The 56740-nt window shown below is 68.8% G+C and carries 51 protein-coding genes and 2 pseudogenes (1 of these 53 cut by a window edge); 18 read left to right on the top strand and 35 right to left on the bottom strand.

Annotation, left to right across the window (positions count from 1 at the left end):
* From ACGFSA_RS08835 to ACGFSA_RS08805, 7 genes are all read right to left on the bottom strand, one after another.
* On the bottom strand, nt 1–1172 hold the 5' portion of the coding sequence (locus ACGFSA_RS08835; protein ID WP_393301781.1) for a sensor histidine kinase. 7 nt of this gene lie to the left of the window's left edge; the window shows 1172 of its 1179 coding nt (coding positions 1–1172); it begins with the start codon at nt 1170–1172; its stop codon lies off the left edge, out of view.
* Nucleotides 1169–1924: an ABC transporter permease gene (locus ACGFSA_RS08830; protein ID WP_393301778.1), complete on the bottom strand. Its 756-nt coding sequence runs from the start codon at nt 1922–1924 to the stop codon at nt 1169–1171. Before ACGFSA_RS08830 ends, ACGFSA_RS08835 begins: the two co-directional genes overlap by 4 nt.
* Entirely contained in the window at nt 1918–2856 is a 939-nt protein-coding gene (locus ACGFSA_RS08825) for an ABC transporter ATP-binding protein (protein ID WP_393301775.1), read from the bottom strand. The genes ACGFSA_RS08830 and ACGFSA_RS08825 overlap by 7 nt, the downstream gene beginning before the upstream one ends.
* Nucleotides 2857–2993: 137 nt before the next feature.
* The gene (locus ACGFSA_RS08820) at nt 2994–5108 is read right to left on the bottom strand and encodes a hypothetical protein (protein ID WP_393301772.1); all 2115 of its coding nucleotides are present in this window, start codon (nt 5106–5108) and stop codon (nt 2994–2996) included.
* A 174-nt stretch (nt 5109–5282) separates the two neighbouring features.
* Nucleotides 5283–5729 (bottom strand): DUF6113 family protein, encoded by a 447-nt coding sequence (locus tag ACGFSA_RS08815; RefSeq protein WP_393301769.1) that lies wholly within the window; start codon nt 5727–5729, stop codon nt 5283–5285.
* Nucleotides 5726–6664 carry an N-acetyl-1-D-myo-inositol-2-amino-2-deoxy-alpha-D-glucopyranoside deacetylase gene (mshB, locus tag ACGFSA_RS08810; RefSeq protein WP_393301766.1) on the bottom strand — a complete coding sequence of 313 codons (939 nt, stop codon included), beginning with the start codon at nt 6662–6664 and terminating at the stop codon, nt 5726–5728. The genes ACGFSA_RS08815 and mshB overlap by 4 nt, the downstream gene beginning before the upstream one ends.
* A 115-nt stretch (nt 6665–6779) precedes the next feature.
* Nucleotides 6780–6974, bottom strand: a complete 195-nt coding sequence (locus tag ACGFSA_RS08805; RefSeq protein WP_393301763.1) for a hypothetical protein — start codon at nt 6972–6974, stop codon at nt 6780–6782.
* A gap of 204 nt (nt 6975–7178) precedes the next feature.
* Here ACGFSA_RS08805 and ACGFSA_RS08800 point away from each other — a divergent pair, with 204 nt between their 5' ends.
* Nucleotides 7179–9311, top strand: coding sequence for an alpha/beta fold hydrolase (locus tag ACGFSA_RS08800; RefSeq protein ID WP_393301760.1), 2133 nt, complete (start codon nt 7179–7181; stop codon nt 9309–9311).
* 90 nt (nt 9312–9401) lie between these two features.
* On the opposite strand, the gene ACGFSA_RS08795 is transcribed toward ACGFSA_RS08800, so the two are convergent.
* The 5 genes from ACGFSA_RS08795 to ACGFSA_RS08775 all read right to left on the bottom strand — a co-directional run bounded on the left by ACGFSA_RS08795 (nt 9402) and on the right by ACGFSA_RS08775 (nt 15196).
* Entirely contained in the window at nt 9402–10604 is a 1203-nt protein-coding gene (locus tag ACGFSA_RS08795; RefSeq protein ID WP_393301757.1) for a dipeptide ABC transporter ATP-binding protein, read from the bottom strand.
* The gene (locus ACGFSA_RS08790; protein WP_393301754.1) at nt 10594–11571 is read right to left on the bottom strand and encodes an ABC transporter ATP-binding protein; all 978 of its coding nucleotides are present in this window, start codon (nt 11569–11571) and stop codon (nt 10594–10596) included. Before ACGFSA_RS08790 ends, ACGFSA_RS08795 begins: the two co-directional genes overlap by 11 nt.
* A 13-nt stretch (nt 11572–11584) precedes the next feature.
* Nucleotides 11585–12559 (bottom strand): ABC transporter permease, encoded by a 975-nt coding sequence (locus tag ACGFSA_RS08785; RefSeq protein ID WP_393301751.1) that lies wholly within the window; start codon nt 12557–12559, stop codon nt 11585–11587.
* A complete protein-coding gene (locus ACGFSA_RS08780; protein WP_393301748.1) occupies nt 12552–13475 on the bottom strand; it encodes an ABC transporter permease in 924 nt (307 codons plus the stop codon). The genes ACGFSA_RS08785 and ACGFSA_RS08780 overlap by 8 nt, the downstream gene beginning before the upstream one ends.
* Nucleotides 13476–13567: 92 nt before the next feature.
* Nucleotides 13568–15196 carry an ABC transporter substrate-binding protein gene (locus ACGFSA_RS08775; protein WP_393301745.1) on the bottom strand — a complete coding sequence of 543 codons (1629 nt, stop codon included), beginning with the start codon at nt 15194–15196 and terminating at the stop codon, nt 13568–13570.
* A 377-nt stretch (nt 15197–15573) separates the two neighbouring features.
* Here ACGFSA_RS08775 and ACGFSA_RS08770 point away from each other — a divergent pair, with 377 nt between their 5' ends.
* On the top strand, nt 15574–16110 hold the full coding sequence (locus ACGFSA_RS08770; RefSeq protein WP_393301742.1) for a hypothetical protein: 537 nt from the start codon (nt 15574–15576) through the stop codon (nt 16108–16110).
* A gap of 120 nt (nt 16111–16230) precedes the next feature.
* Here ACGFSA_RS08770 and ACGFSA_RS08765 read toward each other — a convergent pair whose 3' ends face one another.
* The 8 genes from ACGFSA_RS08765 to ACGFSA_RS08730 form a co-directional block, all read right to left on the bottom strand.
* Complete coding sequence (locus ACGFSA_RS08765; RefSeq protein ID WP_393301739.1) at nt 16231–17373, bottom strand: ABC transporter ATP-binding protein; 1143 nt, start codon at nt 17371–17373, stop codon at nt 16231–16233.
* On the bottom strand, nt 17366–18412 hold the full coding sequence (locus ACGFSA_RS08760; RefSeq protein ID WP_393301736.1) for an ABC transporter ATP-binding protein: 1047 nt from the start codon (nt 18410–18412) through the stop codon (nt 17366–17368). Before ACGFSA_RS08760 ends, ACGFSA_RS08765 begins: the two co-directional genes overlap by 8 nt.
* Nucleotides 18413–18463: 51 nt before the next feature.
* Complete coding sequence (locus ACGFSA_RS08755) at nt 18464–19387, bottom strand: ABC transporter permease (protein WP_393301733.1); 924 nt, start codon at nt 19385–19387, stop codon at nt 18464–18466.
* Nucleotides 19388–19420: 33 nt separating this feature from the next.
* Entirely contained in the window at nt 19421–20347 is a 927-nt protein-coding gene (locus tag ACGFSA_RS08750; protein WP_393301730.1) for an ABC transporter permease, read from the bottom strand.
* 183 nt (nt 20348–20530) lie between these two features.
* Nucleotides 20531–22186: an ABC transporter substrate-binding protein gene (locus tag ACGFSA_RS08745; RefSeq protein ID WP_393301727.1), complete on the bottom strand. Its 1656-nt coding sequence runs from the start codon at nt 22184–22186 to the stop codon at nt 20531–20533.
* A gap of 447 nt (nt 22187–22633) precedes the next feature.
* The gene (locus tag ACGFSA_RS08740) at nt 22634–23092 is read right to left on the bottom strand and encodes a hypothetical protein (protein ID WP_393301724.1); all 459 of its coding nucleotides are present in this window, start codon (nt 23090–23092) and stop codon (nt 22634–22636) included.
* 671 nt (nt 23093–23763) lie between these two features.
* Nucleotides 23764–25635 (bottom strand): translational GTPase TypA, encoded by a 1872-nt coding sequence (typA, locus tag ACGFSA_RS08735; protein WP_393301721.1) that lies wholly within the window; start codon nt 25633–25635, stop codon nt 23764–23766.
* 693 nt (nt 25636–26328) lie between these two features.
* A complete protein-coding gene (locus ACGFSA_RS08730) occupies nt 26329–28689 on the bottom strand; it encodes an ABC transporter family substrate-binding protein (protein WP_393301718.1) in 2361 nt (786 codons plus the stop codon).
* A 284-nt stretch (nt 28690–28973) separates the two neighbouring features.
* Between ACGFSA_RS08730 and ACGFSA_RS08725 the strand changes: the two genes are divergently transcribed.
* Genes ACGFSA_RS08725 through ACGFSA_RS08710 form a run of 4 tightly spaced genes read left to right on the top strand, consistent with a single transcriptional unit; the run spans nt 28974 to nt 32788 of the window.
* Nucleotides 28974–29222: a hypothetical protein gene (locus ACGFSA_RS08725; RefSeq protein WP_393301715.1), complete on the top strand. Its 249-nt coding sequence runs from the start codon at nt 28974–28976 to the stop codon at nt 29220–29222.
* Between the two features lie 9 nt (nt 29223–29231).
* The gene (locus ACGFSA_RS08720; RefSeq protein ID WP_393301712.1) at nt 29232–30101 is read left to right on the top strand and encodes a hypothetical protein; all 870 of its coding nucleotides are present in this window, start codon (nt 29232–29234) and stop codon (nt 30099–30101) included.
* On the top strand, nt 30102–32018 hold the full coding sequence (locus ACGFSA_RS08715; protein WP_393301709.1) for a fumarate reductase/succinate dehydrogenase flavoprotein subunit: 1917 nt from the start codon (nt 30102–30104) through the stop codon (nt 32016–32018).
* Nucleotides 32015–32788, top strand: a complete 774-nt coding sequence (locus tag ACGFSA_RS08710; RefSeq protein WP_393301706.1) for a succinate dehydrogenase/fumarate reductase iron-sulfur subunit — start codon at nt 32015–32017, stop codon at nt 32786–32788. Before ACGFSA_RS08715 ends, ACGFSA_RS08710 begins: the two co-directional genes overlap by 4 nt.
* Nucleotides 32789–32794: 6 nt before the next feature.
* On the opposite strand, the pseudogene ACGFSA_RS08705 reads toward ACGFSA_RS08710, so the two are convergent.
* The 6 genes and pseudogenes from ACGFSA_RS08705 to ACGFSA_RS08680 form a co-directional block, all read right to left on the bottom strand.
* Nucleotides 32795–32923, bottom strand: a pseudogene (locus ACGFSA_RS08705) (cysteine hydrolase); the annotation flags it as partial.
* A 1-nt stretch (nt 32924) separates the two neighbouring features.
* Nucleotides 32925–35483 carry a SpoIIE family protein phosphatase gene (locus ACGFSA_RS08700; RefSeq protein WP_393302212.1) on the bottom strand — a complete coding sequence of 853 codons (2559 nt, stop codon included), beginning with the start codon at nt 35481–35483 and terminating at the stop codon, nt 32925–32927.
* A gap of 193 nt (nt 35484–35676) precedes the next feature.
* On the bottom strand, nt 35677–36105 hold the full coding sequence (locus tag ACGFSA_RS08695) for an ATP-binding protein (protein ID WP_358861431.1): 429 nt from the start codon (nt 36103–36105) through the stop codon (nt 35677–35679).
* A 151-nt stretch (nt 36106–36256) separates the two neighbouring features.
* Complete coding sequence (locus tag ACGFSA_RS08690) at nt 36257–36721, bottom strand: (deoxy)nucleoside triphosphate pyrophosphohydrolase (RefSeq protein WP_393301703.1); 465 nt, start codon at nt 36719–36721, stop codon at nt 36257–36259.
* A gap of 82 nt (nt 36722–36803) precedes the next feature.
* Nucleotides 36804–36986, bottom strand: coding sequence for an SPOR domain-containing protein (locus ACGFSA_RS08685; protein ID WP_393301700.1), 183 nt, complete (start codon nt 36984–36986; stop codon nt 36804–36806).
* A 580-nt stretch (nt 36987–37566) separates the two neighbouring features.
* Nucleotides 37567–38319 (bottom strand): GntR family transcriptional regulator, encoded by a 753-nt coding sequence (locus ACGFSA_RS08680; RefSeq protein ID WP_393301697.1) that lies wholly within the window; start codon nt 38317–38319, stop codon nt 37567–37569.
* 285 nt (nt 38320–38604) lie between these two features.
* Here ACGFSA_RS08680 and ACGFSA_RS08675 point away from each other — a divergent pair, with 285 nt between their 5' ends.
* The gene (locus tag ACGFSA_RS08675; protein ID WP_393301694.1) at nt 38605–39699 is read left to right on the top strand and encodes a threonine synthase; all 1095 of its coding nucleotides are present in this window, start codon (nt 38605–38607) and stop codon (nt 39697–39699) included.
* A gap of 34 nt (nt 39700–39733) precedes the next feature.
* Here ACGFSA_RS08675 and ACGFSA_RS08670 read toward each other — a convergent pair whose 3' ends face one another.
* Nucleotides 39734–40216 carry a cupin domain-containing protein gene (locus ACGFSA_RS08670; RefSeq protein ID WP_393301691.1) on the bottom strand — a complete coding sequence of 161 codons (483 nt, stop codon included), beginning with the start codon at nt 40214–40216 and terminating at the stop codon, nt 39734–39736.
* A gap of 57 nt (nt 40217–40273) precedes the next feature.
* On the opposite strand from ACGFSA_RS08670, the gene ACGFSA_RS08665 reads away from it, so the two are divergent.
* The 3 genes and pseudogenes from ACGFSA_RS08665 to ACGFSA_RS08655 form a co-directional block, all read left to right on the top strand.
* A complete protein-coding gene (locus tag ACGFSA_RS08665) occupies nt 40274–40423 on the top strand; it encodes a hypothetical protein (RefSeq protein WP_393301688.1) in 150 nt (49 codons plus the stop codon).
* Between the two features lie 258 nt (nt 40424–40681).
* Entirely contained in the window at nt 40682–40933 is a 252-nt protein-coding gene (locus tag ACGFSA_RS08660; protein WP_393301685.1) for a hypothetical protein, read from the top strand.
* A pseudogene (locus ACGFSA_RS08655) lies at nt 40933–41019 on the top strand (DNA-binding protein); the annotation flags it as partial. The gene ACGFSA_RS08660 and the pseudogene ACGFSA_RS08655, both read left to right, overlap by 1 nt.
* A gap of 74 nt (nt 41020–41093) precedes the next feature.
* Here ACGFSA_RS08655 and ACGFSA_RS08650 read toward each other — a convergent pair.
* Nucleotides 41094–41699, bottom strand: coding sequence for a hypothetical protein (locus tag ACGFSA_RS08650; RefSeq protein WP_393301682.1), 606 nt, complete (start codon nt 41697–41699; stop codon nt 41094–41096).
* 64 nt (nt 41700–41763) lie between these two features.
* Here ACGFSA_RS08650 and ACGFSA_RS08645 point away from each other — a divergent pair, with 64 nt between their 5' ends.
* Entirely contained in the window at nt 41764–42345 is a 582-nt protein-coding gene (locus tag ACGFSA_RS08645; protein WP_393301678.1) for a Uma2 family endonuclease, read from the top strand.
* Nucleotides 42346–42467: 122 nt separating this feature from the next.
* Here ACGFSA_RS08645 and ychF read toward each other — a convergent pair whose 3' ends face one another.
* Nucleotides 42468–43556, bottom strand: a complete 1089-nt coding sequence (gene ychF / locus ACGFSA_RS08640) for a redox-regulated ATPase YchF (protein ID WP_393301675.1) — start codon at nt 43554–43556, stop codon at nt 42468–42470.
* 195 nt (nt 43557–43751) lie between these two features.
* Here ychF and ACGFSA_RS08635 point away from each other — a divergent pair, with 195 nt between their 5' ends.
* Entirely contained in the window at nt 43752–44333 is a 582-nt protein-coding gene (locus ACGFSA_RS08635) for a DUF6542 domain-containing protein (protein ID WP_393301671.1), read from the top strand.
* Between the two features lie 176 nt (nt 44334–44509).
* On the opposite strand, the gene ppgK is transcribed toward ACGFSA_RS08635, so the two are convergent.
* Nucleotides 44510–45247, bottom strand: coding sequence for a polyphosphate--glucose phosphotransferase (gene ppgK, locus ACGFSA_RS08630; RefSeq protein ID WP_393301668.1), 738 nt, complete (start codon nt 45245–45247; stop codon nt 44510–44512).
* Between the two features lie 74 nt (nt 45248–45321).
* Nucleotides 45322–46347, bottom strand: a complete 1026-nt coding sequence (locus ACGFSA_RS08625; protein ID WP_393301665.1) for a 4-hydroxy-3-methylbut-2-enyl diphosphate reductase — start codon at nt 46345–46347, stop codon at nt 45322–45324.
* 115 nt (nt 46348–46462) lie between these two features.
* On the opposite strand from ACGFSA_RS08625, the gene ACGFSA_RS08620 reads away from it, so the two are divergent.
* From ACGFSA_RS08620 to ACGFSA_RS08605, 4 genes are all read left to right on the top strand, one after another.
* Entirely contained in the window at nt 46463–47809 is a 1347-nt protein-coding gene (locus ACGFSA_RS08620) for an APC family permease (protein WP_393301662.1), read from the top strand.
* A 96-nt stretch (nt 47810–47905) separates the two neighbouring features.
* Nucleotides 47906–49117 carry an exodeoxyribonuclease VII large subunit gene (gene xseA, locus ACGFSA_RS08615; protein WP_393301659.1) on the top strand — a complete coding sequence of 404 codons (1212 nt, stop codon included), beginning with the start codon at nt 47906–47908 and terminating at the stop codon, nt 49115–49117.
* A gap of 66 nt (nt 49118–49183) precedes the next feature.
* Nucleotides 49184–49441, top strand: a complete 258-nt coding sequence (locus ACGFSA_RS08610; RefSeq protein WP_393301656.1) for an exodeoxyribonuclease VII small subunit — start codon at nt 49184–49186, stop codon at nt 49439–49441.
* Nucleotides 49442–49633: 192 nt separating this feature from the next.
* Nucleotides 49634–50224: a malonic semialdehyde reductase gene (locus tag ACGFSA_RS08605; RefSeq protein ID WP_393301653.1), complete on the top strand. Its 591-nt coding sequence runs from the start codon at nt 49634–49636 to the stop codon at nt 50222–50224.
* 253 nt (nt 50225–50477) lie between these two features.
* On the opposite strand, the gene ACGFSA_RS08600 is transcribed toward ACGFSA_RS08605, so the two are convergent.
* Nucleotides 50478–50996 carry a DUF4245 domain-containing protein gene (locus ACGFSA_RS08600; protein ID WP_393301650.1) on the bottom strand — a complete coding sequence of 173 codons (519 nt, stop codon included), beginning with the start codon at nt 50994–50996 and terminating at the stop codon, nt 50478–50480.
* A gap of 167 nt (nt 50997–51163) precedes the next feature.
* Here ACGFSA_RS08600 and glpX point away from each other — a divergent pair, with 167 nt between their 5' ends.
* Nucleotides 51164–52195 (top strand): class II fructose-bisphosphatase, encoded by a 1032-nt coding sequence (gene glpX, locus ACGFSA_RS08595; RefSeq protein WP_393301647.1) that lies wholly within the window; start codon nt 51164–51166, stop codon nt 52193–52195.
* A gap of 368 nt (nt 52196–52563) precedes the next feature.
* Here glpX and ACGFSA_RS08590 read toward each other — a convergent pair whose 3' ends face one another.
* Nucleotides 52564–52935 carry a WhiB family transcriptional regulator gene (locus ACGFSA_RS08590; protein WP_358857943.1) on the bottom strand — a complete coding sequence of 124 codons (372 nt, stop codon included), beginning with the start codon at nt 52933–52935 and terminating at the stop codon, nt 52564–52566.
* A 167-nt stretch (nt 52936–53102) separates the two neighbouring features.
* Complete coding sequence (locus tag ACGFSA_RS08585; RefSeq protein WP_393301643.1) at nt 53103–53777, bottom strand: DUF1707 domain-containing protein; 675 nt, start codon at nt 53775–53777, stop codon at nt 53103–53105.
* A 227-nt stretch (nt 53778–54004) separates the two neighbouring features.
* On the opposite strand from ACGFSA_RS08585, the gene ACGFSA_RS08580 reads away from it, so the two are divergent.
* The gene (locus tag ACGFSA_RS08580; protein ID WP_393301640.1) at nt 54005–55672 is read left to right on the top strand and encodes a fumarate hydratase; all 1668 of its coding nucleotides are present in this window, start codon (nt 54005–54007) and stop codon (nt 55670–55672) included.
* Nucleotides 55673–55941: 269 nt separating this feature from the next.
* Here the strand turns inward: ACGFSA_RS08580 and ACGFSA_RS08575 are convergent.
* The coding region (locus tag ACGFSA_RS08575) for a ricin-type beta-trefoil lectin domain protein (protein WP_393301637.1) at nt 55942–56740 on the bottom strand (799 nt) is incomplete at its 5' end.

Raw genomic sequence — 56740 nt, 5'->3', positions numbered from 1 at the left:
CCGGATCCTAGGGCGGATCCGAGCGGAACACTGAGGGTGAGGGTGAAGCCTTTACCGGAATCGGAGCTGGTGGCCCGGGTGGCCAGCGTGCCGTCGATGGTGGCGAGTCGTTCGCTGATGCCGGTGAGGCCGTTGCCCGGCTTCGTTCCGGAGCCGCCCCGGCCGTCGTCCGCCACCGTGAGTTCGAGGACCCGGCCGTCGAGCGTCTGCCGGGGGGTGAGCGTGACCGCGCAGCGGCGGGCGCCGCTGTGGCGTACGACATTGGTGACGGCTTCCCGCAGCGCCCAGGCGAGGACCTCCTCCGGTTTCTCGGGGAGCTCGGCGGGGGCGTCCGCCGGGATGTCGGCGATGATGCCCGCGGCGGCGAGTGCCGTACGCGCCCCTGCCAGTTCGCCGGGGAGGGTGGGCCGCCGGTAGCCGGTGACCGCACTGCGGACGTCCACCAGCGCCTGGCGGCTGACCTGTTCGATGTCGGCGACCTGAAGCGCCGCCTGGTCGGGGCGGTCGGGGAGCATCCGCCCCGCCAGCTCGCTCTTGAGCGTGATCAGGGAGAGGGAGTGGCCGAGCAGGTCGTGCAGATCGCGGGCGAGCCGCAGCCGCTCCTCGTTGGCGGCGAGCTGGGCGACGGTGGCGCGGGCCTCGCGCAGCTCTATCGTCGTGCGGATCATCTGCCGTACGCCGGTCATGGCGAACCCGCCGAGCAGGGCGGGGAAGACCAGGGCGGTGATGACATCACGCGGGTGGTCGCCGGTCAGGCCGATGCCGACGAGTACGGCGGTGACGACGGGAATCAGCCGGCCGGCGGTCCGCAGGGGCAGGGTGGCCCCGACGGTGACGGAGACGTACACGAAGAGGACCAGCCACGGGGTGCCCAGCGTCAGGGAGAGGACGGCCGCCAGGGCGCCGAGGAAGGCGATCGTCGCCCCGACCCGGCGGCGGTCCAGCACCTTCGAGGTGTGGCGGAAGACCAGGACCAGGTACGTCCCGACGAAGACCAGCAGGCCGAGGGCGCCCAGCGCGGCGGCCCACGAGGTGTGGTTGCCGTCGATGATGTCCTTGACCGGGGCACTCATGAACGCGAGCCAGATGCCGATCCAGAGCAGCTTGACGCCCACCTGACGGCGGTTGGCCGGCGGGCGCCCAATACCCACGAACGTCTCGTCGTCGTTCACGCCTTCAGGGTGTCCTTCCGGTAGAGCCAGGCCGCGCCGCCCGCGAAGAGCAGGAAGTAGACGCAGAGGATGGCGACGTCCTTGGCGTGCGGCGAGCCGCCCATCTCGACCGCCTGGCCGAGTGCAGCGTACGCGTGGGTGGGCAGCCACTCGGAGATGTTCTGGAGCCACTGCGGGAAGGTCGCGCTCGGCATCCACAGGCCGCCGAGGACCGACAGACCGAAATAGATGATCATGGTGATCGGGCGGACCGCGTCCCCGCTGGCGATGTAGCCGATGGCGACCCCGAGCGCGGCAAAGACCAGCGATCCGGCCCAGATGACCCCGGTCAGTGCGAACCACTGCCAGGTCTCCATCCGTACGTGCTTGACGACGGCGGCGACCAGGAACACGACCACGATGCACGGCAGGGTGACCATCGCGGCACTGGCGATCTTCGCCAGGACGTAGCCGCGGCTGGGCAACGGGGTGAGGCGCAGCTGGCGGACCCAGCCCTTCTCGCGCTCCTTGGCGATGCGCTCACTGTTGCCCATGAGGACGGCGGTCAGCGCACCGAAGGAGGCCATCGAGACCATGAAGAACGCCTGCAGGGTCAGATCGCTGTGCGGGACCTTGTCGGTGGTGTTCCGGGTGCCGGAGATCAGCAGGTAGATGAAGGACGGATAGATGATCGAGAAGAACATGAACTTCTTGTTCCGCAGGGTGCGGGTCACTTCGAGTTTGATGAGCGCCCACGAGAAGAAATTCAGCATGCGGTCCTGGCCTCCTCGGCCTCGGTGATGGCGACGAAGGCCTGCTCCAGGCCGAGTCCTGCGACTTCGAGTTCGCGCGGGTAGAGGCCGAGTGCGTAGACCGCGTGAACGGTCGCGTCGGCGTTGTGCGACTGGATACGGACCCGGTTGCCGCTGATGTCGAGCGCGGAAAGGAACGGCAGGCCGCGCAGGGCCGATTCGTCGACCGCGCCCTCCAGTTCGAACGAGATCCGGCGGGCTCCGGCCTTCGCCTTGATCTCGGCGGCGGTGCCGTCGGCGAGGAGCCGGCCCTTGTGGAGGACGAGGACGCGGTCGGCGATCGCGTCGGCCTCTTCGAGGTAGTGGGTGGCGAACAGAACGGTACGGCCCTGCTCGGCCTGTTCCCGCATGGTGGCCCAGAACGCCTGGCGGGCGGTGACGTCCATGCCGGTGGTCGGCTCGTCGAGGACGATCAGGTCATGGGCCCCGGCGGTGGCGAGCGCGAACCGTACGCGCTGCTCCTGGCCGCCGGAGAGCTTGTTGACCATCCGGTCGGCGATCGACGCGATGCCCGCGCGGGCCAGCACGTCGCCGACCGGGTACGGCCGCGGGTGCAGATCGCAGACGAGCCGGACGATCTCCTCGACGGTGACGTCCTCCATCAGGCCGCCGGTCTGCAGCATCGCGCCGACCCGGCCCTTGGCGATCGCCTCCTGCGGGGACACGCCGAAGAGCCGGACCGTGCCGGAGTCCGCGGTGCGCAGGCCGAGGAGCAGGTCGAGAGCGGAGGACTTGCCGGCGCCGTTGGGGCCGAGGAGCGCCACGGTCTCGCCGGGGTGCAGGTCGAGGGTGAGCCCGTCGACGGCGCGTACGTCTCCGTACGCCTTGCTGACCTGGTCGAAGCTGACCACCGCGGCGTGCGCGGTGGTGACTTCGGTGGCTGTCGTTGTCATGCGTCCAGCCTGGCGGGGCGGGGTGTCCGCCCGGCAGGGTCACGCGTCGTGGATCGGGGATGACAGATGTCATGCCCCACGCATGACGCCGCCCCCGGAACGGGGGACGGCGTCATGGGATCCGTGCTTCGGTGGTGCTATCCGTTGCCGTCGAGGGCGATGGTGACGGTGCGCTCGGTGGAGGTTTTGCCGAGCAGCGCGGTCTGCATGGCGTGTGCCACGTCGTCCGCACTGAGCTGGTGCTTCTTGCCGTCACCCTTGGTGATCATGATGCCGTCGAAGACGCCGTCACAGAGGGTGTCGATCGCGGCCTTGTCGTAGACCTCGACCAGCCGGCCGCCGACCGCCTTCATGGAGAGGATCTGCGGCAGCGACCTCGCCGGTCCGAACTGGATCTGCTTGGGCCCTGCCTTGATCGTGATGAGGCCGGACATCGCGGGTTGCGCGAAGTCCTTCATCGCCCGGTCCAGTTCGGCCTGCGCGATGGTGGGCTGGCGAGTGGTGACCGGCAGTTGGACCGTGGCCGCCTTGCCCGTCTGCACCTGGGCGCGGTACGCGTCCCGTACCGAGATCATCGACCTGTTGACGTCCAGCGTCTTGCCCGCCTTGCCGGGGACCGCGACGGCCTTGCCCGGCTCGAACTTGATCGTGCCGTCGTTGGCGGAACCGGACACGCCCGCCAGGTCCGTCAGCGCGACCCCGAGCTTCTCCTCGTCGACCGGGATCACCGGGTCGGCCTTGCGCTCGGCGCCGAAGAGGGAGCCGATCACCGAGACCGGGTTGTAGTCGCTGCCGGCGGCGCCGCGCACGGTCTCCACGCTGTCCAGCGCGAGACCGGCCTTCTCCGGGGCGAGCTTCTCGTTCTTGCCGTCGACGGAGAGCTGGAGAGGGGTCTTGGCGCGCTCGCCGAGAGCCGCGTCCAGCTTGGCGACAGCCTGCTCCTTCGTGCCGCCGCCGATGTCGACGCCGAGGACGGTGGTGCCCTTGGGGACCTCGGAGTGGTTCATCAACAGCCCCGCGCCGTAGGCGAAACCGGCCAGGACAACGACGCCCGCGCCGAGCAGGACCGGCTTCGAGCGGCCCTTCTTCTTCGCGGGGGCCGGGGCAGGGCGGGCGGGGGCGGTCGCCTGGGCGGCGGGGCCGCCCGGTCCTGCCGGTCCGCTGCCCATCGGGTCGTTCGGGATCCGGGGCGACAGGTCGGCGCGCGGACCGGGACCCCCCGGGCCGCCCGCGTTCGAGAACGGGGACGGGGCGGACGCCGAGCGGTGCTCCGGCGGGACGACAGGGATACCGCTGTTGAGCGTATCCCCCGAGACATGGCCGCCGGGGCCGGGCCGTGCGAACTGCGGTGTGAGGACGGCCGTGTCGTCGGACATCCGCGGGGGTACGCCACCGGGGGCGCCGGGAGCGGACGGTCCGCCGGGACGCGCCTGGCCTGCACCCGGACCTGCCGGGCCGGAACCGGGGCCGGGGCCGTCCGGTCCGCCGAGGCGGGGAGTCAGGGACGAGGTGCCGGTGACCGGGCCGGTCGTCGGGCCGGACGGGCCCGGCGTACGCACGCCGGGATTCGGCGTGGCGCGCGGCCCGCCCGGGACCGCGGAGTCGTCGCCTGGGCGGGGTGCGCCCTGGTCGCCGGTGCGCTGCGGGCCGTCCGAGAAGTACGGCAGATCGGCGCGCGGCGGGGTGGGAGCACCGGACCCGGCACCCCCGCCCGCACCGGCGGATCCGGCAGCGGCGGCATTGCCGGCCGCGGTGTCGACCACCGAGGTGTTCGTCGGTGCCTTGCGGGGGGCGAACCAGTCGCTGCCGCTCTTCTCCTTGGCCGGCTTCTCGGCGCTCGGCTCCGCGCTCGCGGAGCCGTCTCTCGCGTCGGTGGCCGGTCCACCCGACGCGCCCGGCCCGCTCGACGCACCGGGCGCACCGCCGGACACGGGTGCTCCCGGGCGCGGCGTGCTGCCCGTGCGCTCACGCGTGGCGTCCGCGTCGGCGTCGCTCATCGGCGTACGCATCACGACCGGCGGGATGGGCCGCGAGCCGGGGATGTTGATCCGGATACGCGTCGTCAGCGTCGTCTCGGTCCTCGGCTCTTCGGACTGAGGCGTATCCGCAGGCTCCGGGGTCTCCTCCGGGGCGTCCTGCGAAGGGTGCAGCGACGGATACTGGCGTGATCCGTACGGCGGCGTACCCGAGGGATACGCGGCTCCCCCGCGCCCCTTGGGGCCGGTGGACGAACTGTCAGTTTCACGACTCAAAGCAGGTTCTCCCGATTGGCTCCGCCGCCCGTACTTCCCCCATGCCGCAGGCCAGGGGACGGCTCGGCGCGCGAACCACCATACTGGCCGCCACCGACAGAAACTCCGCGACCGGGGAAACGACGGTGCGCCTCCCGGACGGACAGGGAGCATTACGGGATCGGACGTGGCACATTACTTGCCAGGTCGGCCGTTGTCGGCGCCCTGTTGGGGCGACCGCGACATGGTGGCACACATCACAGCGACGGCCATCCCTCCCAGCGTGAAGAGGGTGAGCCCCAGTTCGTCTCCGAAGACGTAGTCGCCCTCCGGCCGTCCACCGAGCACAACAATGACCGAAACCAGCCAGCCCGCGGCGGGCGCGAGGGCGCCGATCTGGGTCCCGGTGAGCAGGCGACCCCCGTAGAACAGTCCGGCGCAGGCCACCAGCGCGAGCAGCAAACCGGCCGGGAACCAGGCGGCTTGGACCAACGCTCCCGCGAGCCCGACGAGCGCGCCGAGGACCGCGAGGCCCAGGTAGGCCCCGATGCGGCCCGGGTTCAGGGGTGCGGCGAGACCGGTGGGCGCGGGCTCCCGGGGCGGGGTGTCGGTGCGGGGCCGGCGCTGCTTGCCGCTGCTCATGACCGTGCTCCCGACTCAGCCCCTGGCACGTCCTCCGCACCCGATGCGCCCGGTACGCCTGCGAAGAGATCGTGTTCCCGTGCACCCGCGGGCGCTCCGGACGTTCCGCGTACCAACTCGTAGTACTCGGTGGTGAAGACGGGCTGACCCAGATCGTTCGAGAGGGCGAAGAACGGGCCGTCCACGGCGATCTGGGTGCGGTGTGCCCGCATCGCCGCCGTCTTGGCCGCCGCGTGGGCGGCACCGTCGATCTCCGTGGTGATCCGGGTGTCGTTCACCACACCCGGTACGTCGTCGATCGCGGCGATCCCCGGGAAGGCGTCGGGGGCCGTCGAGCGCAGCCGCGCGAAGGCCTGTTCGGCGACGGAGCGCGGCACCCGGTTCCAGTAGATTTTGTCGATGGCGTGCGGGGCACCTGGTCCGCCGCGGTACGCGGGGTCGGCTGCCAGGTCCGCGGCGCGCATCGCGACGCGGTGCGCCTGGATGTGGTCGGGGTGCCCGTACCCGCCGTCGGGGTCGTACGTGACGAGGACCTGCGGACGTACCGAGCGGATCACCTCCACGAGGTACCCGGCGGCCTCGTCCACGTCCGTGTTCCAGAAGGCGCCGGGGCGGTGATTCTGCTCGGCACCCATCATTCCGGAGTCCCGGAACCGTCCGGGTCCGCCGAGGAAACGGTGGTCGGTGACCCCGAGCTCCTTCATCGCGGCAGCGAGTTCACCGATGCGGTGGTCGCCCAGGGTGTCGTCCCGGTCGGCCGTGAGATGGGCGAGTCCGGGCGGGATGACCTCGCCCTCCTCGCCGCGCGTGCAGGTCACCAGAGTGACCCGGGCGCCCCGGGCTGCGTACAGGGCCATGGTGGCGCCGTTGTTGATCGACTCGTCGTCGGGGTGCGCATGCACCAGGAGCAGACGACGGGCGGGAAGGTCCGTCATGGGACCCACCCTACGAGCCGACTGCCCTGCGGGCCGACCACGGAGGGGGCCGGGGCCCGTCGCAGCTGCGCCTGCCGGGCCCCGCGAGCCCGGCATGATCCGAAGGGGCCCCGGATCAGAACTTGATGTCGCCGATCATTCCGGCCACATTCGTGGTCAGCTCCGAGATGGTGGGCGCAATGGACGAACTCGCGAGATAGAAACCGAGCAGCATGCAGACCACCGCATGTCCGCCCTTCAGTCCGGCTTTCCGGATCAGCAGGAAGACGACGATCGCCAGCAGCACCACCGCCGAAATCGAGAGTGCCACGGCGGTTCACCTCCATCAGTACGGTCGGGACGGGCAGCACACATGGAGCCAGCAGGTTCATACCCACCAAGCGCTACGGATCATAACTATCCGTGCCATGGCATTGATCGGGGCACAGCAGCACGAGGGGCGCACGACCGGACGGTCGGGCGCTGTACCCAGTTCTGTCGTTCCCGCTCCGATCAGGCCCTAAAATTCGGGAGTATGACCTCGCAGAAGCTCTCGTTTCCCCGTCAGCACGCCAGGACACAGCGGTTCACCCTCGGTGCTCCGCGGGCGTTCACCGTCTCACCGGACGGGGAGCGAGTGATCTTCCTGCGGTCGGCCTCCGGCACGGACCGCACCAACCGGCTGTGGGTGCTGGACCTGGCGGACGGTTCCACGCCGAAGGAGCGGGTCGTGGCCGACCCGGAGGCGCTGCTGGGCGGTTCGGCGGAGAAGCTGTCCCCGCAGGAGCGGGCGCGGCGCGAGCGGAGCCGCGAGGGGTCCGCGGGGATCGTCGGCTATGCGGTCGACTCCGCAGCCGAGTTGGCGGCGTTCGCGCTCTCCGGGAAGGTGTACGTCGCCGAGTTGAGGGCCGGGACGGCCCGCGCGCTGCCGGTACCGGGCCCGGTGCTGGACCCGCGTCCGTCGCCCGACGGGCGCCATGTCGCGTACGTGTCGAAGGGCGCATTGCGCGTCGTGGGGGCGGAGGGTGACGGGGACCGGGCGCTCGCGGAGCCGGAGGACGCGCACATCTCGTACGGTCTCGCGGAGTTCATCGCGGCCGAGGAGATGGAGCGCTCGCGCGGCTTCTGGTGGTCGCCGGAGTCGGACCGGCTGCTGGTGGCAAGGGTCGACGACAGTGCGGTGAAGCGGTGGTGGATCGCCGACCCGGCGCACCCCGACCGCAGGCCCGCCGAGGTCGCGTACCCGGCGGCGGGGACGCCCAACGCGGAGGTACGGCTTCTGGTGACGGACCTGGACGGGGCCCGTACCGAGGTGGTGTGGGACCGGGCCCGGTATCCGTATCTGGCGCAGGTGCACTGGTCGTCGGACGGCGCCCCGCTGATCCTGGTGCAGGCCCGTGACCAGCGCAGTCAGCTCTTCCTCGCGGTGGACACGGAGAGCGGTGCGACGCGGACGGTTCACGTCGACGAGGACCCGGTGTGGCTGGACCTGTTCCCCGGGGTTCCGGCGTGGGCGCCGGACGGGCGGCTCGTGCGGATCGCGGACGAGGGCGGGGCTCGGGTCCTCGCGGTCGGCGACCGGCCGCTGACCGGGGCGCAGTTGCAGATCCAGGCGGTCCTGGACATCGGTGAGTCGGACGTCCTGGTGTCGGCTTCGGCGGGCGAGGACGCGGCGGAGCCGGAGATCGGGCAGAGCCATGTCTACCGGGTCAATGAGCTGGGCGTGGAGCGGCTCTCCGAGGGGGCGGGGGTGCACTCCGCGGTCCGGGCGGGCGAGGTGACCGTGCTGGTCTCGGCGTCGCCGGAGCGGCCCGGCACGGAGGTGCGGGTGCTCCGGAGCGGCAAGCAGGTCGCGACGGTCGCGAACCACGCGGAGGAGCCGGTGCTGACGGCCCGGGTGCAGTTCACCGAGGGGGGCGCACGGCGGATTCCGTGCGCCGTGCTGCTCCCCACCGGCTATCAGGAGTCGGATGGTCCGCTTCCGGTCCTGATGGATCCGTATGGTGGACCGCACGCGCGGCGGGTCCTCGCCGCCCATAATCCGCACCTGACGTCGCAGTGGTTCGCCGATCAGGGCTTCGCGGTCGTCGTCGCGGACGGCCGGGGCACACCGGGGCGCTCACCCGGCTGGGAGAAGGCGGTCAAGAACAATTTCGTCCTCAGCCTCGACGACCAGGTGGACGCGCTGCACGCACTCGCCGAAAGGTTCCCGCTGGATCTCTCCAAGGTGGCGATCCGCGGCTGGTCGTACGGCGGATACCTGGCGGCCATGGCCGCGCTCCGGCGGCCGGACGTCTTCCATGCGGCAGTGGTGGGTGCGCCGGTGACGGACCTGCGGCTGTACGACACGCACTACACCGAGCGCTATCTCGGCGATCCGGCCGAGCAGCCCGAGGTGTACGCGTACAACTCGCTCCTCACCGACGAGGGTCTGTCCGAGGCTGCGGACCAGGTCCGGCCGATGATGATCATCCACGGGCTGGCGGACGACAACGTGGTGGTCGCGCACTCGCTGCGGCTGTCGTCGGCGCTGCTCTCGGCCGGGCGGCCGCATGAGGTGCTGCCGCTGAGCGGGGTCACGCACATGACTCCGCAGGAGCAGGTTGCGGAGAATCTGCTCCTGTTGCAGGTGGACTTCCTGAAGCGGGCGCTGGGGCTGGACAGGTAGGCGGGCGCTCCGTCCTCGGTCTCCCCCGGGCTCGAAGGCCCGGAGGGAGACCCCCGACGCCTTCCGCCGGCCGGGCGGGTCCGGCCGCGGTCAGTCGGCGTGCGCGCCTCCGGACGGGGGTGCCGGTCCGTCGCCCTTGCCCGCGCCGTCGTCGGGCGCAGCCGGCTCGCCGGACCCGCCCGGCTCCTGGGGTGCCCCGGGCTCCACCGGCTCCGCCTCCGGCGCCTCCCTCAGCTCCTCCGGTGGCACCACCTGCTTCTCCTCCGCGAAATGGCACGCCGAATCGTGTGCGGCCGCGGTGTCCGTCAGGCGGAAGACGGCCGGGACCGCGAGCAGCGGCACCTCCACTTCGCACCGCTCCCGCGCCTTCCAGCAGCGGGTACGGAAGCGGCAGCCGGACGGCGGGTTGGCCGGGGACGGCACGTCGCCGTGCAGGATGATCCGCTCGCGGTACTCGCGCGCCATCGGGTCCGGCACCGGCACCGCGGACAGCAGAGCCTGGGTGTACGGGTGCGTGGGGTGATCGTAGATCTGCTCGTCCGTACCGATCTCGGTGAGCCTGCCCAGATACATCACGCCCACCCGGTCGGAGATGTGCCGGACGATCGAGAGGTCGTGCGCGATGAAGACGTAACTCAGGTTGAACTCCGCCTGCAGCCGGTCGAGCAGGTTGACGACCTGGGCCTGTACGGAGACGTCGAGGGCCGAGACCGGTTCGTCGGCGACGATGATCTCGGGGTTGAGGGCCAGCCCGCGGGCGATGCCGATGCGCTGGCGCTGGCCGCCGGAGAACTGGTGCGGATAGCGGTTGATGTACTCCGGGTTGAGGCCGACGACATCGAGCAGGTCCTGCACCTTGCGCCGCCGCTCGCCCCTGGGCGCGACCTCGGGGTGGATCTCGTACGGCTCCCCGATGATGTCGCCGACCGTCATCCGCGGATTGAGCGACGTGTACGGGTCCTGGAACACCATCTGGATGTTGCGGCGCACGGCCTTCAGCGCACGCCCGGACAGCTTCGTGATGTCCTCGCCCTTGTACTTGATCGCGCCGGACGTCGGCTGTTCCAGATGGACGAGCATCTTGGCGACGGTCGACTTGCCGCAGCCGGACTCCCCCACGATGCCGAGGGTCTCGCCCGCGGCCAGCTGGAACGAGACACCGTCGACCGCCTTGACCGCACCGATCTGCTTCTTGATCAGGATGCCCTGGGTCAGCGGGTAGTGCTTGACGAGGTCGATGACCTCCAGAATGGGTTCGCCGCCCGCGCGCATGCTCCCCTGTTCAGCGCGCATCGAGCGTCTCCTTCCAGAAGTAGCAGGCGCTCTCGCGGTGTTCGGCCACCTCGAACAGCGGCGGCACCTCGCCGCGGCAGATCTCCTGGGCCATCGGGCAGCGCGGGTTGAAGGCGCAGCCGGGCGGGATGCGCAGCAGGTTGGGCGGCAGCCCCTTGATGGCGTACAGCTCCTGGCCCTTCTGGTCCAGCCGCGGAATCGACCGGAGCAGGCCCTTGGTGTACGGGTGGGCGGGCGCCTTGTAGATCTCGTGGACGGGGGCCGACTCGACGATCCGGCCCGCGTACATCACGGCGATGTAGTCGGCGACATCGGCGACCACGCCCAGGTCGTGGGTGATCAGGATGAGGCCCATCTTGAGCTCGCGCTGGAGCTCGGCGAGGAGGTCCATCACCTGGGCCTGGACGGTCACATCGAGGGCGGTGGTGGGTTCGTCAGCGATGATCAGCGCCGGTTCCAGCGCCAGCGCCATGGCGATCATGATGCGCTGGCGCATGCCGCCGGAGAACTGGTGCGGGTAGTTCCCGACCCGTTCCTTCGCGGCGGGGATGCGGACCCGGTCCATCAGCTCGATGGCCTTCAGCCTGGCGTCCTTGCGGGACGCCCCTCGGTGCACCACGAACATCTCGCCGAGCTGTTCCCCCACGCTGAGCACGGGGTTGAGGGAGGACAGGGCATCCTGGAAGATCATGGCCATCTGCTGACCGCGGACCTTCCGGCGCTCCTCCGCCTTCAGTTTCAGCAGATCGCGGCCCTTGAAGACGATCTCGCCGCCGCTGATCTTCCCGGGCGGCATGTCGAGGATCCCCATGATCGCCTGCGCGGTGACCGACTTGCCGGAGCCGGACTCGCCGAGCACGGCGAGCGTCTCGCCCTCGGCCACCGAGTAGTTGACCCCGTTGACAGCCTTGGCCACCCCGTCCCGGGTGTGGAACTCCACGTGCAGATCGCGCACTTCGAGCAACATCGCAGCGGGCTCCTCAGCGCAGCTTGGGGTCGAGGGCGTCGCGCACCGCGTCGCCGAGCATGATGAACGCGAGCACGGTGATCGCCAGCGCCCCGGCGGGCCAGAGCAGCATGTGCGGGGCGTTGCGGATGTACGGGGAGGCTGCGGAGATGTCGATGCCCCAGGAGACCGCCGGTGGTTTCAGTCCGACACCGAGGTACGAGAGGGTCGCCTCCAGCGAGATGTACGTACCGAGGGCGATGGTCGCGACGACGATGACCGGGGCGATGGCATTCGGGGTGATGTGGCGGAGCATCATCCGGGTGTTGGAGGCGCCGAGCGCGCGGGCCGCCTGCACGTAGTCGTTCTGTTTGGCGGTGATGACCGAGCCGCGGGCGATACGGGCGATCTGCGGCCAGCCCAGCAGGACGATGAAGCCGATCACCGGCCAGACGGTGGAGCCGGTCACCACGGAGAGGAAGACCAGACCGCCGAGGACGACCGGGATGCCGAAGAAGACGTCGGTGATGCGGGAGAGGACCGAGTCCCACCAGCCGCCGAAGAAGCCGGCCAGCCCGCCCAGGATGCCGCCGAGGAGCGAGACCCCGAGGGTGGCGCAGACGCCGACGGTGACCGAGGCCCTGGCTCCGTAGACGGTACGGGTGTAGACGTCGCAGCCCTGTCCGTCGAAGCCGAACGGATGGCCGGGCTGGGAGCCCTCCTGGGCCTTGCCCAGATCGCAGTTGAGGGGGTCCTGGTCCGCGATCAGCGACGGCCAGATCGAGATGATCACCAGGAAGAGGATGATCAGGGCGGAGATGATGAAGACCGGGTTGCGGCGCAGGTCGCGCCAGGCGTCCGACCAGAGACTGCGCGGCTTCTCCGCGGGTCCGGTCCCCTCGGGGCCGCCCGGGGTCTTCTCCAGCGTCTCCCCTTCTTCGACGGCAAGGCCCATCCCCGCACCCGCTCCTCCCGCGGAAATCGCTTCGTCCGGCGTCTGCTCAGGCATAGCGGATCCTCGGGTCGAGCACGGCGTACAGGAGGTCGACGACCAGGTTGGCCGCCAGGAAGACGAGGACCAGGATGGTGACGAACCCGACGACGGTCTGGGAGTTCTGGCGCAGGATGCCCTGGTAGAGCTGGTAGCCGACGCCGTGGATGTTGAAGATGCGCTCGGTGACGATCGCCCCTCCCATCAGGGCGCCCACGTCCGTACCGATGAAGGTGACGACGGGGATCAGCGAGTTGCGCAGCAGGTGCCGGACGACGACCCGGCGCCTGGGGAGACCCTTCGCGACGGCGGTACGGACATAGTCGGCGCGGGCGTTCTCGGCGATCGAGGTGCGGGTGAGCCGGGTGACGTACGCCAGGGAGACGGAGGCGAGAACGAGTCCGGGGACGAGCAGCTCGTTGACCGGTGCCTCCGGGGAGACGGACGGCTTGATGATGCCCCACTGGACACCGAGGAGGAGCTGGAGCAGCAGACCGGTGACGAACGTCGGGACGGAGATCACGACGAGGGTCAGGATCAGCACGGTGGTGTCGACGGGCCGGCCGCGCCGCAGGCCGGTGACGACGCCGAGGCTGATGCCGATGACGATCTCGAAGACGATCGCGACGATGGTGAGCCTGAGGGTGATGGGGAAGGCGGTGGCCATCAGCTCGGTGACCTTCTGGCCGTTGAACGCGGTGCCGAAGTCGCCGGTGAAGACATTGCCCATGTAGGTGACGTACTGCTGCCAGACCGGCTTATCGAGGCCGAATTCCGTGCGGAGCCGGGCAGCGGTCGCAGGATCGCACTGGCGCTCGCCGCAGAGACCCGCAATGGGGTCACCCATCACGTTCACCATGAGGAAGATCAACAGCGTGGTGCCGAAGAAGACCGGGATCATCTGCAGCAGCCGCCGGATCACATAACGTCCCATGAGGGGCTCCGGGGGTCGCGGGGGCAGTTGCTCGGGATGGGGAAGCCGGGTGGCCGGTGCGGGGTGTGCACCGGCCACCCGGCTTCCGGGTCCTACTTGACCGTGATCCGCTCGTACACCGGGACGCTGAACTGGTTCAGCGAGACGTTGGTGATCCGGTCCGAGTAGCCGGCGCTGCCGTTCTGGTACCAGAGCGGGATGACGGGCATCTGTTCGGCGAGGACCCTCTCCGCGTCCTGGAAGGTGGAGACGGCCTTGGCCTTGTCGGACTCGGCGTTGGCCTTGTCGATCAGGGAGTCGAACTGTTTGCTGCTCCACTTGCCGTCGTTGGACGAGGCGTTCGTGTAGTAGGTCGGCTGCAGGAAGTTCTGGATCAGCGGGTAGTCCATCTGCCAGCCCGCACGCCAGGGGCCGGTCAGCTTCTGCTGGGAGACCTGGCTGCGGAAGTCGGCGAAGGTGCCGACCGGGGCGCCGGCGCAGGCCTTGTTGTTGCCCAGCGCGTTGTTGATGCTGTTGCAGACGGCGTCGACCCACTCCTTGTGCGAGCCGGTGTCCGCGTTGTACGAGATCTTCAGCTGGCCGCCGGGGATCCCGCCGCCCTCCTGGACCAGCTTCTTGGCGTCCGCCGCGTTGTACTCGCACGGGGCACCGCAGAGCCCCTTCTTGAAGCCGCCCTCCTCGCCGAGGACCGGGGAGGTCCAGTCGGAGGCGGGAGTGCGGGTCTTCTGGAAGATCTGGCTGGTGATCTGGTCCCGGTTGATCGCCATCGACAGGCCCTGCCGGACCTTGGTGCCTCCGGGGGTGTCCCACTTCTTGTCGTAGAAGGGGAAGGCGATCGTCTGGATGATGCCGGCCGGGGTGTTGATGTAGCGGCCGCCGAGGTCCGCCTTGACGTTCTTCAGCTGCGAGGCCGGTACGTCGTCGACGAGGTCGAGATTGCCCGCGACCAGGTCGGTGTAGGCGGTGTTGTTGTCCGTGTAGACCTTGAGGTCGATGCCGCCGTTCTGCGCCTTGTCGTCCCCGGGGTAACCGTCCCACTTGCGCAGGCTCATCGAGGAGCCCTTGGTGTACGTCTCGATGGTGTACGGGCCGTTGCCGACGGGCTTGGACAGCCAGGCGGCGTGGTCGGTGAAGAAGCTCTTCGGCAGGGGCGCGAAGGCCGGGTAGCCGAGGGTGTCCGGCCAGAGCGAGAACTTCTGCGACAGCTTGACGGTGAAGGTCCTGGGGTCGACGACCTTGAGGCCGGAGAGCGTGGCCGCGGAGGACTTGCCGGTGTTCGGGTGGACCTTGTCATAGCCGTCGATGTAGCCGAAGAAGTAGGCGTTCTTCTGGTTGTTCTTCAGCAGGGCGCCGTAGTTCCAGGCGTCCACGAAAGAGTTCGCCGTGATCTTCTCGCCGTTGCTGAAGGTCCAGCCGTCCTTCAATGTGATGGTGAAGTTCTGCGAGTCGGTGGACTCGATCTTCTCGGCCAGCATGTTCGTGGCCGCACCGGTCTTCGGGTCGTACTTCTTCAGCCCCCGGAAGACCATGTCGAGGACTTTGCCGCCCTGCACCTCGTTGGTGTTGGCGGGCTCCAGCGGGTTCTGCGGGTCACCCCAGGAGGAGCTCACGATTCCGTTGACCCCACCGCCGCCACCGCTGCCCCCTCCGCCGCATGCCGTCGCCGCCAGGGCGACGGCCACCGCACATGCGGCCCACTTGGCCTGTGTGGCTCCGCGCATGAAGCGCCTCCTTTGGATCTTCATCACACTCAGAGCCCAATATCTCCCCGAAGCAATACAAATGCACACTATCTGCGGCCGTACGTGTGTATCCCTCACCGGAACCGTCGAAGGGTCCGTCATGAAGGTGGACTCGCCCGTGACACGGCGGCCACCTCCGGAAGGCCCTGCCCCCAAGACCGCGGCCTTGCTCCCGAATGCGCAGAAAGGCGCCGGAGCGATCGGCTCCGCGCGCCTTCGCGACCGCTCGCGCACAGGCCGCTCCCGCATTCGAAGCAGGAAGCTCAGAAGTCCCTCAAATCACTTACAGGACAAGCGAGTTGAGGAGACGCTATGACCTGTAGGCAACCGAATCACCATCAACCTGGAGAAGCCGCGTGAAGCGTGCCATAGCCACCCTTGTATCCACCGCCGTGCTCGGCGCCGGAGTCGTCGGCGCGACGGCCTCACCCGCCTCCGCGGGCGCCATGTGCGACGGCCCGGCCTTCTACACCATCGGCGACAAGAAGACCGTCTGGGTGAACACCAACATCCACAGCGACTGGGGCAAGCCGGGCGTGACCCTCGGCTACACCAAGAACAGAACGGGCACCTGGACCGCGACGGGCACGGCGACCGTCGGCGCGGAGGCGGGCGTGATCTTCGCCAAGGCATCGACCTCGTTCAGCGTTGCCGTCGGCAAGTCGTGGTCGAAGTCCGACACCTGGTCCTACTCGGCAACGGTCAAGAAGAAGTCGGGCAAGACCATGGGCCGCCTCATGATGCAGCACGAGGCGAAGGGCTTCAGCGTCACCAAGTACAGGTGGGTCCCCAAGAGCGGCGGCACCTGCCAGAAGCAGTTCGTCTGGAAGAAGAGCAACAACGTGGCCCCGGTCAAGAAGAGCAGCAACCTGTGGGGCATTCAGTACCGGTAGCCCAGCAGGCACCGAGCGCGACGGACTGTCATAGTCGCGGAGGATGACAGTCCGCAGACGCCGGAAGGCCCGGAACCGAAACGGTTCCGGGCCTTCCGGCTCATGTCCGGCCGGACATCGTCACGCCGCGCCGACGACGTCCTTCTCCTCGGCGAAGTGGCAGGCCGACTCATGCGCGGCCGGGGTGTCCGAGGACTTGAAGCGCTCGGGAACCGCCAGCAGCGGCACCTCCGTGGCGCACTTGTCCTCGGCCTTCCAGCAGCGGGTGCGGAAGCGGCAGCCCGAGGGCGGGTTCGCGGGCGACGGGACGTCACCGACGAGCACGATCCGATCGCGGCTCTCGCGGGCCTCCGGGTCGGGAACCGGGACCGCCGACAGCAGCGCCTGGGTGTAGGGGTGCGTCGGGTGGTCGTAGATCTGCGTGTCCGTACCGATCTCGGCCATCTTGCCGAGGTACATGACGCCGACCCGGTCGGAGATGTGCCGGACGATCGACAGGTCGTGCGCGATGAAGAGGTAGGAGAGGTTGAACTCGTCCTGCAGCTTCTCCATCAGGTTGATGACCTGCGCCTGGACGGAGACGTCCAGGGCCGACACCGGCTCGTCGCAGATGATGATCTCGGGCTGGAGCGCGAGGCCGCGGGCGATGCCGATGCGCTGGCGCTGACCGCCGGAGAACTGGTGCGGATAGCGGTTGATGTACTCGGGGTTGAGACCGACCACATCGAGCAGATCCTGCACCTTGCGGCGCCGGTCACCCTTCGGGGCCACCTCGGGGTGGATGTCGAAGGGCTCCCCGATGATGTCACCGACGGTCATACGGGGGTTCAGCGAGGTGTACGGGTCCTGGAACACCATCTGGATGTTCCGGCGGACCGCCTTCAGCGCCTGCCCGGACAGCTTGGTGATGTCCTGGCCCTTGTAGAAGATCTCGCCGGCCGTCGCCGTCTCCAGCATCATCAGGAGCTTGGCGACGGTGGACTTGCCACAGCCGGACTCGCCGACGATACCCAGCGTCTCGCCCTGGTACAGGTCGAAGGAGATCCCGTCGACCGCCTTGACGGCACCGATCTGCTTCTTGAACAGGATGCCCTGGGTCAGCGGGAAGTGCTTGACCAGATCGCGCACCTGGAGGATCGGCTCGCCCTGCGCGACCGGCGCCTCGATGGCGGCCACGGCCGCCGCCTCGGTGGATGCGTCGACCGTCTCCACTTCGGTGACGTTCGGGGTGGCGTCCACGGACTCCTTCTTCATGTCAGCCATGGATCGTCTCCTTCCAGAAGTGGCAGGCGCTGCCGCGGCCGACCAGCTCGGTGCCGTCCTGCTCGGTCACCGGGCTGAGTACCGGAATGTCCGTACGGCAGATGTCCTGCGCGGCGGAGCAGCGCGGGTTGAACGCACAGCCCGCCGGGATGTTCTGCAGGTTGGGCGGGAGGCCCTTGATCGCGTACAGCTCCTGGCCCTTGTGGTCCAGGCGCGGGATCGACTGGAGCAGACCCTTGGTGTACGGGTGGGCGGGGCGCTTGTAGATCTCGTGGACCGGGGACGTCTCGACGATCCGGCCCGCGTACATCACGGCGATCTTGTCAGCGACGTCCGCGACCACACCCAGGTCGTGCGTGATCAGGATCAGGCCCATGTCGAGTTCGCGCTGAAGCTCCGCGAGCAGTTCCATCACCTGCGCCTGCACCGTCACGTCGAGCGCGGTGGTCGGCTCGTCGGCGATGATCAGGTCCGGCTCCAGGGCGAGCGCCATGGCGATCATGATGCGCTGGCGCATACCGCCGGAGAACTCGTGGGGGTAGTCCCCGACGCGCTGCTTCGCGGCCGGAATGCGCACCCGGTCCATCATCTCGATGGCCTTGGCCTTGGCGTCCTTGCGGGACAGGCCGAGGTGCGACCGGAACATCTCACCGAGCTGGAAGCCCACGGAGAGAACCGGGTTGAGCGAGGACAGCGCGTCCTGGAAGATCATCGCCATCTTGGCGCCGCGCAGCTTGCGGCGCTCGTTCTCCGGCATGGACAGGATCTCCTGGCCATGGAAGAAGATCTCGCCACCCGCGATGCGGCCGGGCGGGCTGTCCAGAATGCCCATGATCGCCTGCGCGGTGACGGATTTGCCCGAGCCGGACTCACCGAGCACGGCGAGGGTCTCGCCGGCGTTCACGCTGTAACTGACACCGTTGACCGCCTTGGTCACAGTGTCGCGGACCTTGAACTCCACGTGGAGGTCCCGGACTTCGAGCAGCGGTGCGGCCTGGGCCGGTCCGCTGCCGACGCCGGCTGTCTCGGCGCTGGTCATGTCATCACCTTCGGCTTGCTTGCTCAGCTTGCTTGCACTCATCGCGGTGCCTCACCGGAGCTTCGGGTCGAGTGCGTCGCGCAGACCGTTGCCCAGCAGGACGAAGCCGAGCGCGGTGACGACGATGGCGAGGCTCGGATACGTCCACATGAAGTCCTTGACTCCCATGAAGTTCCGGCCGGCCGAGACCATGTTGCCCCATTCGGCGACCTCCGGCGGTACGCCGACGCCGAGGTAGGAGAGGGATGCCTCGGCCACGATGGCGATACCGACGTTGCTGGTCGCGTAGACCAGCACGGCCGTCAGCGAGTTGGGCAGGATGTGCTGGCGGATGATCCGGAACCGGCTCGCGCCCAGTGCCCGGGCGGCGTGCACATAGTCCATCTCGCGCACCGAGAGGATCTGGCTGCGCAGCAGGCGGGCGAAGGTGGCCCAGGAGAAGATACCCAGCGACAGCACGACGGGCAGCACTCCACGGCCCATCAGCAGAATGACGACGATGGCACCGATGAGCAGCGGGAACGCGAAGAAGACATCCGCGACACGCATGATCACCGAGTCGATGGCGCGGCCGAAGTAACCGGCCAGGGCGCCCAGGATGACGCCGATCGTGCAGGCCACGAAGATCGACGCCATACCGACGATCATGGCGATCCGGCTGCCGTAGATGAGACGCGACAGCTGGTCGCGGCCGAGCGCGTCGGTCCCGAGCAGATGCTCTCCGCCCGGCGCCTGAAGGGTGTTGGTGAGGTTCTGCTTGAGCGGATCGAACGGCGCCAGAAGCGGCGCGAAGATCGAGACCAGGATCAGAACGACCAGGATGACGAGACCGACGACAGCGAGCTTGTTGGCGAAGAAGCGGGCCCGGATGTCGGCCCACTGGCTCACCCGCGCTACGGCGGGTTCGGCGCCCGCCGCCGCTATGCCGGGATCGGCCACCGCCGGCCCCTCCTTGCCCGTGACGAGTTCAGTCATGGTGTAACTCCTATTTCGGACGACTCGGCCGGATCAGGCGAGGCGGATACGCGGGTCAAGGGCGGCGTAGAGCAGATCGACGATCAGGTTCAGCACGACGAAGACCCCCACGCTGATCGTCACGACCCCCACGATGATGGGGTTGTTGTTCTGCTGGATCGCGTTGACCAGCGCCAGCCCGATGCCGTCCCAGTTGAAGATCGTCTCGGTGATGATCGCGCCGCCGAGCAGCGATCCGAAGGAGATACCCACGTAGGTGACCACCGGGATCACGGAGTTGCGCAAGATGTGCCGGAAAAGAACCGTGGCGCGGGGAAGTCCCTTGGCCACCGCGGTCTTGACGTAGTCGGCACCCATCACTTCGAGCATGGTGCTCCGGGCGATCTGCGCCACCAGAGCGGCGTCGATGATCGCCAGCGTGAACGCGGGCAGGATCAGTGAATTGACGGTGCCGTCGGAGATGAGCGGGAACCATCCCAGCTGGATCACGAAGATCCACTGCATGATCATGCCGAGCACGATGGAGGGTACGCCGATAGCCAGGGTGGTAGTGAAGGTGACCGACATGTCCCAGATGGAATATCTGCGCATCGCGGCGATCACACCGGCCGCGACACCGATGATCACATCGAAGACGATCGCGACGACGGCCAGCTCCGCGGTGTTGACCAGCTTCGGGCCCAGGATCTCGGTGACCGGACGGCTCTGGGTGTAGTCCTGGCCCAGGTCGCCGGTGGCGAGCTTGCCGACATAGGTGCCGTACTGCACCACCAACGGCTTGTCCAGGCCGTACTGCTTATGGAGCTGCTCGATGACAGCCGGATCACGCGCCTTGTCGCTGCCCGCGATCTGTCCGACCGGGTCACCCGGAAGCACGAACAGACAGGCGAACAACACCAGGGTCGCGCCCAGGACGACCACGACCAACTGGCCGAGCCGACGGACCACATACCTTCCCATGACTTACCTCTCTACCTCACTGCGCCTACCAGAGCAGTGCCCTCGCCCCGGATGCGGGGGGGTGGGGTTTGGGGGGCGGGGCGGTGGATCGCACCACTCCCGACGGGCATCAGGGGCCGTGGCGCTGAGCGCATGCTCAGCACCACGGCCCCCAATTCGGTGCCGCTCTTGAGCGGCGACCGGTTACTTCAGGCTGAGCTCGGCGAGGTTCGGGTCCTCGTGGAAGTCCATCTTGACGTCCGCGAACTTCTTGGTGTTGACGAGACGCAGCTGGTGACGGTTCCACAGCGGGATGAGCGCCACGTCGTCCAGGGCGACCTTCTCGGCCTCCTTGTAGATCTCGTTGCGAGCAGCGGGATCCTTGGTGGCACGGGCCTTGGTGAGCAGGTCGTCGAACTTCTTGTTGCTGTAACGGCCACGGTTGTCACCGGTGACCTTGCCCGACTCGTCCTTGTTGATGGACGCGGTGTCCAGCAGCGGGAACAGGAAGTTGTCCGGCGTCGGGTAGTCCGCGCCCCACGCGAAGCGGTAGGCGCCCTCGGCCTTCGGCTTCTGCTGGTCGGCGAGGAGCTCGGCGAAGGGCTTGCCCGTCGCCTTCACCTTGACGCCGAGGACCTCCTCCAGCTGCTGGGAGATGGCCTGGATCCACTCCTCGTGGCCCGCACCGGTGTTGTAGCCGATGCTGATGGTGGTACCGGGCTTGAGACCGGCCTCCTTCGCCAGGGCCTTGGCCTTCACCTTGTCCTGCTTGACGCAGGAGGTGCAGAGGTCCTTGGTGTAGACGTCCTTGAAGACCGGCGGCAGGATCGTCGTCGACTTGGACTGCATGCCCTGGAAAACACCGGAGATGATGGCGTCGCGGTCGATCGCGTACGACACGGCCTCGCGGGCCTTCACCGACTTCAGCGGTCCGTTGTCGGTGATCGGCAGGAGGAAGTTCATGCCGTTGGTGTCCTGCTCAAGCCACTCGCCCTGCGGCTCGTACTTGGCCTTGGCCGGAGCGAGCTGCGGGGTGGGCATACGCGCCCAGTCGAACTGGCCCGACTGGAAGCCCTGGTACTCCAGGGTCGAGCCGTTCTGGGAGTTGAGGATCGAGATCTCGACCTTGTCGAGCTTCGCCTTCGCCAGACCGTAGTCGTCGTTACGGACGAGCGTGATCTTCTTGTTGTGCTCCCACTTGCCCTGCATCTTGAACGGGCCGTTACCGATGGGAGCAACGTTGTACGCCTTGTTCTTGGCGTCTCCGGCAACCTTCGGCACCGGGCTGAACACGGTGTGGGTCGTCTTGACGTCGAACTCGAAGTCCGGCTCCGAGAGCTTCACCTGGAGGGTGTTCGCGTCCGGGGCGCTCAGGCCCGACATCGCGTCGGACTTGCCCGACTGCACGTCGGCGAAGCCCGCGATGCCGGCCATGTGGTAGGCGACGTCGGAGGCGGCCTTCTTCTGCGCGACACGGTTCCAGCCGCGGATGAAGGACTCGGCGTCCACCGTTTCACCGTTGCTGAACTTGGTGCCGGCCTTGATCTTGAAGGTCCAGGTCTTACCGTCGTCGCTGACCTGCTTCGACTCGGCGAGCACCGGGATGACCTGGCCGTCGGCCGTGGGCTCGTACAGGCCGGAGAAGAGGTTGTCCGTGACCAGGATGCCCTCGGACTCCTGGGCGTTGTACGGGTCGATCGCGACCGGCTCGGTGATGCCCAGGCGGAACGTACCGCCGGCCTTGCCCGAGCCCCCCTTGTCCTTGCCGGAGCTGTTGTCGTCGTTACCACCACAGGCGGTCGCGGCCAGGGCGATGATGGCCGCTCCCGCGACCCACTTGGCGCTCTTGGCACCACGCATGGGTTTCCTCCTCATGAGTCCACTTTTGACTACAACAAAGGCACTGGCGTGATACACCGACACCCCTGACGGTGATCGTTTCAGTGCCTCGAGTGTGCTCGTGAGTCGGCACTCCCCACAGTGCGTGACCCATTGACCCGAGCTCAATGGAGCCAACTATTGGGTACGACCGGGCCGTAAACCACACTTAAAGGGTCTCGGTTTGACAACATCGACAGGGCGCAGTTGATCGAAATGCGGACAAAGCGATCCCAGACAGACACCCTCGAAACGGACCGTTGACGCATGTTCCGGAGAGCGACGCCCGATATCCGGACGCCGAGTTCATGAAATCGGGTTGCGGCACCCGTCAACCCGGCACCCCTGCCGCGGTTCGCAGCCGGGGTCGGCGAAACGCTCCGGCGGCCCGCAGGGCAGCGGGCCGCCGGAGCACTCACGGTCGCCGGATCAGCAGCACTTGTTCTTCGCAACCTCGGCGAGCGATCCCTTGGGGACCTTCACGCCGCAGCGCAGCCCACCCTCAGCCGGAACCGTCCAGCTCTGGGCCTTGCCGTAACGGCCGGTCTTGACCCACTTCGTGCCACGGTCGCAACGATACTGGGCGTAGTACCCACTGGCCTTCTTCGTGCCGGCGTAGAGAACGTATTTGCCGTTCTTCGTCAGTTTGAAGCTGATGGACTCGGACTTCGTGTTCGTCACCTTGCCCTCGGCCTGCAGCTCCAGTCCGACCGAACCCTCGAGGCTGGCGAGGACGACGTCCCCGCCGACCTTCCCCCCGGACGTCGCGGTCACCGACGCCCTGACCTCGCGCACCTTCTCGGCGCTGAACGTCTTCGTCACGGTGCCGCCCGTGTAGTTCTCGACCACCTTCCCGTGCGTGATGACCCCTTGCTCTTGCCGGTCCACACGAGCTTGGTCCTCCCGGGGCTGCACATCGGGTCATTGCCCGACGCGGCCGCCACCGCCGGGGTGGTCAGCACGGCCGACACAGCCGTCCCCACAAGTGCGACCGCCAACAGCTTCTTCATCAAATTTCCCCCTTGCTTATGCGAATGAAGACCGTTTCGCATTGCAATCTCAACCCCACCAGTTGGTGCGACCATGAAGAGCATGGCACTCAACAACCCCTCAGTTCCAGCGATTTGAGGCTCCCTTGAAGCCGCTATGGCCGGACGTCAGGGGAGTCGCGATCGCAAATCCGACATCAAGGAGTCATTTCCGATTGCATATCTGCGAGCCACTCACACGGTCGGAGACACCACCGGGGAGTGTCAGCACGAAAAGGGGTCCTCGCGACGGTGTCGCCTGTAGGCCCATCCCGGGCCGCGGGGAGGAGGACCGTACGTCCACGTCTGCGAACACCTCGACTCCCTCGCCGCCCAACGCAACAACCGCCCACGTAAAACGCTCGACTGGGAAACCCAGCCGAGCGTTTTACGTCAACTACTCGCCGCCTGAACAGACGGACCTGCGTGGCAGCGCCCCCTGGAGTCCGCCATCAGCGGGGGCCTGGCCTGGTTGCATCGTCCGATCCGATCCCGCGGACCGGGTCGGATCGGACGAGCGCCCGCGACGCGTCAGCGCTTGGCGCGCGACGCGGCGCGGCCGCGCTCCTTCTGGTCCAGGACGACCTTGCGGATACGCACGGTCTCCGGGGTCACCTCGATGCACTCGTCCTCGCGGCAGAACTCCAGGGACTGCTCCAGCGACAGCTTCCGGGCCGGCACCACGTTCTCCGTGGTGTCCGCGGAGGCGGCACGCATGTTGGTGAGCTTCTTCTCCTTGGTGATGTTCACGTCCATGTCGTCGGCGCGGGAGTTCTCGCCGACGATCATGCCCTCGTAGACCTCGGTGCCGGCCTCGGTGAAGATGACACCGCGCTCCTGCAGGTTGACCATGGCGAACGGGGTCACCGAACCCGCGCGGTCCGCGACGAGGGAGCCGTTGTGGCGGGTGCGCAGCTCGCCGAACCACGGCTCGTGGCCCTCGAAGATGGAGTGCGCGATGCCCGTACCGCGGGTCTGCGTCAGGAACTCGGTACGGAAGCCGATGAGGCCGCGGGACGGGACGATCCACTCCATGCGGACCCAGCCCGAACCATGGTTCGTCATCGTCTCCATGCGGCCCTTGCGGGTCGCCATCAGCTGCGTGATCGCACCGAGGTGCTCCTCGGGGGAGTCGATCGTCATGCGCTCGATCGGCTCGTGCGTCTTGCCGTCGACCTGCTTGGTGACGACCTCCGGCTTGCCGACCGTGAGCTCGAAGCCCTCACGGCGCATCTGCTCGACGAGGATGGCCAGCGCGAGCTCGCCGCGGCCCTGGACCTCCCAGGCGTCGGGGCGCTCGGTGTCCAGGACGCGGAGCGACACGTTACCGATCAGCTCGCGGTCGAGGCGGTCCTTCACCTGGCGGGCGGTGACCTTGTGGCCCTTGCCGCCCTTGCCGACGAGCGGCGAGGTGTTCGTACCGATGGTCATCGAGATGGCCGGCTCGTCGACCGTGATCAGCGGCAGCGCGACCGGGTTCTCGGGGTCGGCCAGCGTCTCGCCGATCATGATGTCCGGGATACCGGCGATGGCGCAGATGTCGCCCGGGCCCGCCTTCTCGGCCGGCTTGCGGGTGAGCGCCTCGGTCATCATCAGCTCGGTGATGCGGACGTTGGACATCGTGCCGTCGCGCTTGATCCAGGTGACGGTCTGGCCCTTGCGCAGCTCGCCCTGCTCGACGCGGCAGAGCGCGATACGACCGAGGAAGTTGTCGGCGTCCAGGTTGGTGACGTGGGCCTGCAGCGGCGCCTCGTCGTCGTACTGCGGAGCCGGGACGTGCGCCAGGATCGTGTTGAAGAACGGCTCCAGGTTCTCGCTGTCGGCCGGGACCGTGCCGTCCTCCGGCTTGGTCAGCGAGGCGACGCCGTCACGGGCGCAGGCGTAGACGATCGGGAACTCGATCTGGTCCTCGTCCGCGTCCAGGTCCAGGAACAGGTCGTACGTCTCGTCGACGACCTCGGCGATCCGCGAGTCCGGACGGTCCGTCTTGTTGATGCAGAGGATCACCGGCATCTTCGCGGCGAGCGCCTTGCGCAGCACGAAGCGGGTCTGCGGGAGCGGGCCCTCGGAGGCATCGACGAGCAGCACGACCGCGTCCACCATCGAGAGACCGCGCTCGACCTCGCCGCCGAAGTCGGCGTGGCCGGGGGTGTCGATGATGTTGATCGTGATCGGGTCCCCGCCGTCCTTGGGGTGATACTTCACCGCCGTGTTCTTGGCGAGGATCGTGATGCCCTTCTCACGCTCCAGGTCGTTCGAGTCCATCATGCGTTCGTCGAGGTGCTCGGCGGCGTGCGCGGCGAAGGCGCCGGCCTGCCTCAGCATGGCGTCGACCAGCGTGGTCTTGCCGTGGTCGACGTGGGCGACGATGGCTACGTTACGGATGTCGTGGCGCGTGGGCATTGGGTGGCTTGCGCTTCTCTCGGATCGTGGGATCAGGCGTCTCAGTCGGTCTCAAGTCCTCGTACGCCCGCCGGGCGGACACGCCACGGCTACCCCCATGGTACGGGGCTGGCGCCGTAGCGGCTTCCTGGGCAAGGGTTACCGGCCGCTCACAGACGGCGACCGACGCCGCCGGCTGCGCGGGCCGCGGCTGGGCCGCTCTCGCCGAACGCCTCGTCGCAGCCGACTGCTCAGGCACCCGAAACACTTCAGTTCGCCACATGTCCGGCGGTCTGCTCGCCCTTCGCTCCCCCGCCGCGGAGGAGCGGAAATCGGCCCCGACCAGCCGGAGGGTGCTGTACGCCACATACCGGCTCCCCGGCCGCGCGGCCGGGGAACCGATCCGCCGCGTTCCGGACCGGAGCCGCCTCCCCGCCCTTCGACGCGGTGGCAGCCCATCGCCCTCGCGCTTCGTGTTTCTGCCCCCGTGGTCGTGTCTTCCGGTGAATTTCACCGGCGGCCACGGCCTCCCCGGCCGGGGAGGCGGCTCGACGAGGCAGCTGAGCGACTTCGGAGGGGGAGGGGATGCGCAGTGTGGGGGGTGTCCGCGCATGGGTTGCCCGGGTCAACAGGTAGCCACGACCTTGCCCGCCGAGTGGGTCGGCGGGCAAGGGAATTGAGCCACTTCTGAGCTTCCGTTGCGGCCCTGACCTGCTATTTCTTACGATTCGCGGGAGGTCCTGCCGCTTGCGGCTTCTTGAAACCGATGTCCTGGTAGTGCGGGAGTCCGAAGCCGAAGGCGCCGACATTCGCAAGCTTCTTGCCGGTGGCCACGAGCTGTGGGCGCTGATACAGCGGAATCGATCCTGCAGCCGCCCAGATCCGGGCGTCCGCCTGCTTCATCAGGTCCTGGGCAGCCCCCTCGTCGAGTTCGGAGACCGCCTGGTCGAAGAGCTGGTCGATGTGGTCCGTACCGACGCGGGTGTAGTTCTGGTCGACCAGCAGCGAACCGTCGGTGGCAGGGACCGGCTTGGCGAAGATCGGCCGGTCGTCGGTGGCCGGGTAGGCGGTGGCGGGCCAGGAGTACAGCGCCAGGTCGTAGTCGCCGGAGGCGACATGGTCCTTGAAGTAGCTGGCGTCCGAGACCTTGATGATCTCGGTGCGGATGCCGACCGCATCGATCATGGCCGAAATCTTGTCCCCCACGGTCCGCAGCGACTCCGAGCCGGGTCCGGACGGCAGGACGAAACGCAGGGTCAGCAACTTGCCGTCCTTGCCGAGGGGGCCGCGGACGGGGTCGGCGGCCTTGGCCGGGGCCGCCGGCGCCGCAGTCCCCGCGGGGGCGTAGGCGCCGACGGCGCCGCCCGGCCCGCGCTCCTGGGCGGTGACCTTCTCCCGGGTGCCCTCGGCAGGGCGGGTATCGGTGCCGGCGGCGGTACGGGCGTCGGCGTACGCGTCCGAGAAGGTTCCGGCCTGGCGCAGCAGTGCGGCGCTCTGGAAGGCGGCGGCCGGAGCGGGGGCCAGGACGCGGCTGAATCCTTCGCCGTCACCCGGCTTGTTGTCGCCGTCGGTCTTCGCGTCCTTCTCTTCCTTCGTGGCCTTGTCCGCCTTCTCCTCAGCTCCCTTGCTCTTCTTCTCCTCAGCTGCCTTGCCCTTCGTCGTCGCGCCCTCGCTGCCCGCCTTCGTGCTGCCGGGCTTCTTCGCCGCGCCGTCCCGGGTCCAGCCGGCGTCCGCCAGCAGCGCCTGCGCCGCCCCGGTGTCCTGGTCGCCGAGAGCCCCACTGCTGTCGTGGTAGCCGCGCTGTCCGGCCACCGCCAGGTGACTGCCGAGCGGGGCAGCGGGCAGGCCGAGCGGACTCAGTACGGCGTCGGCGAGCTCCTGGCGGTTCAGGGCCCGGGCGACCGCGCGGCGCACCCGGTTGTCGGCCAGTGGCCCGGACTCGCCGTTCAGCGCGAGCTGGGTGTAGGCGGGCTCCAGCGACTTGCGGAGAACGTAGGCGCGCAGCCCGTCCTGCTCGGAGGCGTACACCTCGGCGGCCGCCCTGGCCTTCTCCCTGGCCGCCCGGGCGACCGCCGCCGCCTTCTCGTCCGAGCCGTGCGCCACGGCCCAGGAGCGCATCGCGGCGGCCGGGCCGGTCTCCCGGCCGGGGCCGTGGGTGAGCGGTTGCCCGTTGCCTCCCTTGTCCCGTCCCGCCGCCACGATCCGGTGCGCCGCCGCCGCGTCGACATCGGCGACGTCGACCTTGCCCTCGACCAGCGCCGCGGTGCGGTCCTGCGGCTTGACCGCACGGAAGACGATCGAGTCGAGCTTCGCCTGACCGCCCCACCAGCGCGGGTCGCGGACCAGGGTGATGGCGCCCTTCCCCCGGTCCACACCGCGCAGCCGAAAGGGTCCGGAGGTGGCCTTGAGTGTGGTCCGCGCTCCGTCGTTGAAGGCGGCCGGGGAGCCGGTCGTCTCCTTGGGGTACAGCGGGGAGAAGAGGGAGCGCCAGTCCGCGTACGGCTTGGCGAAGGTGACCCGGACCTCCAGGTCGTTGGCGCCGCGCTCGATCCGTTCGATCCGCTCGTAGCCGGCGTTGCGGGCGGTCCAGAACGCCGAGTCCTTGCCGCTCAGCGCCCGCCACTGGGCGACGAAGTCGGGGGCTCCGATCCCCCGGCCGTCGCTCCAGACCGCCTGCTGGTTGAGCCGGTAGAGCACGACCTGCTTGGGCTCGCGCTCGACAACCTTTGCGGATTTCAGATAGTCCCGGTTCATCTGCGGGGTGCCCTTGGCGTCGAGCGGGAAGAGCGTCGGCAGCAGCGCCCCGGTGATGCGTGTGGTGGTGGCGTCGGCGTCCGCCTGGAAGGCGTTGAAGGTCGCGGGCATCGCGTCGATCGCCCAGTTGACCGTGCCGCCCTCGGCGACCTGGCCCCGGCCCGCGGGGGCTACGTCCTGCGGAACGGCGATGGCGGCGGTGGCCTCCTCGTCCGAGCTGCCGCACCCGGCGAGCGCGGGGATCGTGAGCACACCCGCGACAAGGAGCGCGAGCGGGCGGCGCTTTCGGACCGTCCCGCGCGGGACGCCGACGTGGGACATGGCTGATACCTCCGGGGCCGGCCCGGCCCACCCGTACTCGAATGGACCAGATGATGCGTATGTGGTGGCATTGGCTGTTGATCACACTGGTTCCGCTCATCCAATGAAGGTGCCCACGCGCGCGAGACGGCGCAGACACGGCGCACGGCCCGCGAACCTCACCTGTGCGGCGGAGCATCGGGCAAAGACGGGACGGCCCGCTCCCTTCCCAAAGGGGATGTGACGCGCGACACTCGCATGCGCATGAGCATTGCCATCCGCTACCGCGAAGGCGAGAGCAAGTCATGTCACTGCAGGACGAGTTGACTGCCGTTCAGCACTGCCTCGACGACCTGGTCCGCACCGTCGGACGGCTGGAGCGGAGCCTTGCGCAGCTGCGCGCGACCGACACCGGTCCGCAGCCGCCCGGGCCCGCCGCCGGCACCGACCCCGTCGGCGGCGTCATCACGATCAACGAGGCGCCGTACGACGCCACCCTGTGGACGGACTCGGACGACGAGGGTCTGGGCGTCCGCGGCAGGCACGCCCCCTAGGAGAGTTCCTTGGCCACCGGTACAGAACCAGGTACGGAACCATCTCGACGCAAGGCCCCCGCGCGGCACGGCGCACGTACCACCCGGCCGTCCGGCGTGCACGACGCCTCGCGGGCCGCCATCGCCGCCCGCCATCTGCGGACCGACCGCTGGTGGCTGGCGCCCGCGGTCACCGCGGGCGGGCTCCTCGCCTTCATCGTCTACTCGACCTGGCGGGCCTTCTCGAACGCCGACTACTACGCCGCCCCCTATGTGTCGCCGTTCTACTCACCCTGTCTGGCGGAGAACTGCGCCCCCATGCGGCACGGCCCGAACTGGGAAATCTTCGGCAGCTGGTGGGGCCTCTCCCCCGCCCTGCTGATCCTGGTCTTCCCGCTCGGCTTCCGGCTGACCTGCTACTACTACCGCAAGGCCTACTACCGGGGCTTCTGGGCCTCACCCCCGGCCTGCGCGGTCGCCGAGCCGCACACGACGTACACCGGCGAGACCCGCTTCCCGCTGATCATGCAGAACATCCACCGGTACTTCTTCTACGCCGCGCTGCCGGTCGCCGGGATCCTCACGTACGACACCGTGCTCTCCTTCCGCGACGAGCACTACACCTGGGGCCACATGGGCCTCGGCTCCCTGATCTTCCTGATCAACATCACGCTGATCTGGGCGTACACCCTGTCCTGCCACTCCTGCCGGCACATCATCGGCGGCCGGCTGCGGCACTTCTCCAAACACCCCGTGCGCTACCGGCTGTGGGGCTGGGCGGGCCGGCTGAACGCCCGGCACATGCTCCTCGCCTGGGCCTCCCTGATCAGCGTGGCGCTCGCCGACTTCTACGTGTATCTCGTCGCCTCCGGCGCCTTCGACGATCCGAGGTTTTTCTGAATGACTGAGCTCGAACGGCAGCAGTGGGACGTCGTCGTGGTCGGTGCCGGAGGCGCCGGGCTGCGCGCCGCCATCGAGGCGCGGGAGCGCGGGGCCCGTACCGCGGTCATCTGCAAATCGCTCTTCGGCAAGGCACACACGGTCATGGCGGAGGGCGGAATTGCCGCCTCCATGGGCAATGTGAACTCCGGGGACAACTGGCAGGTGCACTTCCGCGACACCATGCGCGGCGGGAAGTTCCTCAACCAGTGGCGGATGGCGGAGCTGCACGCCAAGGAGGCGCCGGACCGGGTCTGGGAGCTGGAGACCTGGGGGGCGCTCTTCGACCGTACGCCGGACGGAAGGATCTCCCAGCGCAACTTCGGCGGCCATGAGTACCCGCGGCTCGCCCACGTCGGGGACCGTACCGGCCTCGAACTGATCCGCACCCTCCAGCAGAAGATCGTCTCGCTGCAGCAGGAGGACCACCGCGAGCACGGCGACTACGAAGCCCGGTTGAGGGTCTTCCAGGAGTGCACCGTCACGCGGGTGCTCAAGGACGGCGAGCAGGTCAGCGGGACCTTCTGCTACGAGCGCGAGTCCGGCCGCTTCTTCGTCCTCGAAGCGCCCGCGGTCGTCCTCGCCACCGGCGGCATCGGCAAGTCCTTCAAGGTCACGTCGAACTCCTGGGAGTACACCGGCGACGGCCACGCCCTCGCGCTGCTGGCGGGCGCGCCCCTGCTGAACATGGAGTTCGTACAGTTCCATCCGACCGGCATGGTCTGGCCCCCGTCGGTGAAGGGGATCCTCGTCACCGAGTCGGTGCGCGGCGACGGCGGGGTGCTGCGCAACTCCGAGGGCAAGCGGTTCATGTTCGACTACGTCCCCGATGTGTTCAAGGAGAAGTACGCGCAGTCGGAGGAGGAGGGCGACCGCTGGTACGAGGACCCGGACCACAACCGCCGCCCGCCCGAGCTGCTGCCGCGCGACGAGGTCGCCCGCGCCATCAACTCCGAGGTGAAGTCAGGCCGCGGCTCACCGCACGGTGGCGTCTTCCTGGACGTGTCCACCCGGATGCCGGCCGAGACGATCAGGCGGCGGCTGCCCTCGATGTACCACCAGTTCAAGGAACTGGCGGATGTCGACATCACGGCGGAGGCGATGGAGGTCGGCCCGACCTGCCACTACGTGATGGGCGGAATCGCCGTCGACCCGGACACCGCGGCAACCGTCGCCGTGCCCGGTCTGTTCGCGGCGGGCGAGGTCGCGGGCGGCATGCACGGCTCCAACCGGCTCGGCGGGAACTCCCTCTCCGACCTGCTGGTCTTCGGCCGACGCGCCGGACTGCACGCCGCCGAGTACGCGAGCGGGATCGGTGACCCGCCGGTGGTGGACCAGGAACAGATCGACGCGGCGGCGGCGGAGGCACTGCGTCCGTTCAGCGCCGAGGAGCCTGACGTCGCCGGGGGGCCCGCGGAGAATCCGTACACCCTCCACCAGGAACTCCAGCAGACGATGAACGACCTGGTCGGCATCATCCGGCGGGCACCCGAGATGGAACAGGCGCTGGAGAACCTCGCCGAGCTGCGGATACGGGCGCGCCGCGCCGGGGTCGAGGGCCACCGCCAGTTCAACCCGGGCTGGCACCTCGCCCTGGACCTGCGGAACATGCTGCTGGTCAGCGAGTGCGTCGCCCGGGCCGCGCTGGAACGCACGGAGAGCCGCGGCGGTCACACCCGCGAGGACTGTCCGACGATGGAGCGCTCCTGGCGGCCGGTCAATCTGCTCTGCCGGCTGTCCGACGACGGCACCCTGCCGCTGGGCGGCCGGATCGAACTCGTACGGAAGACGACCGAACCCATCCGACCGGACCTGCTCTCCCTCTTCGACAAGGAGGAGCTGGTCAAGTACCTCGCCGAAGAGGAGCCGTACGAGTGAGCAGCTACGAAGCCCGGTTCAGGGTCTGGCGCGGCGACACCGACGGCGGTGACCTGCAGGACTTCTCGGTCGAGGTGAACGACGGCGAGGTCGTCCTCGACATCATCCACCGGATCCAGTCGGGCCAGGCGGGCGATCTGGCGGTGCGCTGGAACTGCAAGGCGGGCAAGTGCGGGTCGTGCAGCGCGGAGATCAACGGACGGCCGCGACTGATGTGCATGACCCGCATGTCGGTGTTCGACCGGGACGAGACGATCACCGTCACTCCGCTGCGGGCGTTCCCGGTGATCCGCGATCTGGTGACGGACGTGACTTTCAACTACACCAAGGCACGGGAAGTACCCGCCTTCGTACCGCCGGAAGGGGTGAAGGCGGGCGACTACCGGATGCAGCAGGTCGATGTGGAGCGTTCGCAGGAATTCCGCAAATGCATCGAGTGCTTTCTCTGCCAGGACACCTGCCATGTGGTCCGCGACCACGAGGAGAACAAGGCGGCGTTCGCCGGACCGCGCTTCCTGATGCGGGTCGCCGAGCTGGACATGCACCCCTTGGACGCCGCCGCCGAGTCGGGACTCGACCGGAAGGCGACGGCGCAGGAGGAGCACGGGCTGGGCTACTGCAACATCACGAAATGCTGTACGGAGGTCTGCCCCGAGCACATCAAGATCACGGACAACGCGCTGATCCCGCTGAAGGAGCGGGCGGTGGACCGCAAGTACGACCCGCTGGTGTGGCTGGGGAACATGATCCGTCGGCGGGAGACTCCCTGACGCCGGTCAGCCGAGCAGCTTGACGACCGCCCCGGTGGTGTCCGTCTCGCCGAGCCTCGGGAAGATCTTCTCGATGCTGTTGGTGTGGGAGCCGCCGTCCATGTCGGTGACCGCGTCCGTGACGACGGTGACGTTTTCAGAACGTGCTCAGCAGCTGCTCGACCGTGCGCTCTGCGGCTGGTTCCCCGTCGGGCAGCGGCAGTTCGAACCAGACGGTCTTGCCGCGCGGAGTCCGCCTCGAACCCCAGGCCGCACTCAGCAGTCCGACCAGCTGCAGCCCGCGCCCGCCCTCGTCCGTATCGCGTGCTCGGCGTCGCCGCGGCTGGACGAGACCCGCGTCCCATACCTCGCACACGAGCGTACGCTCGCGCAGCAGCCTGAGCCGGATCTCGCCCTCGCCGTAGCGCAGAGCGTTGGTGACCAGCTCACTGACGAGCAGTTCGGTGGTGTCCACCAGGTCATCGAGTTCCCAGGCGAGCAGTTGTCGACGGGCCAGTTCGCGGGCGCGGCCGACGGAGCGGGGTTCGCGCGGCAGCCGCCAGTCGCCGACCGCGTCGACCGGCAGCCCCTGGATGCGTGCCATCAGCAGGGCGATGTCGTCCTCACCGTGCCGGGTGTCGAGGGTGGTCAGTACGTGGTCGCAGACGTCCTCGAGCGGAAGCTCGGGTTCGATGAGGGCGTTGCGCAGAGCCTGCAGTCCCTCGTCGAGCGGGTGGTCGCGGGACTCGACGAGACCATCGGTGTAGAGGGCGAGGAGGGCGCCCTCCTTCAGTTCGACCTCGACTTCCTCGAAGGGTTCGCCGCCGACGCCGAGCGGCATCCCGGGCGGGACGTCGAGCAGCAGGGCAGGTTCGCCCGGCTCGACCACGACAGGGGGGAGGTGTCCGGCGTTGGCGAAGGTGCACCGCCGGGTGACCGGGTCATAGACGGCGTAGACACAGGTCGCCAGGTAGACCTCGGAGAGATCTGCATCCCGGGCCTTGTGGGACGCCCGTGACGGCCACTGGGCGCCGCCGAGGCCGTCGGAGGGGGTGCTGACACCGGGGGTGCCGAGACCGCGGGCGACCTCGTCGAGGGCGGAGAGCACCTCGGCGGGTTCCAGGTCGAGGAGGGCCAGGGTCCTTACTGCGGTACGCAGTTCGCCCATGGCGACGGCGGCGCGCAGTCCACGGCCCATGACGTCGCCGACCACCAGGGCGGTGCGGTGTCCGGGGAGTTCGATCACGTCGAACCAGTCGCCACCGACCTCGGTCGCGGTGTTGCCGGGGAGATAACGGCAGGCGATGTCGAGACCGGCGGCCTCGGGATCGCCCGGTGGCAGCAGGCTGCGCTGGAGGATGAGCGCGCGTTCGTGCTCGCGCCGGTAGAGGCGGGCGTTGTCGATGCAGACGGCGGCGCGGGCGGCGAGTTCGGTGGCGAGGGCCCGGTCGCGTTCGCCGAAGGGTTCGCTGCCCTTGGTACGGGAGAACTGGACGAGGCCGACGACGGTGTCATGGGCGACCATCGGAACGGCAAGGGTGGACTGGACGAAGCCACGTTCGTCGCCGGGGACGTCCTCGATGTGGCCGGTCCGCAGGGCTATGGAACAGGGAGAGTTGAAGGAGTAGCGGTGGACGGCGCCCAGGGCGGGCGGGTCGGTGGCACCGTCGGTCGAGGCGCTGTCCAGGACAGTGGCCGGCAGGACATCCGACACGGCGCTGGCGAAGGCGACACGGCGCAGTTCCGCGGATCCGGCGGTGGACCTGTGGCGGAGCGAGCCCCAACTGCCGGGCGGTGCCTCGTCACCGGTGAGCAGCCCCTGGTAGAGGTCGACCGAGGCGAGGTCACAGAAGCCGGGTACAGCGACGCCGAGGAGCTCGCGGGCGGTGGTCTCCAGGTCCAGGGAGTTGCCGATACGGGCGCCGGCCTCGTTGAGCAGGGCAAGGTTGCGGCGGGCGCTGGCGGCCTCGCGGGCGGCGATGTGTCGGCGGGTGACATCGGTGGCCACTCCGGCTATGCCGATGGGGCGGCCTGCTCCGCTGTGCACGCGGTAGAGGTTCACCGACCAGTGGCGGCTCTCGGAGTCGCCCGGTGCGGTGCCGACGAGTTGGAGATCGGTGACGGAGTCCCCGGTCTCCAGAACCTGCCTGAGTGTGGCGGTGAGCCGCTCGGCCTCGGGGCGGGCGAGATAGTCGTCGACCGTGCGGCCGCGGTGGTCGTCGGCCTGTCCGCCGAAGACGGTGGCGAAGCGCTGGTTGGCGCGCACGACCGTGAAGTCTGTGCCGAACAGCACGAAACCGAAGGGAGACTGACCGAAAATGGCCTGCGATGCCGCAAGGTCCGTCTCGATACGCCGCAGAGCGCGGACGTCCACGACGATACAGAGGGCGGCCGGTTCCCCGCTCTCCGTCTCGCTGGGCATGACATAGACCTCGGCGAGACCGTGCACGACGTCCTCGCCCGGCATCCGGAAGGGGACGAGGCCGGTCCACTCCTTGCCGTCGAGTATCTCGCCGACCCGGCGATGACCGCCGGTGCGCAACTCTGCGGGCATGAAGGTCTCGACCGGGTCCCTGCCCACCGCCTCGTGCGCGGCAATGCCGAAGAGGCCGGCGGCCCGGCGGCTCCACTGCTCGATCAGCCCGTCGGGGCCGATCGAGAAGGAGGCGACCCTGATGTAGTCATAGATCGAGCCAGGCGGGCTGCTCTGCCACACGACGTCGCCCGCTGTCCCAGGTATTTCGCTCACGCGACCGTCCCCTCCAGCTCACACACCGGACCGGTCCTGCCCGCAGTATTCAGCACTACGGCGCATACCGACACGGCCTTCACGATCACAGCACGGCCACAGTCCCTTTCAGTCAGGTTCTGCCCGACCTCTGGTGATCGCTGTGCGTCCCACCCCACTCCTAACCAGGGAGGGCCAGCTCGAACCACACCGTCTTGCCACTCTTTCCGCGCCGGGTCCCCCAGCGGCGTGCGGAACAGGCCACCAGCTGCAGTCCTCGGCCACCTTCGTCGTCGGGTGCGGCAGCACGTTCGGTGGGCGGATCCGGAAGCGGATCGGAGACTTCCACAAGCAGTCCGGGGCGGGCGTCCGGAGCTTCGCCATCGAGGCGGGGGCGCACCAGCCGTACCCCGATGGGGCCCGAGGCGTAGCGCAAGGAATTGGTCACCAGCTCGCTGACCAGCAGGACGGTCACATCACCCACGGCCGCGTCGAGCCCCCACCCCCGCAGCGTCTCGTGGACCGCATGCCGAGCAGTACGCACGGCGCCGGGCACTGCCGGAAAGGTCCACTCGGCGCAGTCGCCTTCGGTATCGATCACGCCGATCACTTCCCAAGACCAGCAGCGAAGAACGTCCTGTTTATGGGGGCTAATCAGCACATACCCGATATTTGGGGCGGCCTATCGCCGGAATCGACGCGTAGGGCGTATGGGCGTACGGCGACGTGCTCGCAACGCGCGCACAGAGGGGTGCGCCCGATCAGCGGCGCGCGACGCCCGGCAGGCTCCGGGGCGGCGCGGATCCGGTCGACGCGGTCCCGGTCGACGCGGATCCGGTCGGGAGGCGGCGCATGGCTTCGGCAACGGCGGGCCGGTCCTGATCCAGCCAGTCGACCTCGTCGCCCTCGCCGGGCCCGAGCCAGCGCAGCTCGTCGTGGTCCTGGAGCGGCGCCGGCACGCCGGACAGCACTCGCGCGGTCCACACCCGGAGTACGCATCCGGGCCCCAGCGGCCACTCGCCGGGGATGCGCTCCAGCGGCTCGGTTTCGACGCCGAGCTCCTCGCGGAGTTCACGTACGAGCGCCTGTTCGCCGCTCTCCCCCGGCTCCAGCTTTCCACCAGGCAGCTCCCAGCGGCCGGCCAGCTCGGGCGGGGCACTGCGACGCGCGGCCAGCAGGCGCCCCTGGTCATAGACGGCTCCGGCCACCACCACGCGATCGCTCATAGCGCGGAGCCTAGTCCCCGGCTCCACCCCTCACAGGCCACGCCCCGCCCCGTCCCGTACCACCCCCGTAGTCGGCCGTCGGTCACGGCCGGGCGCTCTGCCCGATGCGCTCCACCCAATAGAGCTGCTTGTGTCCGCGGTTGTCGAGTTTGTCGGCGATCCTCTGCGCCTCGTCCTGCGTGGCATACCTGCCGACGCGGTACCGATTGCCGTTGTCGTCCCGCCGTATCACCAGCCAAGGGAGCACGGCACCGTCGTCGCTCATCGTGTCCCTCCCGAGCATCGAGCCCCTCCCCTGGACGGCGTGCAGGTCTCTAAGGATTCCCAGGAAACCGCAGTACGCATATGCCCGAGCGTACGCCTGACCTTTACGCAACGGATAAGTAATTACACAAAGAGATAGCGATCCGGCCAGCGCAAAGGGGCGCACCCACTCGGATGCGCCCCCAGTGCCTCGCGGATCGGTTGTGCCGCTTACGCCTCCGCCACCCCTGCCGGCCTCGGCGCCGCGCACAGCGTCGGCATGAGGACCGGGCCGGCGGTCGGGTCCTTGCGGCAGATGTCCGATGTGCGGGTACGAACGGAAAGACGGGAGCAGGGCATGACAACTCGTTGCGGTCAGCGATGGCCCCTCGGTTACGGGAACCGAGTGGGCGTCAACTCGTCGTCACGGGCCCGGCCCGATCCGTCCGGGTATCGGTCACTCGACAGAAATCCCGGCCGCGAGCCCACCGGGCCCCGGAAAAAAATCCCGCGGGAGCGCTTAGCGAAGAGACCGGCGCCGAGCTCGACCGAAGGCTCGACAGCGGGTCCGCGACGAAGCCCACCAGTGCGCGAACCGCCGCTCACCTGACAGGAAGGTGGTAGGCGATCCGGTAGCGGTCGGCGGGCACCACCACATCCGCCGTCTCGACCGCCCGCCCCGATGCGTAGTACGTACGCCCGATCACCATCACCACATGACCCGGCACACCGCCGAGCGCCAGAAGTTCCTCCGCCAGCCCCGGACGCGCGCCTACCTGCTCGATCACGTTGTCCACGACGACATCGATCGCGGCCATCCGCTCGACCACCCCGCAGCCGCCCAACGGGCCCTCCTCCGGCAGCATCACCGGCGTGCGCCCCGTGACGGCGAGGGGCTCCCAGGAGGTGGAGAGCATCATCGGCTCCCCCGCTTCCCGGAAGATGTATCTCGTACGCATCACTCGGTCACCCGCCTCGATGCCGAGCCGTTCGGCAATCTCCGGACTCGCTCCTTCCTGCTCGCTGCGGGACTCCCATGTCCCCAGCACCCCGTCCGCCGTCTGTTCCTGGCGGAACGGGCTGGCACCGGCGCCCGGACGGTATCCGGAACGGGCGATGCGACGCGGGACCGGGCGCTCGCGCACATACGTACCGGAACCGGAGCGTCCCTCGACCAGCCCTTCGGCCATCAGCACCTTGCGCGCCTCCAGCGCGACCGTGTCGGAGACTCCGTACTCCTCACGGATACGGGCCTGCGACGGCAGGCGCGTATGCGGCGGCAGCGAACCATTGGCGATCTTCTCTCTCAGATCGCCCGCAACGCGTAGATAGGCGGGCTGCTCACCGAAAGTCACAGGCCACTCCCAACAGGTTGACAGTCTGCAACAGACTGGCAACCGTCGGTTGTGGACCGCAAGCGCGGGCCAAAGTTTCACCCGAAGTGATGACTGGGCACCGCACGGCACATATCCGGACCCCGGCCGCCCCGACCGTCCGCGATCGACCCCAACCCCTTACCCCCATTCGGTCCAGACCAATAGCTTCCTCTGTGCACGGCACAACTCACAGCACGGTTCTCGCACTTGAGGTACGCCATGTCTTTGCCGTTCACCCGCCACGCGGCTGACATCCTGGCGGGCATGGCCACGTATCTCTGCCCGCATGACGGCACCCGCGCCGACACCACATCCCTGACCTGGTGCTGTCCGGTCTGCCGCGGTCCCTGGAACCTCGACTTCGAGCCGGACGCACCGCTCTCCGTCAACGCGCTTGCCGGGCGCGTCAATTCACTGTGGCGTTACGAAGAGGTGCTGCCCCTCTCCTCACCCACCACCAGCCTCGGCGAGGGCCGCACACCGCTCGTGCCGCTCACCGGCACGGTCTCCGCCAAGCTCGACTTCCTGATGCCGACGCTCTCCTTCAAGGACCGTGGCGCCGTGATGCTCGCCGAGCTGGCCCGCCGTCTCTCCCCCGATCGCGTCGTCGCGGACAGCAGTGGCAACGCGGGAACGGCCGTCGCCGCGTACTGCGCGCGGGCCGGACTGCCCTGCACGGTGTACGTCCCCGAGGGCACGTCCCCCAAGAAGACCGAGCAGATCCGGGCCCACGGCGCCCGCCTGGAGATCGTCCCCGGCGACCGCGAGGCCACCGCGCTGGCCGCCGGGGCCGCCGCCGACTCCCCCGGCACCTTCTACGCCTCGCACGTCTTCAACCCGTACTTCCTGCACGGCACGAAGACGTACGTGTACGAGATGTGGGAAGACCTCGGCGGCAGGCTCCCCGACGCCATCGCCGTACCGGTCGGCAACGGCACGCTGCTGCTCGGGGCGGCGATGGCCACCACGGAACTCCTCGCCCAGGGCCTGATCGATGCTCGTCCGGCCCTGATCGCCGTACAGGCCGAGGCCGTGTCGCCGCTGGCCACCGCGTTCCACCGGGGCGCGGACGGCCTGCCCGGCCATCCCGGCCCGGCCGCCCCCACGCTCGCCGAGGGCATCGCCATCCCCCGCCCGCCGCGCGCCCGCCAGATCCTGGCGGCGGTGCGGGAGTCGGGCGGCACCTTCCTCACCGTGACGGAGGATCAGATCCGTGCCGCGCAAAGGGACCTGGCGGCCCGCGGTCTCTACGTCGAGACGACCGGGGTCGCCTGCTGGGCGGCGGTCGGCGACTGGACGGACCGCAGTGTGGTCGTACCCCTCTGCGGGGCTGGACTCAAGACGGGCCTGGCCCCCTGATCACGGGCTACCGAAGGCGAGGGAGCGGGCCGGGTCAGTCCGTCCAGTACGTGTCGTGCTTGATGAAGAACTCGGTCCGCTCCTCCTCCGACCACTGCGCGGCCTCCGCCACCTTCTCGAAGTACTCCTCGCGGGGCGCACCCGGTGTGAACAGCAACAGCATCGACGCCGGGGCCTCGGAGTCGTTCCGGAAGGCGTGCAGTCCGCCCTGCGGTACGTAGACGAAGTCACCCTGCGTCGCGTCGACCCACTGCTCGCCGTCGTAGATCCGCACCGTCCCGTCGAGGATGAAGAACGACTCCGAGATGGACCGGTGGAAGTGTGTGGCCGGGCCGCCGGCTCTGGGCGCCATGTCCATCCGGTAGAGCCCGAATTCACCGTGCGTCGTCTCCGTGGTCGCCAGGTAGTGGGTACTCCCGCCGCTGCGGGTCAGCAGATTCGCCGCCGTGCTCGCCGGCCGGTACGTGGCGCTGATCTCGCCCTTGCCGTCCGTGTACGTCGGTTCCGGGTACGACATTCCGTTCTCCTCCGTCGATCGAGCTGTCGGCCAGCAGCGCGCAACCCCGTCGAGACCATGGCCCGCGCCCAGGTCGAACTGACCGCCGGCGACCTGCGCTCCAACCAGGACCTGGCCCCGCTGGTGAGAAAGGGCGTCCTTGCCGTGGTCGGCGTCTACTACTCGCTCGACACCGGCACGGTGGAAGTCCTGGCGGGCGCGCCTTGAAGGGCCGGGCTCAGCAGAGCCCGGCCCTTTCCGACCTGCACACGCGACCGGCAACTCCACGTGCGGGATCGAACCGATCACACGTTGCAGCGGAACACTCCTCACAGCGCTCCGACACGTGAATCAACACCCCTTGCGCCGATGCGCAGTGAGGGCGTCGAGCAGTCCGGGGAACGCCTCGTTCATCTCGTCTCCCTACCCTGCACTGCCATGACCATGTATGCCCGAAGACTTACGACCACCGGAAGGATCGGCACCATGAGCAGTAGCAGGAAGTACTCGATCAGCCTGCCCGAGGACCTCGCCGAGGCCGCACGCGCCCACGTCGGACCCGGCGGTTTCTCGGCCTACGTCGCGGAAGCCCTCGAACAGCGGGTCGCCATGGACAAGCTCCGAGAGATCGTCGCCGACTTCGAGACCGACAATGACGAGCTCACCCGCGAGGAGGTCGATGCCGCCCGCGCGCTGCTGCGCCATGACCACCGGCAGGTCGGCGGGGCCGCCGCCTGATGGCCGGCACCCTGCTGCTCGACAGCGAAGGCCTCTCGAAGCTCTACCGCAAGGACCGTGCCGTCGTGGCCTTGGTCCAAGCGGCATGTTGAAGCGCAATGTCGATCACAACGCTCCCACCGCGAAAACACGGTTTCGCGGCGTTCAAGTCAGCACAGAATCAGTACCGTGGAGCGTGCTCGCCCTGCATGCCTGGAGGCTGCACCTCCAGGATCGCCGCCGTCCCGCCAGCCACAGCACACTCGTACAGCGTGATCCGATCACCTGGGGCAAGGTGCCTCCACCGCACCGGGTTCAGGGGCAGGAGGCGTACCGGAGCCCGAGCGCCGGGCGGGAGGTCAGGAGCGAACTCGACCCACACACGGGCGATGTCCAGTTCGGACGCTCCGTCATCCCTCTGGTTGCCGATGTCCCACATCGGCCGCAACACCCCGGCGCCAGGAATCGATGTACTCCGGAACGCCTCACCGGCCGGGCGGAGTACGAGATCAGCGCGGATGACCCCCACACGCGACTCGGCGCCCCGCCACGAGCACCACTCCCGGCTCCGTTCGAGCCCCAGCATCCCGGCCGCGCGCACCAACTCCTCCCAGAAGGCCGTCGGCGCGGACCATCCGTCACCCAGGTCCTGGAGCAGATCGAGCGCCACCTCCCACTCGTCGTGCGCGAGGTAGTCCCAGACATCGGAAACGGTGACGTCGTTGTCGGTGGCAACGCCCTCGGGCACCAGCAGCGAGGCGGCCTCCAGTATCCCGACGACATCCATGCGCCGATTATGGATCAGCAGCATGACGCCTTCTCGTGAAGGCCGGAATCGCTAGGGTTGCCTCATGACCGCACTGCCCGACTGGATGCGCCCGCCACGCGCGGAAGGCTGGTTCGCGGAGGACCTGGACCGCCTCCCGGAAGCCCCGCGCCACACCGAGCTGATCGACGGAGCCCTCGTATTCATGATGTCGCCCGAGCGCTGGTGGCACGGAGAGATCGTCACCGACCTCACGTTCGCCCTCAGGGCACAGGCCCCAGCGGGATTCAAGGTCGGTCGGGAGATGACCATCCGCCTCGATGCCCGTAACCGACCGGAACCGGACCTCGTGGTGACCACGGCCCCGTACGACCCTGACTGCACCTGGTTCGCCCCGGAGGACGTCCAGCTCGTCATCGAGGTCGTCTCACCGGAGTCCGCCCATCGCGACCGGACCGTCAAGCTGCGCAAGTACGCCGAGGCCGGCATCCGGCACTACTGGTGCATCGAGGACGAGGACACCATCCCCGCCGTGCACGTCTACGAACTCGACGAGCCGACCGGATCGTATGCGCCGGCAGGGATCTTCCGCCATGCGCTTCAGCGGTCCCTGCCGTTCGAGATCAGCCTCGATCTGGACAAGCTCGCGCCGGGCCGGGCCGGCTGAGACCACGGTTTCAGGTCAGCACCAAGTCAGCACGGGGAATGCAGAAGGGGTCGGGCTCCTAGAGCCCGACCCCTTCTGACCTGCACGTTCGACGAACCACTTAACGTGCAGCATGCACGCGGCTACACGTTGAAGCGGAACTCCACCACGTCGCCGTCCTGCATCACGTACTCCTTGCCCTCCATGCGGGCCTTGCCCTTCGCGCGGGCCTCGGCGACCGAGCCCGTCTCGACCAGGTCCTCGAAGGAGATGATCTCCGCCTTGATGAAGCCCTTCTGGAAGTCGGTGTGGATGACACCGGCCGCCTCGGGGGCCGTGGCACCCTTCTTGATCGTCCAGGCGCGGGCTTCCTTCGGACCTGCCGTGAGGTAGGTCTGGAGGCCCAGGGTGTCGAAGCCGACGCGGCCGAGGGTGGCCAGGCCGGGCTCTTCCTGGCCCATGGACTGGAGGAGTTCGAGGGCCTCGTCGTCGTCGAGTTCGATGAGCTCGGACTCGATCTTGGCGTTGAGGAAGATCGCCTCGGCGGGGGCGACCAGGGCGCGCTGTTCGTTCTTGAAGTCCTCGTCGACCAGCTCGTCCTCGTCGACGTTGAAGACGTAGAGGAAGGGCTTGGTGGTGAGGAGGTGCAGCTCGTGGAGGAGCTTGCCCTTCTCGGTGCCTGCGGTGATGCCCGCGTGGAAGAGGGTCTGGCCGGACTCCAGGATCTTCTGGGCCTCCTCGACCGCGGCGAGGACCGCGACCTTCTCCTTCTGGAGGCGGGACTCCTTGGTGAGGCGCGGGACGGCCTTCTCGACGGACTGGAGGTCGGCGAGGATCAGCTCGGTGTGGATTGTCTCGATGTCGTCCTTGGGCGAGACCTTGCCGTCGACGTGGACGACGTTCTCGTCCTTGAAGGCACGGATGACCTGGCAGATCGCGTCGGACTCGCGGATGTTCGCGAGGAACTTGTTGCCGAGGCCCTCGCCCTCGCTCGCGCCGCGCACGATGCCGGCGATGTCCACGAAGTCGACGGTGGCCGGGAGCAGCTTCTGGGAGTTGAAGATCTCCGCGAGCTTGTTCAGACGCGCGTCGGGGACGCCGACCACGCCGACGTTCGGCTCGATCGTGGCGAACGGGTAGTTGGCCGCCAGCACGTCGTTCTTGGTCAGGGCGTTGAACAGGGTCGACTTGCCGACATTCGGCAGACCGACGATTCCGATCGTGAGCGACACGTTGGCGACTTCCTGCAGTAAGGATGGATGGGCCGATTCTCCAGTTTACGGGCGGGGGCAAGCGGGTAGTCACAGCTCTGGCGCGGGGGCGATCCGGCTCCCGTTCGGCCAAGTGGCATCGAACTCATCGCCAAGGTCACCCAAAGGGCGTGTCCAACGCGCCTGTCCTCCCGCTTCGCGACCTACGTTGTCCCGGTGGAGCAGCCCAGAACACGTCCCCCTCGGCGCCGGCAGTCGTCACAGCAGTTCCCGCAGGGCACCCTCGACGAGGCCGACACCGTCTATCGGGCTGTGGGCTCGCCCGGCCCGCGGGCACGCCCGGTGCCGCCCGCCGTGCTCGCGCTGCGCCGGCTGCCCAGTCCTCGGCTCACCGGCATCGGTGCCGGACTGTTCGCCGCCGCCGCCATGTTCTCGCTGGCGTGCCTCGACTGGCTGCTGTTCGACGGTTCGCCGGTGGTGTACGGGGTGCTGTTCCTGCCGGTCAGCGCGCTGACCGCACTGTGGGTGCGGCCGGCCGATCTGGTGACCGCACCGATCATCGTGCCGATCGCGTTCGCCGTCGGTGTGATTCCGATCTCCGGCGGCACGGGCGGCTTCGGCGGGCAGACGATGGCGGTCGTCACCGCGCTCGCCGTCCATGCCGGCTGGCTGTACGGCGGCACGCTCGTCGCGGGGCTCATCGCCACCGTGCGCAAGGTCCGGCTGATGCGGCAGCGCCGGCGGCGGATGCTGCTGGCCGCGCGGGCGGCGCGGTCCACCCGGCGTCCGAAGGGTTAGGTCCTGTCCTGTCGATCTTCGTGGATCGGCCCGGGGCGTCTGGTGCGGTGCATCGCAAGGCGGAGGATCGTCCTCGTACTGGACGTACGTGGGCGACTGACGACAACGCGGCGAGGTGCCGTGCCAGGCGTTCCGGGCCCACGAAGATCGGCAGGACAGGACCTAGTGCCTCCCGGTCAGCTGTCTGCCGCGGCCATGGCCGCGCCGACGATGCCCGCGTTGTTCTGCAGCTCCGCGGGGATCATCTCGGCCCGCACGTGGTCGATCAGCGGCAGGAACTTGTCCGCCTTGCGGCTGACTCCGCCGCCGATGATGAAGAGCTCGGGCGAGAACAGCATCTCCACGTGGGTCAGGTACCTCTGCACCCGGTGCGCCCAGTGGTGCCAGCTCAGGTCCTCGTCCTCCTTGGCCTTCGTGGAGGCGTGCTTCTCGGCGTCGTGTCCGTTCAGCTCCAGATGGCCGAGCTCGGTGTTGGGCACGAGCTGCCCGTCGATGAAGACAGCGCTGCCGATCCCCGTACCGAACGTCAGCATGATCACAGTCCCCTTGCGACCGCGGCCGGCGCCGAAGGCCATCTCGGCGATTCCCGCCGCGTCGGCGTCGTTGAGGACGGTCACCGGAAGGCCCAGTTTGTTACTGAGGAGGGTGCGGGCGTCGGTGTCGATCCAGCCCTTGTCGACATTGGCGGCTGTGCGGGTGACACCGCCGGTGACTACGCCCGGGAAGGTGATGCCGACCGGTCCCGACCAGCCGAAGTGGCCGACCACCTCGGCCACGCTGTCGGCCACGTCCTTGGGCGTGGCCGGCTGCGGTGTCAGTACCTTGTGGCGCTCCTGCGCCAGGTCTCCGCGGTCCAGGTCCACGGGAGCACCCTTGATCCCGGATCCGCCGATGTCCACGCCGAAGATCTGCATGCGACCCACGGTACGGGCCCGCGCCGCACCGCGCTCCACTTCCCGGGGCACGGGCCCGCACCCCGGGGAGGCCGTTACTTCGCGGAGAGTGCTGCAGCCTCTGCGCGCAGGTCCCTCCGGAGCTCCTTGGGCAGCGAGAAGGTGATCGACTCGTCGGCCGTCTTCACCGTCTCCACGTCTGCGTAGCCACGCTCGGCCAGCCACTCCAGTACGCCGTCGACCAGCACGTCGGGGACGGAGGCTCCGGAGGTGAGGCCGACCGTGGTGACGCCCTCCAGCCAGGCCTCGTCGATCTCGTGGGCGAAGTCCACCAGATGGGCGGCGGGGGCGCCCGCGTCCAGGGCGACCTCGACCATGCGGATCGAGTTCGAGGAGTTCTTGGAGCCGACGACGATGACCAGCTCGGCGTCCTCGGCCAGCTTCTTCACCGCGATCTGGCGGTTCTGCGTGGCGTAGCAGATGTCGTCGCTCGGCGGCGAGAGAAGCTGGGGGAACTTCTCCTTCAGCGCGTCCACCGTCTCCATCGTCTCGTCGACCGAGAGCGTGGTCTGGGAGAGCCAGACGACCTTCGACTCGTCGCGCACGGAGACATGGGCGACGTCCTCGGGGCCGTCGACCAGGGTGATGTGGTCGGGCGCCTCGCCGCTCGTGCCGATGACTTCCTCGTGGCCCTCGTGGCCGATCAGGAGGATGTCGTAGTCCTCCTTGGCGAACCGGACCGCTTCCTTGTGAACCTTGGTGACCAGCGGGCACGTCGCGTCGATCGTGGCCAGCTTGCGCTCGGCGGCCTCGGCGTGGACGGTCGGTGCGACGCCGTGCGCGGAGAACATCACGATGGAGCCCTCGGGGACCTCCGCGGTGACGTCGACGAAGATCGCGCCCTTCTTCTCCAGCGTCTGCACGACGTACTTGTTGTGCACGATCTCGTGGCGGACGTAGATCGGGGCCCCGTACTGCTCCAGGGCCTTCTCGACGGCGATCACGGCACGGTCCACGCCCGCGCAGTAGCCACGAGGCGCGGCGAGCAGGACGCGGCGCGTGGCGCCCGCACTCGGGTCGGTGGCGGGTGACGGGCTGGACGTAGCAGTCATGCGTCCCATCGTAAGGCCGTGCCGAACAGGCGCGGGATCAGCCGGGTCGGGAGACTTGCCCATACGCGGCGTACGCCCCGTACGCCCCGTAAGCGACCGTGTCCGCGCGATCCACGGAGGGCTCATGGCCGGCAGCGGTACGGACAGGGCGGGACTGCACCGGACGCTCGGGTTCCGGGATCTGGTGGTGTACGGGCTGCTGTTCATCGCGCCCATGGCGCCTGTCGGGATCTTCGGCACGCTCGACGCGAAATCGGGCGGCGCGGTCGCGCTCGTGTACGTCGTGGCGACCGTCGTCATGGCGTTCACCGCCTTCAGCTACGCCCAGATGGTGCGGGTCGTGCCGCTGGCCGGTTCGGTCTTCGCGTACGCGCGCAAGGGGCTAGGGGAAGGGCCCGGGTTCATCGCCGGATGGATGGCGATGCTGGACTATCTGCTGATCCCGGCGGTCGCCTATCTCTTCTCCGGGATCGCGATGAACTCGCTGGTGCCGTCGGTGTCGCGGTGGGTCTGGACGGCGCTCGCGGTGGTCGTCACCACGCTGCTCAACCTGTGGGGGGTGCGGGCTGCCGCCCGGGTCGGCTTCGCGGTCCTCGCGATGGAGATCGCGGTGCTGGCGGTGTTCCTGGTGTCGGCGGTGGTCGTTCTCGTGCGGGACGGGGCGCAACGCGGCTGGTGGACGCCGCTCACCGGGGACTCCGGCTTCTCGACGTCGGCGGTACTGGGCGCGGTATCGGTGGCCGTGCTCTCGTACCTGGGCTTCGACGCCATCGCCTCGTTCGCGGAGGAGGCCACCGGTGGATCGGAGAAGGTGGCGCGGGCGGTGCTGTTCTGTCTGGTGCTCGCGGGGGCGCTGTTCGTGGCGCAGGGCTATCTGGCGGCCCTGCTGGAACCGATGACGTCGGCGGAGCTGACCGCCGCTCCGGCCAGGCAGGGGTCCGCCTTCTACGACACCGTGGACTTCGCCGTCGGCACCTGGCTGCACGACCTGGTGGCGGTCAGCAAGGCGATCGGGGCGGCGTTCGCGGCGCTGGCCGGGCAGGCGGCGGCGGGGCGGCTGCTGTTCGCGATGGCCAGGGAGCGGCGGCTGCCCCCGCTGCTGGCCCGGGTCGACCCGCGGTCCGGGGTGCCGCGGACCGCGATCCTGATCGCCGCGGGCGTGACGCTGGTGGCGGCGGTGTGGGCGGCCCGGCGCGCCGACGGCCTCGACCGTCTGGTCTCGGTGGTCGACATCGGGGCGCTGACGGCGTTCGTACTGCTGCACGCGTCGGTGATCGGCTGGTTCGCCGTGCGCCGGATGAATGGACCGCCCGGCTGGTGGCGGCACGTGCTGGTGCCGGTGGTGGGTGCGGGGGTGCTGGTCGCGGTGATCGCGGCGGCGACGGCGAGCGCTCAGGTGGTGGGGGTCTTCTGGCTGGCGGTGGGGCTGGTGGTGCTGGTGGTGCAGTGCGGGCGACGCCCGGCTGCATGACGGCCTCCCCCCACTCCCCCGTCGTGGGGGCTGTAAGGGCCTCTCGCGTGTCGTGGGGCTGCCTTGTTGTCCGTGGCGGCGGATACGCTCGCTCGCATGGCTCTCAATACGTCCGCGGAAGCTCCGCTGCCCGTCGGCGAGGTGTCACGGCTGATCGGGGGATGGATCGACCGGCTCGGCGCCGTCTGGGTCGAGGGGCAGATCACGCAGTTGTCGCGACGGCCGGGTGCCGGGGTGGTGTTCCTGACGCTGCGCGACCCGTCGCACGACATCTCCGTGAGCGTGACCTGCTTCCGTCAGGTCTTCGACCGGATCGCGGATGTGGTGACGGAGGGTGCGCGGGTCGTCGTCCTCGCCAAGCCCGAGTGGTACGCACCCCGCGGCCAGCTGTCCCTGCGGGCCACCGAGATACGGCCGGTGGGCATCGGCGAACTGCTGGTCCGGCTGGAGCAGCTGAAGAAGTCCCTGGCCGCGGAGGGGCTCTTCGCCCTGGACCGGAAGAAGCCGCTGCCGTTCCTGCCGCAGCTGATCGGTCTGGTCTGCGGTCGGGCCTCGGCGGCCGAGCGCGACGTGCTGGAGAACGCGCGGCGGCGCTGGCCCGCGGTCCGGTTCGAGGTGCGCAATACCGCGGTGCAGGGCGTGCACGCGGTGAACCAGGTGGTCCAGGCGGTGAAGGAGCTGGACGACCGGCCCGATGTCGATGTGATCATCGTGGCGCGCGGCGGCGGCAGTGTGGAGGACCTGCTGCCGTTCTCGGACGAGCAGCTCATCCGTACGGTCGCCGAGTGCCGCAAGCCGGTGGTGTCCGCGATCGGGCACGAGCCGGACTCCCCGCTGCTCGACCTGGTCGCGGATCTGCGGGCGTCCACGCCGACGGACGCGGCGAAGAAGGTCGTGCCGGACGTGGGCGAGGAGCTGGACCGGGTGCAGCAGCTGCGGGACCGGGCCCTGCGGACCGTACGAGGGCTGCTCGACCGCGAGGAGCGGGGACTGGCCCATGCGCTGGGCCGGCCTTCCATGCAGCAGCCGCAGCGGATGGTGGACGAGCGTGCGGCGGAGGTCGACGCGCTGATCGGGCGGAGCCGCCGGGTGCTGGGTCATCTGCTGGACCGGGCGGACTCGGAGCTCGCCCACACCCGGGCACGGGTGGTCGCACTGTCGCCCGCGGCGACGCTGGAGCGCGGGTACGCGGTGCTGCAGCGGCCGGACGGTCATGTGGTCCGCTCCCCCGCGGACGCCGGGGCGCCGGGCGACGAGCTGCGGGCGCGGGTGTCGGAGGGCGAGTTCACCGTGCGGGTGGCCGAATGACGGACGCGCCGCCCCGCCGTTTCGGCTCGGACCTGGTTGTCGTACCTCACACATAGGGTGGATCACATGACGGACGACGCGACAACGGCACCTGCCGCCACGGACACGCTCGGGTACGAGCAGGCGCGGGACGAGCTGATCGAGGTCGTGCGGCGCCTGGAGGCGGGCGGCACGACGCTGGAGGAGTCGCTCGCGCTGTGGGAGCGCGGCGAGGAGCTGGCCAAGGTGTGCCGGCACTGGCTGCAGGGCGCCCGGGCCCGGCTGGACGAGGCGCTCGCCCAGCCCGGGAAGGAGCAACCGGAGGGGCAGGGCGCCGCGGGCTGAGCCCGGTCCCGGAATAGATCCGGCGCGCCCGGTGGTTGTGCGCCTCGTCAGAAGTCGGGGCGGCCGGGCGCACTTCGCACACGTTTGTGGAGTGGATCACTCAGGTCAGGTTTTAGTTGAAAGTTAACCTACCTCTCGGTTACGGTCGCCGTATCGCTTGATCCGTTGTTCGTTCGGAAGGTAATAACCGAAATGTCCCTCGTTCTTGACCCCGCCGCCCAGGACCTCCTCTTCCGCGAGGCCCGCACCGCCAACACCTTCACCGACGAGCCGGTCTCCGACGAGCAGATCCAGGCGATCTACGACCTGGTCAAGTACGGCCCGACCGCCTTCAACCAGTCGCCGCTGCGCGTCGTCCTGGTCCGCTCCGACGACGCCCGCGCGCGCCTCGTGAAGCACATGGCCGAGGGCAACCAGCCGAAGACCTCCACCGCTCCGCTGGTCGCGATCCTGGCCGCCGACAACGAGTTCCACGAGGAGCTCCCGGCCCTGATGCCGCACTTCCCGCAGGCCAAGGACGCGTTCTTCTCCGAGCGCCCGGTCCGCGAGTCGTCCGCCGCGCTGAACGCCGCCCTGCAGGCCGCGTACTTCATCGTCGGCGTCCGCGCCGCCGGCCTGGCCGCCGGCCCGATGACCGGCCTCGACGCCGCGGGCATCGAGAAGGAGTTCCTGGACGGCGACCACAGCCTGCTGATGGTCGTCAACATCGGCAAGCCGGGCGAGGACGCCTGGTTCCCGCGCCTGCCGCGTCTCGCCTACGACGAGGTCATCACGACCGTCTGAGCCGTTCCAGCCGTACGGAGAGGGGCCCCGGAGCACGTGCTTCGCGGCCCCTCTCCGTAACGGCCTCCCCCGCGGTAGGGAGTGGATCAGCGAGCGGCGTCATGCGGCTTCGATGACAAGGCGGAGGACGGAGTCGACGCGGAGCGTCGGTGACCGACGACAACGCCGCAAGCGGGGTCGCAGGGCGTCGGGAGCCCACTCCCTACCGCGGGGGAGGCCGTAAGCCCGTGTGCGGGGCCGGCCGGCTCGCGGCTCAGGACGTCCTGAGAGCGGCGGCCATCTCCGCCAGCCGCTCCGTCGACGCCGAGCCGGTGACGACCGTGGTCGCGCCCTTGTCGTGGCGCACGAGGGCGTCGTACTTCGGGCCCTTCCAGTGCTGCCACGTCTCACCGGCGACCTGCTGCGTGTGCCCGGTGTTCCGTGCATCCTGACTGACCTCGGACACGTACTTCTTCGCCGGGGATGTCGACTGCTCCACCGCGACGTACTTGCCGTCCGGGTCGAGGAAGCCCAGGTGCCAGCCGTTGCCCGCCTCGCGGTCGTAACTGACCGAGGTCGGCTTCCAGTCCTTGGACAGACCGGCCGGAGCAGCCACCGGATACGGGGCCGCGCGCCTGGCCGTCACGAGTTCCACGCGGTAGTCGACCGCCTTGATCGGGTTGGCCTTGTCGTCGTGCGGGACGAAAATGTAAACGACCCCCGCGACGGCGGAGATCACCGCCATCGACAGGATCATGTCCCGCGCAGTCTGCTTGCCTCGCTTGCTTGCCACGGGTCCATGGTCGCATCACGTCCGACGGGGCCGACCGAGGGGCAGGAGGACGCGGCACCCACCCCATCCCGCCGCTCATAAGTGACCCGGTCTGCTCATTTTATCGACCTGGCGATAGAGTCAGAGCACCCTCTTCCGGTCGTCGTCGTACAGAAAGGTGCGCTCCGATGTCCGAGCATCATCTGCCGTCCCAGCTAGAGGTCTCCCCGGAGGCCCCCGACCGCAACCTGGCCCTGGAGCTGGTCCGGGTCACCGAGGCCGCCGCCATGGCCGCCGGGCGCTGGGTCGGCCGCGGCGACAAGATCGGCGCCGACGGCGCCGCCGTGAAGGCCATGCGCACCCTCGTCTCGACCGTCTCGATGAACGGCGTCGTCGTCATCGGTGAGGGCGAGAAGGACGAAGCCCCCATGCTGTTCAACGGCGAGCGGGTCGGTGACGGCACCGGCCCCGAGGTCGACATCGCCGTGGACCCGATCGACGGTACGACCCTGAACGCCAAGGGCATGCCGAACGCGATCGCCGTGCTGGCCGCCGCCGACCGCGGCGCCATGTTCGACCCGTCCGCGGTCTTCTACATGGACAAGCTGGTCACCGGCCCCGAGGCCGCCGACTTCGTCGACATCAACGCCCCGGTGGCGGTGAACATCCGCCGGGTCGCGAAGGCGAAGAACTCCGCCCCCGAGGACGTCACCGTCGTCATCCTGGACCGCCCGCGCCACGAGGGCATCGTCAAGGAGATCCGGGAGACCGGCGCCCGGATCAAGTTCATCACCGACGGCGATGTCGCCGGCTCGATCATGGCCGCCCGCGAGGGCACCGGCGTCGATCTGCTGATGGGCATCGGCGGCACCCCCGAGGGCATCATCTCGGCGTGCGCCATAAAGTGCCTCGGCGGTGTGATCCAGGGCAAGCTCTGGCCGAAGGACGAGGCCGAGCGGCAGCGCGCGCTGGACGCCGGGCACGACCTGGACCGGGTGCTGTCCACGGACGACCTGGTCAGCGGCGACAACGTGTTCTTCGTCGCGACCGGCATCACGGACGGTGAGCTGATGCGCGGCGTGCGGTACCGCAGCGAGACGGCGACCACCGAGTCGATCGTGATGCGGTCCAAGTCCGGCACGATCCGGAAGATCGACTCGACCCACCGGCTGTCGAAGCTGCGCGCCTACAGCGCGATCGACTTCGACCGCGCGAAGTAGACCGCGCGAGGAGGGTGCTGAAGATCTTGGCCGGACCAGCGAGCGGCGTCTGGTGCGTACAGCTGCAAGGCGCCGAAGCGGCCTCATAGCGGAGCTGTCAGACCGTTTTGGCAACGCCGCAGATGTGCGTGCAAGACGTCGGGAGCCCGGCCAAGATCTTCAGTGCCCTCCTAGGCACGCGTGAGCGGGCCTCGCCCGGCCGGGAGAACGTGAAGAGGCGCCCCCCATGTGCGGTGGGGGCGCCTCTGCGCGTCGACTGCGGGTGGGGGTGGCTCGTCGCGTCCGGGGAGCCGACGCCCCGTCCCGATGGAGCCGCTCGTCGCGTGCCGCGAGGCCCCGTTCGTCCGCTCCGGTCTGGTCCGCTCCGGTCAGCCGGCTGCGGCGATGTGGCCGGCCGAAGCAGCGGCCTTGAGCTCCATCTCACGCCGCCTGCGGCGGGCGAGCACCACACGGCGTTCGGCGGCGGTGAGGCCGCCCCACACTCCGTACGGTTCGGGCTGCACCAAGGCGTGTTCCCGGCACTCGATCATCACCGGACAGCGCGCACAGACCCGCTTCGCGGACTCCTCTCGTGAAAGTCGGGCAGCAGTCGGCTCCTTCGACGGGGCGAAGAACAGCCCGGCTTCGTCCCGGCGGCACACCGCCTCCGAGTGCCAGGGGCCCGCCTCGCCCTCCCGAGCAGGGGTGCGCTGGGTGGGGACGGCGGCGACCTGCAGGGGCTGATGCGGCAGTTGCAGCACGGTCTACTCCTGACGACGGCTTCGCGAGCGAGAGACGATGCAGCAGTCCCTACCCGCTGTGCGTGCGCCTATGCACTGAGTGGCACCGAGTTCCGGGCGGCGAAATTGTGGTCGATCGGAAAATTGGCCTGATTGGACACGGTGCGGACCGGCGCGGCCGCCGTGGTTCAGTGGCCGAGGTGTTTGCGCAGCTTGCTGTGGAGATCCGTAATCAGTTTCCCGCGCTTCGGCTTCGCCTCGACGTTGCCGAAGACCGAATAGCCGTTGACGATGACCACCGGTGCCTCGGGGTCTGCGGATTCCAGTGTGACCACTTCGAAATTACCGAAGACGCCCGTCCCGCTGCCGCGCAGCGAGATGTTCTCCGGAACCTTGATCTCGACACTTCCGAAGATGGATGTCGCGTTGATGACGGTGAGCCTCTGGCCGAAAAGCGCCTCGGTCAGATCGATCTCCACGCTGCCGAAGAGCGAGAAGGCGTTCGTACGGCCGCCGACGCGCCAACGGCCCTTGCGCGTGGAGCTGCTGAAGATCGCCACCAGGTTGTCGGCCGGGCCGGCGGGGGCCTCGGGGCCGTACGCGTACGGAGCGGCGGACGAGGGCAGGGCACCCCCGCCGGGGTTCGGCAGATCCCGTACCAGCGGTTCGAGTTCACCGACGGTCTTGGCCCGGTAGACCGCGTCGACCCGCTCGGCATGCTCCTCGGCGGTCAGCCGGCCCTCGGCCATGGCATCGCGCAGGATGTCCGCGATCCGGTCGCGGTCCGCGTCGGAGGCGCGGATGCCCGCGGGCGCGGTCTGCGCCGGGGCGGCGGGCTGCTGGGGGTGCTTTTCGAGGTCCACCGACCAAGCGTACCCAAACGCGATAGATCGCGACTAGAGCCTCTCCGCCCGATCAGGCCGGATCAGGGAACGGCCCGCCGCGGAGTGACGACACCGCAGATGTACGCGCCGGACCCCGCGGGCCGTGAGCCTTACCTCACAGCTTCGGCACCCTTGCGGCGTTCTACCCTGGTGGGTGCGCTGCCCAAGGGAGGCCAGCCGCTGTCGCCGAGTAAGGAATGGCCGTAATGCCAGAGTTTGCGTACTCCGATCTGCTCCCTCTGGGAGAGGACACCACGCCGTACCGGCTGGTGACCGCCGAGGGCGTCTCGACCTTCGAGGCCGACGGCCGTACGTTCCTCAAGGTCGAGCCGGACGCGCTGCGCACCCTGGCCGCCGAAGCGATGCACGACATCTCGCATTACCTGCGCCCCGCTCACCTGGCACAGTTGCGGCGGATCGTCGAGGACCCCGAGGCGTCGTCCAACGACAAGTTCGTGGCGCTCGACCTGCTGAAGAACGCCAACATCGCCGCCGCGGGCGTCCTCCCCATGTGCCAGGACACCGGCACCGCGATCGTCATGGGCAAGCGCGGGCAGAACGTACTGACTTCGGGCGGTGACGAAGAGGCGCTCTCGCGCGGCATCTTCGACGCGTACACCAAGCTCAACCTGCGCTACTCGCAGATGGCTCCGCTCACCATGTGGGAGGAGAAGAACACCGGCTCGAACCTCCCGGCCCAGATCGAGCTGTACGCCACCGACGGCGGCGCCTACAAGTTCCTCTTCATGGCGAAGGGCGGCGGCTCGGCCAACAAGTCGTTCCTCTTCCAGGAGACGAAGGCCGTCCTGAACGAGGCCTCCATGATGACGTTCCTGGAGGAGAAGATCCGTTCGCTGGGAACCGCGGCCTGCCCGCCGTACCACCTGGCGATCGTTGTCGGCGGCACGTCGGCCGAGTTCGCCCTGAAGACCGCGAAGTACGCCTCCGCCCACTACCTGGACGAACTGCCCGCCGAGGGCTCGCCCACGGGTCACGGCTTCCGCGACAAGGAGCTGGAGGAGAAGGTCTTCGAGCTGACGCAGAAGATCGGAATCGGCGCGCAGTTCGGCGGCAAGTACTTCTGCCACGACGTGCGCGTGGTGCGGCTGCCCCGGCACGGTGCCTCGCTGCCTGTGGCGATCGCCGTGTCCTGCTCCGCGGACCGTCAGGCCACCGCGAAGATCACCGCCGAGGGTGTGTTCCTGGAGCAGCTGGAGAAGGACCCGGCGCGCTTCCTGCCGGACACCACGGACGAGCACCTGGACGAGGCGGGTGACGTCGTCAGGATCGACCTGAACCGGCCGATGGACGACATCCTCGCCGAGCTGACCAAGTACCCGGTCAAGACCCGCCTTTCGCTGACCGGCCCGCTGGTCGTGGCGCGCGACATCGCGCACGCCAAGATCAAGGAGCGGCTGGACGCGGGCGAGGAGATGCCGCGGTACCTGAAGGACCACCCGGTGTACTACGCGGGTCCGGCGAAGACGCCCGAGGGGTACGCCTCGGGTTCCTTCGGCCCGACGACGGCCGGGCGCATGGACAGCTACGTCGCGCAGTTCCAGGCGGCGGGCGGCTCCAAGGTGATGCTCGCCAAGGGCAACCGGTCCAAGCAGGTCACCGACGCGTGTGATGCGCACGGCGGTTTCTACCTCGGCTCGATCGGCGGCCCGGCGGCGCGCCTCGCCCAGGACTGCATCAAGAAGGTCGAGGTCGTCGAGTACGAGGAGCTCGGCATGGAGGCGGTCTGGAAGATCGAGGTCGAGGACTTCCCGGCGTTCGTCGTCGTCGACGACAAGGGCAACGACTTCTTCACCGAGCCTGCTCCGGCGCCGACGTTCACCAGCATTCCGGTGCGCGGTCCCGGTCTCGCCTGACCGACAGGAATCGGCCCGCTTCGGGGGCGTCACGGCTTCGGCCGGGGCGCCCTCGCGGTCCGTCCGTGACGGATTCGGCGCCAGGCCGCCGTGCGTCCGCGCCCCTTCGTTCAGGTGTCGAGCAGTCCTGACGTGGCGAGCAGACAGCCCAGCTGGGCGCGGCTGTTGCTGCCCAGTTGCATCTGGCTGCCGTACTGGGAGCATTCGTGAACGAGACCGCGAGCCGGTGAGCAAAACGGGGCAGGGCGGCCGCCCTGCCCCGTCGGCCGTTACGCGAAGCGCTGCTTCGCTGTCCCGTCGCACGCCTGCAGCTTCAGCGGGTCCTTGGCCGCCGCCAGCGTCAGACACAGGCCGGTCGACGCCGCCGGGCGCACGGTGCCCGACTGCCTGACGAACTGCTGGTTGGCCGCGCTCGAGCAGTTCCACAGGATGACCGTGGCGCCCGCCCTGTAGTCGGCGCCCGGCACATCGAGGCACCGGTCGTGGCTCAGCTCCGTGTGGATGCTCTTGTCGGCGGTGTCGTACCACCAGCCCTGGTTGCGGCCGCCGTGGCAGTCCCAGCCGCCGATCGGGGTGTTGTTGCGGGTCACCGAGGCGGGGACGTCCACACAGGTGCCGGTGGCCTCGTTCTTGAGGGGTTTGAAGAGCGAGTCCCAGGCGGCCGGCTCCAGGACCGGCTTTCCGGTGCCGGCCGGGTCGGCACAGCTCGCCTCGCGCAGACCGGAGTTGTAGATCTGGGTCAGGCACGATGCGAAGGCCGCGTGCCCCCGCGCGTTGGGGTGGAAGGACTGCCGGACGGAGTTGGAGTCCGGCGGGAAGTGCGAGAGGTCGATGTACAGACCGCGGGCCCAGGTGGACTCGCTGCAGACCTCGTGGCCGTGGAAGAGACGCGAGTTGTCGAGTTGAAGTGCTCTCCCGGCTGAAGCCGGGAGATTCCCGCTTACCTTGCGGCAGCGGGCTTGACGCGCTTCGTGCGCCTGACGACTGCCCTCCCGGCAGCCGGGATGAGCGCGAGGCCCATCCGGTACAGGTGCAAGACGTTCCGGGCCGCGTTGTGATCGGCGTTGC

The organism is Streptomyces sp. NPDC048496 (genome assembly GCF_043200055.1).
Lineage (GTDB): Bacteria > Actinomycetota > Actinomycetes > Streptomycetales > Streptomycetaceae > Streptomyces.
The sequence above is the reverse complement of the archived record's forward strand: the minus strand, read 5'-3'. Positions and strand labels throughout refer to the sequence as shown.

Coding starts and splice junctions, on each gene's coding strand:
- ACGFSA_RS08650 (WP_393301682.1), bottom strand. CDS start 41,699: ATGGATGTCGTCGGGATACTGGAGGCCGCCTCGCTGCTGGTGCCCGAG.
- ACGFSA_RS08830 (WP_393301778.1), bottom strand. CDS start 1,924: ATGCTGAATTTCTTCTCGTGGGCGCTCATCAAACTCGAAGTGACCCGC.
- ACGFSA_RS08645 (WP_393301678.1), top strand. CDS start 41,764: ATGACCGCACTGCCCGACTGGATGCGCCCGCCACGCGCGGAAGGCTGG.
- glpX (WP_393301647.1), top strand. CDS start 51,164: ATGTCCGAGCATCATCTGCCGTCCCAGCTAGAGGTCTCCCCGGAGGCC.
- ACGFSA_RS08610 (WP_393301656.1), top strand. CDS start 49,184: ATGACGGACGACGCGACAACGGCACCTGCCGCCACGGACACGCTCGGG.
- ppgK (WP_393301668.1), bottom strand. CDS start 45,247: ATGCAGATCTTCGGCGTGGACATCGGCGGATCCGGGATCAAGGGTGCT.
- ACGFSA_RS08605 (WP_393301653.1), top strand. CDS start 49,634: ATGTCCCTCGTTCTTGACCCCGCCGCCCAGGACCTCCTCTTCCGCGAG.
- ACGFSA_RS08760 (WP_393301736.1), bottom strand. CDS start 18,412: ATGACCAGCGCCGAGACAGCCGGCGTCGGCAGCGGACCGGCCCAGGCC.
- ACGFSA_RS08620 (WP_393301662.1), top strand. CDS start 46,463: ATGGCCGGCAGCGGTACGGACAGGGCGGGACTGCACCGGACGCTCGGG.
- ACGFSA_RS08750 (WP_393301730.1), bottom strand. CDS start 20,347: ATGGGAAGGTATGTGGTCCGTCGGCTCGGCCAGTTGGTCGTGGTCGTC.
- ACGFSA_RS08675 (WP_393301694.1), top strand. CDS start 38,605: ATGGCCACGTATCTCTGCCCGCATGACGGCACCCGCGCCGACACCACA.
- ACGFSA_RS08690 (WP_393301703.1), bottom strand. CDS start 36,721: ATGAGCGATCGCGTGGTGGTGGCCGGAGCCGTCTATGACCAGGGGCGC.
- ACGFSA_RS08800 (WP_393301760.1), top strand. CDS start 7,179: ATGACCTCGCAGAAGCTCTCGTTTCCCCGTCAGCACGCCAGGACACAG.
- ACGFSA_RS08755 (WP_393301733.1), bottom strand. CDS start 19,387: ATGACTGAACTCGTCACGGGCAAGGAGGGGCCGGCGGTGGCCGATCCC.
- xseA (WP_393301659.1), top strand. CDS start 47,906: ATGGCTCTCAATACGTCCGCGGAAGCTCCGCTGCCCGTCGGCGAGGTG.
- ACGFSA_RS08780 (WP_393301748.1), bottom strand. CDS start 13,475: ATGGGACGTTATGTGATCCGGCGGCTGCTGCAGATGATCCCGGTCTTC.
- ACGFSA_RS08825 (WP_393301775.1), bottom strand. CDS start 2,856: ATGACAACGACAGCCACCGAAGTCACCACCGCGCACGCCGCGGTGGTC.
- ACGFSA_RS08660 (WP_393301685.1), top strand. CDS start 40,682: ATGAGCAGTAGCAGGAAGTACTCGATCAGCCTGCCCGAGGACCTCGCC.
- ACGFSA_RS08625 (WP_393301665.1), bottom strand. CDS start 46,347: ATGGGACGCATGACTGCTACGTCCAGCCCGTCACCCGCCACCGACCCG.
- ACGFSA_RS08670 (WP_393301691.1), bottom strand. CDS start 40,216: ATGTCGTACCCGGAACCGACGTACACGGACGGCAAGGGCGAGATCAGC.
- ACGFSA_RS08725 (WP_393301715.1), top strand. CDS start 28,974: ATGTCACTGCAGGACGAGTTGACTGCCGTTCAGCACTGCCTCGACGAC.
- ACGFSA_RS08795 (WP_393301757.1), bottom strand. CDS start 10,604: ATGCGCGCTGAACAGGGGAGCATGCGCGCGGGCGGCGAACCCATTCTG.
- ACGFSA_RS08665 (WP_393301688.1), top strand. CDS start 40,274: ATGGCCCGCGCCCAGGTCGAACTGACCGCCGGCGACCTGCGCTCCAAC.
- ACGFSA_RS08790 (WP_393301754.1), bottom strand. CDS start 11,571: ATGTTGCTCGAAGTGCGCGATCTGCACGTGGAGTTCCACACCCGGGAC.
- ACGFSA_RS08815 (WP_393301769.1), bottom strand. CDS start 5,729: ATGAGCAGCGGCAAGCAGCGCCGGCCCCGCACCGACACCCCGCCCCGG.
- ACGFSA_RS08715 (WP_393301709.1), top strand. CDS start 30,102: ATGACTGAGCTCGAACGGCAGCAGTGGGACGTCGTCGTGGTCGGTGCC.
- mshB (WP_393301766.1), bottom strand. CDS start 6,664: ATGACGGACCTTCCCGCCCGTCGTCTGCTCCTGGTGCATGCGCACCCC.
- ACGFSA_RS08730 (WP_393301718.1), bottom strand. CDS start 28,689: ATGTCCCACGTCGGCGTCCCGCGCGGGACGGTCCGAAAGCGCCGCCCG.
- ACGFSA_RS08765 (WP_393301739.1), bottom strand. CDS start 17,373: ATGGCTGACATGAAGAAGGAGTCCGTGGACGCCACCCCGAACGTCACC.
- typA (WP_393301721.1), bottom strand. CDS start 25,635: ATGCCCACGCGCCACGACATCCGTAACGTAGCCATCGTCGCCCACGTC.
- ACGFSA_RS08745 (WP_393301727.1), bottom strand. CDS start 22,186: ATGCGTGGTGCCAAGAGCGCCAAGTGGGTCGCGGGAGCGGCCATCATC.
- ACGFSA_RS08580 (WP_393301640.1), top strand. CDS start 54,005: ATGCCAGAGTTTGCGTACTCCGATCTGCTCCCTCTGGGAGAGGACACC.
- ACGFSA_RS08685 (WP_393301700.1), bottom strand. CDS start 36,986: ATGAGCGACGACGGTGCCGTGCTCCCTTGGCTGGTGATACGGCGGGAC.
- ACGFSA_RS08775 (WP_393301745.1), bottom strand. CDS start 15,196: ATGCGCGGAGCCACACAGGCCAAGTGGGCCGCATGTGCGGTGGCCGTC.
- ACGFSA_RS08785 (WP_393301751.1), bottom strand. CDS start 12,559: ATGCCTGAGCAGACGCCGGACGAAGCGATTTCCGCGGGAGGAGCGGGT.